Raw genomic sequence first — 57,671 nt, forward strand, 5'->3', positions numbered from 1 at the left:
CCCGCGGTCCGCGTTGTAGGAGGGATTGGCCACGAACTGATAGTCGAACGTCAGCGTGCTCCATCTGTTGAAATTGTAGGCATAGAATGCCTCGAGGATTTTCTCTTCGCGATAGTTCAATTGGCCATCCCCGATCAGCAAGCCGATGCCCCCCGCGGCAAGGAAGTCACGATGCGCGCTGGAGAGACCGTTGATCACTCCTCCAATCCCGATTGTGTCATTCATCCGTCCCCACGAGCTGCCCTTGATCGAGACGCCGCCTGAAAGGCTACGATCGATGTCGGTGAACGACAGGATTTCGCTCTGGCCGTCGTTCCAGCTGGCGCGGGCGAAAATGCCGATGTCCTGGGTGATCGCCTGCTCCATATTGGCGTAGAAGCCATATTTGGGAAGTGTATGACGGATGCTCGCCGTCGTGGCATTGATGTCGAGCGAAGGATCGGCCGCCACGATGGCCAGGGCCTCGCGATAGCTGGCGGTGTTGCCCTGGTTTTCAAAGACCCCGAGCCTGAGTTTACCGGGCTGATCTGAGATCGCGTAGCGTTCTTCCAGTTCAACGACTGCGCCACCGCCCCTGGAAGTCAGAACATCGCTGTTGGGTGCTGACGGAACCTGGAACAGGCCAGCGCGCACAGCCCAGTCCTTGCGATTGAGTTCGATCACCGCGCCGCGTGTGAATCCCGGCAGATCGGCTGGGAAGTCATAGGCGCCCGACGACCAGATCGACCAGTTCATAAAATCGGCGCGCGGGTCTCTTGCGTAAGAGTTGCCGTCGAAATAGTCGGTAATGGCAAATCGCCCGACAGTCAGCGTGACGCGGTCGATGTCGCGTTTTCCGGGAAGTTGAAGCGGGCCGTCCGCAACCTCTTCCTGCTCGCCGCCGAGGCCGAATGTCTGGCGGATGAAATAGCGTTGCGGGCGGATCTTCGGAAAATCCGTGCCGCCCTTTTGCGCTTCACCATTCGAAAAACCCGCCAGCCCGAGCGTGGTGTTCAAGCCGAATCCCTGCGCTAGTTCCGGGTTGAAATACAACTCGCCACCGCCCCACAAACGCCATCCGAGAAACGCATCCGCCGTCCATGTCTCTCGACCCTGGCCGCCTCCCGGAAGGCTGTTGGCGCCCTCATAGGGCGAGCGGATGCGCGGATAGGCTTGCGAAATGAACGTGGTTTGCCCGTGAACATTCCAATCAGGCGATTCCGGTAGTTGCATCCCGTCGACAGGGGACAAAGCCCAGAGCGTGTCCCCGAGCTTATAGTTCAGCCCGACCTTGATGACCTGAATCCTGGGATCGACGTTGAGGTCCGGAAGCATTGCATCGCCGAGACCGTAAGTCCTGCGTGCGAGGTCGATATAGTCGTATTCGACCTTTGCAGTCCAATTGCCGCCAATGGCCTTTTCAATGCCGAGGCCGGCTGTCCAGCCGAGGTGCGGAAGAAACTGTGACGACAGCGGGGTGATGCCGTCATTCGCGTTGATGTTGACCCTGCTTTGACCCCATGCCAATCCGCCGGTCACATAGGGAAGAGTCGTTCCGAAAGCGTAGCCGATCCGACCCCGCGCCGTCGCCGCGTATTCCAGAGTTGAATTGAATGGCGCCGGATCAAGCTTCGGAAGATCACGTGGGCTTGTGAATAGCGCATCCACCTCTAGGCCGAGCACCACTCGATTTGGCAATTGAAAATTATAGCCTGCCTGAAACCCGCCGATCAGGCCCGTGAGGCTGTGGGGAAAAAATATCGCCTGCTCGGGAACAGGATTGGCACCAGGACCAAGGTCGCCTTGGCCGTAGCCGACCTGCCCTCCGAAATAAAACCCGGTCCAATTGTAGATCGCGGCGCGAGCCGGCGCCTTGATCGGCACGGTCGCCGGCAAATCGGCCGCGGCCGCGAAAGGACAAGACCCAAGAACAACCGACGTCGTGCTTCCAATTATAAAAATCCGCTTCATCACGTTTCTCATTACTCTGATCGTTTTGTGGGTGACTGTTATTCAATATTGGTCCGACGCCTCAGCTCGCGGTTGAAGCGGTCGGCCCTTGGACAGGGCGGTGTCGTCGAGGCCGGGGCGGCGTGAAACCACCCGGCGGCCTCGCGTCGCCAGGCATCGTCGCGTGATCAACCGGGGCGTTTGCCGTGAAAGTCCTTCTCGACTTCCTTGCGCTTTGGCCACCGGCGGCCGAAAGCCAGCAATGCCCCGAGCCGTTCCAGAAATCGCGTCGCAGACAAGAAGGTTCGAAGACCGCGACGTGAGATCCTGCGCTGCCGGTGCAGGCTCATCGCGCAGCGCAAGACGCTGCTTGCCAAGCGGAACGCCCCGACGGCACCCCATCGTCTCGCGCTTGCGATCGAGGCCCTCATCACGCGCCCGACGTCGCAAGCTGGAAAATGCGGAGCAGGACAAGGCTGCCGGCGACGATGAGGTAGCCGCGCAACACAATCATCCAGATGCGGGATGCAAGCGAAAGGCGCGCCGGCGGCAGCTGTTCCAAAGGTGGCATGCGCCAATGGTCACTGGCGACCTTCGCTGCCTTGGATATCGACCTGACGTTTCCAGCCTCCGGTTTCCTCAAGCGGCGCTGCGCAAATGCGACACCCAGAGCCGCTATGAGGCCAATCACACTGCCCCCGATCAGGATGCTCAAGATGACCGTGTCGGAAATGCCGGGATAGAGAACCGATCCGGTCAGAATGACCGAGAGCATCACGAGCACCGCAACGACGCCGCCGGTAAAAAGGTTGAGCTTGCGCGAATTGACCCACGGACCGAGCACCGGCTTGTCGTTGCAAAGCAGCAGAAGAAACACGGTAGCACCTGGCAGCAATACGCCGGCGAGCGTTTGGACAGCGCTGGTCAGCAGCCCAAGCTGAACGCCCGGAGTGAGGACGAGCACCACAGCGAGGACGATGAGGCCGCAATAGATGGCATAGAATCCCTTCGCCTCGGTCGGCTTGCGGTGCAGGGAATGCCGCCAGGAGAATACATCGCCGAGGGCATAGGCAGTGGCCAGCGACACAGCGGACGCTCCGATGATGCAGGCATCGAGCAGCGCCAGTGCGAAGAATATCGCGGGAGCCTTCCCGAAATACTTCTCCATGCCGGCGGAGACTGCGCCCGCATCGACGAAATTCCCAAATTCCGGGCGGCCGGCAAACGTCTGGGCAGTGAACGCCATGATCGCCATTGCGCCCGCGATCACGATCGCGATGCCGATCATGAGATCGATGCGCTCATACTTGATGAAACGCGGCCTGATCCTTTTGTCGACGACGTAGCTCTGTTGAAAGAACAGTTGCCAGGGCGCGACCGTCGTGCCGACGATGGCGATGATGAGTAGCATCACTTCGTTCAGTGCCGCCCCCTGCGGCATCTTCGGCACCATCATGTCCCGGATCATCTGACCCGCCGGCGGGTGGATGAAAAGGAGGACGGGAAAGATCAGGAAACTCCCCAGGACGAGCATCAGCGCAAAACGCTCGAAACGCCGGAAGTTGCCGGTGCTTGCCGCGAGCATAACCAGCGCAGCGGCCGCCACGACACCCCACAGCTTCGGCACTCCGAGGTAGTCGAGCGCGAGCGTGATGCCGATGAACTCTGTGACAATCGTCAGGGCGTTGAGAATAAACAGATCGATGACGCTGAACGCGCCCCAAAATCTGCCGAACCGCTCAAAGATGAGCCGGGCATGGCCGACGCCGGTGACGGCGCCAAGACGCAAGACCATTTCCTGATTCACGTAAAGAACCGGAATTAGCAGCACCAGCGTCCACAGCAACGTCGTGCCGTAGTTCTGACCCGCCTGAGTGTAGGTACCGAAGGCGCCAGCGTCATTGTCGCCGACCATGACGATGAGGCCTGGTCCCAGAATGGCAAGCAGGGTCTTCAGCCGTGCGCTCAAGGTTGACCTCGGTGCGAAATCGTCTTCCGCGATGCTGCCGAGGGCGCCATGGATGTCTCCGAGATGGGCCTTGTCCAGCACGGCGGTCTGGATTTTTGGTGCGCCGGTGTGGTTGCCAATCGTTTGTGGACTCAGTTCATTTGCGACAGTCATGATTCATTCCTGTTCAGTCTTGGTCTTGGCTGCTGGCCCGACGTTTCGAGTTTTGGGAAAGGGCGAGATGCGCTCTGTCACGCGGCTGAGCGCTATTCCTCACGTGCGGTTGTTTGCCGTTACGGATTGCGACGGTCGTTGCGCGCTTTGGGCAACTTTTCGGCAATTCCGAATGTGTCGGCGCGGCAGCGCATCTCGATCCATACATCCGATGGATCGATGCCGGCGCGATGCCACAGCGCCACGAGGTGGTAGAGCAGGTCGGCGCTCTCTCGAACGATGCCTCGATCGTGGTGTTTGACGGCCTCGAGTGCCACTTCGCCGGCTTCCTCGATGACCTTTTGAGCGGTCTTGCGGACGCTCGAAGCGAGCAGCCGCGCTGTGCGCGGATGATTCTCCGGCGTCACATCGGAAAGCGATTGATAGAGACGGTCGAGTTCGCTCCGCTGCGGACCTGGCGGCGCGGCGACGCAAACTGAATCCCGCACCAGCGGGCTCTCGGTTTCGCGCGGGGGCGATCCAGTGGGTTGCGCGAGCAAGGCACGGGTCCGGCGCGGGCTGCCACTGCGACGACGTGTCTTGCGCGGGCGAGACCCATCGCTCTGCAAATCGGGATATTCCAGGTCAGAAAGCTTGTTGGCGTCGGTCATCCTCTGTCTCCGTCGTTACCTCGATGCCGGTCATCCACGGCACGAGGCGAGCGGAGGAGCTAGGCGCCCACGCCACCTCGGCCGGATGGGATCACGGCCTTGCGAAACTCTGTGTGATTGTTCCCTGAAGGGGCTCCCGTCGCGGCACCGGAACGGTGGGCGGCGGGACATCTAGGTCCTTCGTCCATGTCGCTCCCTTAATCTATTCGGCCAGTGCCAAGCGGCGGCCGCGGCGTTGCATCGACAACTGGCCGGGCGCGCGGCTGAGCGTACGGCGTTCGTCGAAGTCGCCGATCGCCGCTTCGCCGTTTGGCTCGATCTGCCAGCGGCATTCCAGCCGGCCATTGCGATTGATCCAATGACAAGCCAGCGCCGGGGATGGAATCCGCCGCCGGCCCTTCGGGCGGCGAAGACCCGGAAGGTTGTCATTGGAATGGGTATCGTCGACGAGCCCGGCCCCGCGCAACACAAGGTGCCGCAACTGCAGAGGCCGGAATCTTCCGAGCCTGAAGTCTGCAATGTGGAAATCAACAAGTCCGGATTTTGCGAGTCTTTTGAACATCGCTCACCTCCACTTCCGCGTTTAGCGCGGCAGGCCGGTGAGCGAGACAGTCAGCTAGGAGCGACCATCACCCTCACGCAGCCACAGCCGGCGCGGTTGATCTTGATATTCTGCGGCATCACGAGCCCGACTCTTGTCGGGCCGGCGCTGCCAAAGGTGGTACTGCCCATGTGTTGTTCGGGACTGCTCGTCGTTAGGGTTGAACCATGAGGTCGGACGTCTTGCAGGGAACCATTAGTTCCAAGCAATGATTGGCCAATACGCCTGCCATAAATCCGTGTCAAGCGTCTTTCTTTATCCCCCGTGGGGGATATATGCTATCCCCCACGGGGGTTATTGAGCGCCTTTATATTATCCCCATAGGAGGATTTGAGAGTACATGCCCCACCAGAACCATCCGGCGATCATCAAACGCCTCAAGCGTGCCGACGGTCACCTTCAGACCATCATCGAAATGATCGAAAGTGACAGACCATGCCTGCTGATTGCCCAGCAATTGCAGGCCGTCGAGAGCGCGATAGAGAGCGCCAAGAAAGCCTTGATCCATGATCATATCAGCAATTGTCTGGAACGGCCGCTGAAGACCGCGGGCCCTTCGGGCCGCGCTCTTAAAGAGTTCAAACTGATTGCCAAATATCTATGACGGACTTCAGCCGGGGCGGCTGCGTGGAACGTCGGAATAGCATTCTTCTCGAGCGTGTGCTGCGAATTCCTCCAGCCAGAAACCGGATGGCGGCTTCGCTTCATAGTATCGGAAGCGCTGAGGCGTCGATGGTGTCAGCTTAATGCCGCAAGTTAAGGGAGGGGCGTCGGGATGCCTTGACGGCCATCGAGATTGCGTTGATGGCTTGAAGTCACCTGGTGGCGATGCGAGCGGCCGTGTCTCGCTTGATAGACGTCCGCTCTCCAACCGCATCACAGCCTCCGGCGGAGCATCGCACCTTTGAAACGTGCCCCCAACGGCTGTCAATAGCGGCGCACTCCGACGGCTCCTCTGCGATAGCCATACCTTCCTACTCCAACTGCCCCGCATCCCCGCGGACCGCAGCCAGCCGCGGCGCAACCCCTCGGACCGCATCCCGCTACGCCATTTCGATAGTATGCTTCGCTCTGACCGCCACCAAAGATGACGAGACCGAGAGCTATGGTGATGCTTAAACCCGCGGCTCGAATAATCGCTTTCATCTTCATGTTGCTCTCCCACATGGTAGCGAATGATCAGGTAGCGAATGATCAGGTAGCGAGTGATCAGTGCTGAAAGAGATTTGAGGCCTTCGCAGCATCGACTATGCAAAATCAGGCAGCGAGCAAAACTCCGCCCTAAATTTCACTTTGCCCCTGCAATCGGCTCAAATCTTGCCGGAATTGCATAGGGAGCGCTTGACTGCCGGCCTACTATGGTTCGAAATAAATTCTACTGAAGCGCATTTGTCCAAGCGAGCAAGGGCAGCGCCATCTTCTGTGGTGCATCATGAGAATGGGACCGCGGATCATCAACCTTCTCTCCGTGTTGACGATAGCCGTGCTTTGCGCATCGTGCAGAACCGACTCATCACCTGACCTTGGTCAAGACTCATCCATCCTTAGCCAGGCCGAATTAAATGCCCGGGAAGATTGTCTGCATCAAGAGGTGGCTCGGCTTTTGGAGCCACAGGGAAGTCCACTTAGTTCCCTTCAAACCATTGCTGTGACTGCGACCCGCTTTTGCAGCCACACGATAGCAGCAAGGCTCAGAGGCGTTTCCGCGTCCGCTGCGAGAGACGATCAAATTAAGACCGAGGAGCACGCCTTCGCGATAGGTCTAGAGATGAGAGAAAGGAGAGCATCGAGATAGATAGCCCACACTCTGGGGGAGTTATACAACGTCCGACATCCACCCTAGGGCGCGAGCAGTTATCTACGTCGAGTTCCGCTCAGAGCGCAGGAACCATCGGCCCATAATATGCGCCCCAGTGGCCCCACACATCGCGGCCTCCATACGGATGGGAGCGGCCAGGAAGACCGTGGGCCCGGCTATCGTAACCGCCATGGCCGTCACCGGGACTATCAGCGACGACGCCGCCAAAGTGATTGCCGCGAAAACCATCGCTACCGCCACCGAAACCGCCGCCGCGGGCAAATGCGCTCGTGGAAAATCCGGAACTTCCGAGAACAAGGACAATTGCGAGAACATTTATGGCGTTGCGCAACATTGACGACCTCTTCGAGATGCTTCCCGCATCCACCTCTATTCCAGGACATTTGTCGATCAGTTGCTCGCGCGGAACCTTCCGGTCGACGGTTCGGATCTAAGAACGCGGACTTGTAATCGCTTGTCCGATATTGCTGCTTCTTGCGCAATATTGCGGCATTTCGGCCGAACGAAGTGCGAGGTTCCGATTTCTCGCAAGCCGCAAGTGGCCGATGCCGAACTCAGGGTGGCACTTTCGCGAGAGTGGCGTGCGGCTCTCGCGGGAGTGACGGCGGCAGCTGTCTTGAGCATTGTCTCGGCCGGACCGAGCCGGCCCAACCTGCCAGGTTGGCCTATAGCGCCCCGGCCTGCGACGATGCTACGTTGAGGCATCAGGAGGGGCACCGGATGACAAAACTTCGAGAAGCAACGGCTGCAATCGTTTGCACGGTTCTTTGCTTATACACAACCGTCGCTCAAGCCGGTCCTTGCAGCGAAGACATTGCACGATTTGAAGCCGCCATCCGCCAGTCTGCCGGAAATCCGAACGCGGGATTGACAGCGCCCCAGTCGGTTGGCGCACAACTGGGTCACGAGCCAACACCCGATTCCGTGAAACGGGCCCAAGAGCGCTTGCAAGCAAAATTCTCGGCGACGATGGCCCGCGCCAAACGGCTGGATGCCAGGGGTGATCGCACTGGCTGCAGTCGCGCACTTTCTTCAGCGAAGCGAATGTACATTATTTGAGCGGAGCCACCGCCGGCAGGAATTTTCTCTATGTTCCCGTTGACCCGACCGGTTAGTCGCTGTTTCGCCGCAGCTTAGCCGACTTTCGTCTTCGCCAATGGAAGCCTGAACGAGAACACCGCGCCGCGCTGGCGGTTCTCGACCGAGATGTCGCCGCCATAACTTTCAAGGATCGTGCGCGCGATCGGAAGTCCCAAGCCCGTCCCTTGCGGCTTCGTTGTGACGAACGCATCGAAGATGCTTGCCATTTTGTCGTTTGGTATGCCCTTTCCAGAGTCCGATATTCGCACTTCGACGCCGTCGGCCTCGGCATTCTGACGGGTCCTGACCGTCAAATTGTGTGGTCCGGGCTCGCCGTCCATGGCATCGATACCGTTCATCACCAGGTTGATCATCACCTGCTGCAAATGGATCGGATCGGATCGTACCGGCAACGCTTGTGGGGCAAGTACGGTACGCAACAGAACTCCCCGCCTTTCTATCTCAGGCGAAACAATCTTGACCACGTCCCGAACGGTGTCATTCAGGTCGACCGCTCGCAGATCGCCCTCCTTCCTGTCGTTCAGTAAATTCCGCAAGCCGGCAATGATCTCGCTCGCGCGCTGTTCGTCCCTGACAATATCCGAAAGAATTTCGCTGATTTGGCCGAGGTCAGGTGGATCGGCCTTTAGCAGGACTTGCGCGGCTTCGGTGTTGCTTAGGATCGCTCCTAAAGGCTGGTTGAGTTCATGTGCTATGGATGACGACAGTACATTTGCCGTCGTCACCCGGTTCAATCGGACGACCTCGCGGCGACGACTGGTTGCTTCAGCTTGCGCGAAATGGCGGCGGCGACGCTCGACCAGCAACCAAGAGATGATTGCGGCCTGCAACAGCAGTGCAGCAACGCCGATGGTCACTTGCGGCCGATATTGCTCCCATAAACCGGGTTGGCGAAAGTGGATCTCACTCCCCGCGGGCAAACTGCCTTCGCTGATGTTCCAGCGTTGCAGCTCTCTCCAATCGTACTTTGGCGTCGCATATCCGATCGGAGGCGTCTTGATATCTCCCGGTGCTTCTCCGCCCATGATGCGCATGGCGACACTAGCCGCTTCTCGGCTTACAGATGAAACCGAAATAAGTGGTCCACCGATGATCCCTTGACCAAAAAACGCGTCGGAATGGGTAAATATCGGCGCGTTCGCGACCGCATGAAGACGGGTCAAGATCCCTTCTTCGTGGGGAACTCCTGCCCCATCAACCGAAAACAGCCCAAAGAAGATAGCGGACCGTTGTGGCAACGCAGTGGCGCGCTGGAGCATCTCTTCAAGCGATAAATCGTTCAACCACGTAAACGAGACTCGCCCTTCGAATCGTCGGAGATCGGTGCGCAATTGTTCCATCCAATATTTCTCGAGGGGAGAGTCACCGAGAACAACTGCAACACCGGTGGTTTGGGGAAGTACCCGCAACATATTTTCTATGATGACGGGAAAATCGTTGTTGACCGCGACCACCGCGTCGTTCGCCGTGAGTCCGCTGAGCGAGACTCGGCGATTCTCAAAAGCCGTGTACAGCGCCGGCACGGAAGGAAACAGTTGCTGCCTATGTTGCTGGACAAAGTTGACCGCCGGCCCACCGATGGCCACGACCAGATCGAGCCGACGTTCGCTGAAAAGAGCGCTCAAATAGCCGACGAACGGTCCCTCTTGATCATCGGCGAAGCGAGCGGTCGCCAAAGACGCCTCGTAGAGGTCTATGGCGTTTGGCGATTGCCGAACCAATTCCTCTCGGAAGGCCCTGGCATACTCGCTCCATGGCGCGAAATCGCGGCCGAAGGAGTGCAGGAGCAGAACCCGCTTGGACTCGGAGAGTGCCTCGCCGGTCATGGCGAGAAGCAGCACAATCGCACTAAAGAGTATCCGGGATCTCATCTGTCAGCGAAGCCATCAAGAGTATGAGTGTTCGCGGGATTGGATCAGTGCGCGCCGGTTGCATCCATTGTAATCTGAACGCTCGCATTGCGGGAGGTTTAATTGCGGGAATTCGATCAAGGCGCTCGCGCAGCAGGTGTATCGTGATGAGACAATGTAAGTAGCCCTGTCGTTTTATCGTAGATCTCAACGGCTAGGTCTGGTCATGGGACCTTTTTGATTGCCTCAATGAGCAGATTTGCCAAAAACGGCTTCCGAAGATACGCAATGCAGCCAGCGTCAAATGCCTCCTGACGGGTGGCTTCGTTATCGATCGCCGTCATGAAAATCACCGGCAGATCCGTACCCGATGACGTCAGCCGCCGTTGCAGATCGATGCCTGAGATCCCGCCGAGGTGAATGTCCAGAACAAGGCAATCCGCCCCGCACTCTGCGAAGCTCTCAAGAAACAGTTCTGCGGAAGTAAATGTCTGAACGCGGAAGCCGTGCGCTGCCAGCAGACGGCCAAGACCCTTTAGCAGGCTCGGATTGTCATCAATGACAGCTATGGTGCGCATGCGATTGCTGATCCAAATAAAGAAGAGTTCGCTGGCGATGGCGAACAATCGATAGCGATCTGCGGAGATACGACCTCGCAGCTGAATGCGTAGGCGATTTACCTGCGCGTGCAGACCACACTCGTGCAGCGGCTGCTACGACGCTATGCAAAATCCACCGCAAGGCTGACATTTGCCGATGCCTGCGTGAGCTCGGCCGTCACCGACCATGACGCCAGGCGGTCAGGGATTTGGTCGGTTGAGCACGGTACGAAAACCCAGATGCGCCGCCGAAAGGTCGTTTTCCTGGGGCTGCCGAGCGGCGGGGCGATAGCGAGAACAATAGTTCATCGAGCACAAATATGAGCCGCCCTTGATGACTCGGCTCGCCGTTTGCCCTTGCGCAATACGAAGGCTGACGCGTTCAGGACCGATCGGATTGGTTGCCGCTGCTTTCGAGTGACCCGATCTGTACCAATCGCTGGTCCATTCCCAGACGTTGCCGATCATGTCGTAAAGGCCATAGCCGTTTGGGGGAAAGCATCCCACCGGAGCTGTTTCGGCAAAGCCATCATCGTTCGTGTTCAGCACCGGAAAGATACCCTGCCAGGTATTGGCAATCGGTTTGCCTTCCGGATCGAACGCGCTGCTCCAGTCGTCTTCGCCATCACGGCCGCCGCGCGCCGCGAACTCCCACTGCGCTTCCGTTGGCAAGCTGCGGCCGAGCCATTTGGCATAAGCAAGGGCGTCATCATAGGCGATATGAACCACGGGGTGGTTTTCCTTGCCCACGATCGAACTTGCCGGGCCGCCGGGCTGGCGCCAGTTAGCGCCGGCAACATATTGCCACCATCGACCGTCTTCGCCCTTCGCATCCTTCGGAGGCACAAACATGATAGAGCCGGGAACGAGCAACTCACGCGGCCAATCAGGATGGCTCTTGGGATCGACCGGACGCTCGGCCAAAGTCACATAACCGGTCGCGTCGATGAATTTCTTGAATTGCGCGTTCGTCACCTCGTGGCGGTCGATCCAGAAGCCGTCGACGCGCACAATGTGGGTAAACCGCTCCTCCGGCTGATGTTGATCGGAGCCCATCGCAAAGGTGCCCGCTGGAACAAAGCTCATTCCCGCAGTCTCACCGTCGCCCAAAGGGAGCCCGGAGTAAGCGGCGCAACTGCCGATTTCTGCTTTTCGCTCCTGCTTTTTCGTGACCTCGGTCGCGGACACACAGATCATCGCACCAGCAAACGCCGCAGCGCAAACACCCACAGCCAAAACAGAACGAACCCAGAGCGGCCAATTTAGCGAAACCATGCTCGTTACTCCTAATGCGCCGACTGATGGCTGCCGCCGCTGGCTTCATCTAGCGAGCGGCTCCCCGGATGCTTCGACTCACTGTCGGCATCTCGACACCCTCCTGCGGCCCGACTGTCCGCGCACATGCGGGCTCTTCGGCTGGCAACCTCTGCTGGCCAGCGGGCCCGATTGATGCTTCCGAGAGGCGCGCTGTCAGGTGTCGAATTTCCGGTGACGTCGAAATAGATGGTCTCACTCTCTTCCGGCGGAAGTTGCGAACCAGGCAGCAGGGTAAGCCTCGCGACCGTATGGAAGGGCGCTTCCGCTTCGCTCCACTCGACGCTGGCGTTTTCGATCCAGAAGCTGGCATCCCGACGCTTGCCCCAGTACGTCATATTGTCGGCGTCGAGTAACTGGACCCCAAAGTCGAAGCTGCTCATTTTGCCATCCTCCTTGAGGTGCCGGATCAGTTCGTCCTGCAGGCCCTTCGGATTGCTCTTTTCCAGAGGGCAAGCCGGATTGTTCGGGGATGGCGTGGCCGAAAACTTCACGACGTCGGTCGGTCCGTGACGAAAAGGGACGGTGCTCCAGTAGCGCAGCTGTTGGTAGGGCTTGATGGTCTGGCGCGCCTGTATCTCCGCCAAAGCGAGCGTTCTCACCACTCTCAGCTTGTCCTGGAACGGCAGGGACCACAGACCGAGGACTGGGTTTGATGCCGTCAACACGCCGATAGTCGCCAGAAAAGCGGGCGAGTCATTGATGGGCAGGGTCGTTGCGTTTTGCATCGAGAAGTCCTGCCGACCAGGCTTTGCGTCAGGACCTGCGGTGTCATCCCGAGCGAGGTCGACCGAGAAAGACAACGACCTTACGTCGGGCTTAAAATCGGAGTTTACGCTGGCGTCCGCGTTGGCAAATCGCACCACCGCGGGATAAGCGCCAGGCTTTGCGAAAATCCCCTTCGCAAGCCGCCTCGCCAGCGCCGGCTGGCGTCCGGCCGTTACGTCAAGTACGTCGAACTGGGCTCGGGCGCACACACCCTTTGCGTGGGTTCCACGGCAAAGCCCTCGTTGCTGTTTCGCGGCAGCATTCGTCTGCATCAAGAGAGATTTCTCGACGATCGCCTCAATATCGGCCTTTTCGCGGAAGGGGTTCCGGTCAGCATCGCTCTCGGTCACTCCAAACCATCTGGTCAGCAACACCATCGAAAGTCTCCCACGAGACGCCGGATCACGCCTCATCCCAACCGGGCGATAAACTTGATCGCGGTCACACTTGGCAGAAAGCAGTACGCGGCGGCTTTCGTCGTAACGAAGCTTGAGAATCCCGTGAGCTTGATCGGCGGTGCGCCGTTGGCGTGCGGAATGACGAAAATGCTCGCCGCCGGGTCCTGAGTGCCGATCAACGGGTCTTTGGATTTGGGATGAAGCCTGACCGCGCCGGCGAATTCGCTATCGTTGACCCAGTTTCCGAGCACAAACTCGTACTGGTTCTCGATGCTGGAGTTGATGAAATAGCCGAGAAGGCCGCGCTCGATGCCGTCGTCGGGTCGCGCAGGATCGTAGGCTGGCCCATATGGCAGACCGCGGCGGATCAGCCGGTGGGTGTTATTGCTTCCGCCGGGTTGCCCCTGGCCGGTGACAGGCTGACCCCTTGGATTAATGCGGCGCATGTGCGCGCCAACGGGACAGCGCAGACCCCTGGGATCACCCGATCCATCCGCGTTCACATATTCGAAATTGTTCAACTGCTCTGGTGGAATCCCGCCTGACGGGTTGTCCGTTTCTGGCGACAACATAAGAGGAACGCCGTTGCGCCACCGTCCGCAGATCTTGGCGGCAAGCATTTCAGGGTCGATCTTATCCTTATTCGATTGAAGGTAATTCTCGAATTTGACGACGTCGGTTTTGATCATCTTGAAGACGGCAAAGCTGCCGTTCAAGCCGAGCTCACGAGGTTCCGGCACGAAATAATTCTCGGCTTCGTCCCGCAGCACGAACAGCCAGGGTTCGCAGGGCTGCTGATGATCAGGCGGATATCGTTCCGGACCGCCGCGAATTGTCGTCATGCTGATGCCGTCGGTATAGCCGAAATGAACCTTGAAGGTGGGGACTGCTTCGCCGTCCTTCATTTCCATCAACGCCATCCCGTCAGCACGCCAGATCTCCCGAAAGGCACCGCCTTCGGCAAACAGCGCGACCAGGCGATCGCTGTAACTCGTCATCGCCTCCGGGGTAATGGCGTGCAGCGTCAAGAGGACGTGGTCGCGTCCCTTGCCGAATCCATCGATCCAGTGGTGCGGGGCGCTCTCGCCGGTATCGCCTACTAGTTTCGCGCGTTCGGCGGCACCAGAGATGAACGCGCCGAAGGATTTGAACGAGAGGCCCGGGACGCGCTCCCTGATTTCCAACGCGATCAGCCCGGGCCACGTGATGCCGAGGTTCAGGCAATAGTCGGGCTTGCGGCGCGGGGCATCAGTGGGATGGTCGCCTGGCCCCGGCTCGAAACCCACGTGCCAATCTTCCGCAGTGGTGATTTGCGGCACGTCGAATTCGTTGCCATTGACGAACCGACCGAGCAACTTGCGGGCCGCCGCGGGAATGCCGACCGAAAGCAGGAAATGCCGCACCATCGGCATCTTGTAACCGCGGAGGATGAAGCCCTGAATATCGCCGAGGTCAAGCGCGCTCCGCGAAGCAGATCGGGAATGGGAATCTCGTCCCGGAATTTCATTTTCCACTCGGCCGAAAAGACGGCGAAAAAATCCCTGGCCGCCTTCTTTCGCCTCAGCCGCCCGTGCCTCGTTGGCCTGACCCATCGCGCATCTCCTTGACTATCGGCCCGAAGCGGATAGCGGCTTGCTGTCGGCGACCAGCGCGTGGATGTCCTGAACCGAAAGACCCGGATATGCCTGGTAAAATCCGATCGGAGTGCGATTTGCCGCCGCCGCAAAGTCAACGAACTCCTGGAGATGCTTCCTGCATGGCGAGGGTGGCGGGTTCTTGGTGAACTTGAATATTAGATCGAAGACCTCTCCGATATTTTTGGTGAAGTCGGCAATGTACTTGTCGAAGGAGCCGTCATAGACGGTAAAGAAACCGATCTGGTTGTCCTCGAGCGGCACGAACTGCGCGAAATGAGGCGTGCCGACTTTATCCAGGTCCTTCGTTGTCCCGCGCCCCCTGGCCCGCAAAATCAGTTGTACCGCGATGAAATGAAGCGACGACTTGATCGGCAAGATGACCAGAAATGGATGCAACTCGCCGCTCCCACTGACGTCCGCAGCGGACGCCAGCGCCTTGATTTCCTTGGCCGTGACATTGGGGTAGGCGGTGTAAAGGTTCACCGCATGGATCAGATGCGCCGCAGTCCATTTGGCGAAAGCCTCTGCATTGGCGGCGACCGGACCAGGTGGCGGATTTTGTACGTGCTGGAAGATGGCGTCGAACACCGGTCCCGCAAGCTTGGCGAGATGGGCCATCAGCGGACCGAATTCGCCGTCGAAGTCGCCAAGAAACAGCAAGGTCTTTTCGCTGAGAACCGTGAAGCGCGAGTAGTGAACCTTGCCGATGGTATCCGCCGCCCGAAACAGCCCCGGCATCATTGGCGGAAGCTGTTCCGCCAACGCCTTCGCATCCGCAGGCGACTTCAACGGAAAGCTGAGGGTGAAGTGGTTCTGGCTCATGATGTCATCTCCCTCATCCTGGCGGCTCGTGCATCCGGGCGACTGAACGCCCGGGATAGGCGTTACATGCAGCGATACAGAGCGCTGGCCACGCGCTGGTTCGCCACGGTTGATCCAGGCATCGAACCGATTGGTTGTTACGGACGCCCACCGACGTCCATAACCGCAGTCCGCGATTGCCGCGCTAGTCCCTCGCTCTTTCGAGTGCGTGCCGCATCAGCCTTTGCTCATCATTCGTCATTTGATCAGGACCAAGTTTGAAGGTCAGCTTGTCGATCTTGCCGGTGAAGCGGAACGGCAGCTTGTAGCTGTCATCCACCGTCGTGCGGGTGTCGCTCCCGATGTCAAAGGTTTCGTCGATGGTCATAAGGATCGGAATTGTGTGCGGGATCGCTTTTCGGGCAATCTCATTGCCATCAACCGTCAATACACCCGTGCCACCCTTGCCTGGGCCGGGGCCGTCGTACTTGAAGTCGAATACAATCGTGTGCTTGCCGGGCTTGAGCGCATCGCCGAACAGGTCGCGACGTCCTATGCCAGCTTCCCAGCGGAACCGCTCCAGATCGAGCATGTTGTAAGAAAAGACCGGCTTGCCTTTGAGCAGGTAAAGGGCGTATCCGCCGAAGCGACCGCCCAGCGTCACGATCATTCCCTCGGCGCCCCCATTGGGTATCGTCACTTGGGCCGTGATTGTGTAATCCTTGTCCAGAATGCTCGGTGCATTGCCGAGCGGAATGCCGGCGTTCTCACCGGAATAGGTGAAGACCGTTTTCCCGGCGGTCGCGCTCGGACGCGGCGTCACCAGGCGAGGCAGGATCGAGTTGTCCAGCGGCAAGACTTGATATTTTGCCGCCTCGGTCAGGAACAAGGCCTGCAGCTCCCGCAACTTGTCAGGATTCTTGGCTGCGAGGTCGTTGTATTGCGAATAGTCTTCCGTGAGGTTGTAGAGCTCCCACTTGTAGTCGTTGACGTCGGGCAGCTTTGCCGTTCCCATGAGCCACGGTGCAGCAGGTGGAGTCGTCGCGGCGTACCAACCATCGTGATAGATTCCGCGATTGGCGAACATCTCGAAATACTGCGTGTCGCGTTTTGACGGCGCGTTGGCGTTCGCCTGGTCAAACGTATAGACCATGCTCACGCCCTCGATGGGCTTTTGCGCGATGCCATTGACCGTGGCTGGCGCCTGAATACCCGCGGCTTCGAGGATCGTCGGCACAATATCGATCATGTGATGGAACTGCGAACGAATGCCGCCGACATCCTTGATGTGGCCGGGCGAGGAGATGACCATCCCCTGCCGGGTGCCACCGAAGTGCGACGCTACCTGCTTGGTCCATTTAAACGGGGTATCGAACGCCCACGACCACGCCACCGACATATGCGGGTAGGTTTTGTCTGAGCCCCAATTCTCGTAGTGCAGCATCATCTCGGCTTCCGGCAGTTTCAGAATGCCGTTGTAGGCGGTCATCTGGTTCGGAGTGCCCTCAAGGGTGCCTTCGGCGCTGGTGCCGTTGTCGCCGCTGATGTAGATGATCAGCGTGTTGTCGAGCTTGCCCATGTCCTCGACCGCCTGGATGACGCGGCCGATCTCATTGTCGGTATAGGCTGCATAGCCGGCAAACACCTCCGCCTCCCGCGCGTATAGTTTCTTTTGCAGGAATGAAAGTGAGTCCCATTTCGGCAGGGTATCCGGCCAAGGGGTCAGCTCCGTATTCGCCGGGATAACCCCGAGCCGTTTTTGGTTGGCGAAGATCTGATCGCGCAACTTCTCCCAGCCCATGTCGAACTTGCCTTTGAACTTGTCGATCCATTCTTTCTTCGGCTGATGCGGCGAATGCGTGCCACCCGGCACGTAGTAGACGAAGAACGGCTTGTCAGGTGCGGCAGCGTTCAATCCGTTCATGTAGTTGATGGCGTCGTCCGCCATGTCGGTGATGAGGTTGTAGCCAGGCTTGCCGAGCCAGGGAAAAACCTGGCTCGTGTTGCGAAAGAGATAAGGCGTCCACTGGTCGGTCTCGCCGCCCATGAACCCGTAGAAGTACTCAAATCCCATTCCGACGGGCCATTGGTCGAACGGTCCGGCCGCGCTGTACAGATAGGTTGGGGTGTTATGGTTCTTGCCAAACCATGAGGTGGCATACCCGTTATCGCGGAGAATAGTTCCGATCGTCGCGCTTTCCTGGCCGATGACGGAATCATAACCCGGAAAGCCGGTTGACATTTCGCCGATGACGCCGAACCCAACCGAATGGTGGTTGCGTCCGGTGATGAGCGCCGCCCGCGTCGGCGAGCAAAGCGCCGTGGAATGAAACTGGGTATAGCGCAATCCCGCCTTGGCGATGCGATCCATGCTCGGGGTCGGGATGACACCGCCGAAAGTGCCAGACACGCCATAGCCCTGGTCGTCGGTCATGATCAGCAATACGTTCGGCGCGCCCTTGGGCGGCACCACGGATGCTGGCCAGTACGGCTTGGAATCTTTGGCGTCTTCCTTGATCACGCCGCCGAACTTCGGGGGCTCGGGCGGCAATTGTTTACCATCGATTGTTGTCGTAGCGCTGGGCGAACCCGGAGTGCCTTCGATCTGTTGGGCCTGCGCGGTCAAGGTTGCCAGCGGAAGCAACAAGAAAGTTGTCAATAACCGCCAATGCGCAATCGAACGCTTTATCTTTGGCAAATTCGTCATGTGCCGCCTCCAACTACGTGAGTTCTCATGTTCTGGAGCGAACGCCAGGCGCGACCTGTGGTGGATCCTGCAAAACAACCCACCGCACTTGGTCGCAATTCGGTCCATGATGATATTAGAGGAATGATCGCGCCCGACTATGCAGTTTCAGACACGGGGCCGAGCAGCTTCGCACGCTTTCCCCGCTCGCTTGTCTTAGTCGGCTCACCAGCAAAGGCGGATCGGAGTGATAGCCGCAGGCCGGACGGAGAAGGGCCATTCGACGCGCCGATTTTGCATAGCGTCGGCCAATCAACCGGTTGCAAATGAACGCTGGACATTATCAAACGACGGGGCCTCGCCGTGCTCATTATCCTGGGTCTCTATCTTGTCGGGCTGTGGGTGGTGTTTTCGAGGTTCAAACTGGTGCGCTGGGGCTGGCTGTCGGGGACGGTCGCCGTCGTCATCGGCGCCCTCATCCTCGCGACATTTCTCGCATTGTTTAATTACCTCACGCCCTCGGGCAGGGTGACCGTGGCGGGCCGTGTGGTGGAGGTTACGCCGAACGTGACCGGTCAGATCATCGCCATTCCGGTCAAGCCGAATGTGCCCGTGAAGACCGGCGATGTTCTGTTTCAGATCGATCCGGCGCCCTTTCAATACAAGGTCGCGCAATTGCAAGCGTCGCTTGCCGCGGCAAAGCAACAGACCGAGATCTTGAAATCGAATTACGAGCAGGCCACCGCGAATGTCGTCGGTCTGACCGCGCAGGTCGCGTTCAACACGAAACGCAACGCGGACATTCAGAAGCTTGCAGCGGAAGGTGCCAACACGGAATTCCAGGCTCAGGACCGCCAGAATCAATACGAGACGACACTAGCGCAGCTCAACGTGGCCAAAGCGGCGCAGCAGAGCGCAAAACTCGCGTTGGATTCCGAGATCGGCGGCGTCAATACGACGGTCGCGCAGACTCAGGCGCAGCTCGACAACGCGAGCTGGGAGCTGTCGCAGACGACGGTGCGCGCGCCCGCCGACGGCTATGTGACGGTCGTGGCGCTGACCGTTGGCGACCGGGCATTGCAGGCTCGTTCGGCGATATCCTTCGTCGTCGAGAATGAGATTACAATTGTCGGGATGTTCTCACAGAATGGCTTCCAGACGATAAGGGCCGGCGCCCCCGTCGACATCGTTTTCGACAATGCGCCGGGGCGCATTTATCACGCAAAGATCACGGCAATCCCCAAGGGCGTCGGCCAGGGGCAGATTGCGGTATCCGGAACGCTGGCGCGCACCAGTGCGCTGGGTGGCACTTCCGTCTTTCCGGCGGAGATTTCTGTTCCGGACGAAATGAGCCGTGACTCGCTGCGGCTGGGAATGTCCGGAAACGCCACCGCATTTGCCCAAAATGCCGGCGTTATCGGGCTGCTTGCCTCCATTCTTGTCTGGGTCAGCGCCTATACGGCTTACCTGTAGCAGCGACGAACGCACTCTGCTGGCAATCACCTGCGTTGACGAGTCGCGCGCGAGTGGATTATTTTCGCGTTCCAAGCTCAGGCGTCCACCTCGACCAGGGTGAGCACGATGATGGCCGGCGGTCCCGTGATTCATATCGTGGACGACGACGCCTCGTTCCGGACGGCGATTTCGCGCGTATTGAACGCCTCCGGCTATGAGGTTGCAGCCTACGAGTCTGCGACCTGTTTCTTGCGCGACATTGAGAATGCCAGTCCCGGTTGCATACTCCTCGACGTTCAGATGCCGGCCTTGGGCGGTTTGCAGCTCCAGGAAGAACTTGCGAGGCTGTCACACGGCTGGCCGATCATCTTCATGACAGGTCATGGAGATATTCCCACCAGCGTGCGCGCGATCAAGGCCGGCGCCGAAGATTTCCTTACTAAACCCATACCCCGGCAAACGCTGCTGGAAGCGATCCAGCGCGCGCTGGTTCGCCATGCGGCGCAGCGGCGCGGCCAGGACCAGCTCAATTCCTTCAAAACCCTTATCTCGACGCTGACCCCGCGCGAGAACGAGGTTTTCGCGCTCATGGTCCGTGGCAAATTGAACAAGCAAATTGCCCATTCGCTCGGTACTTCCGAACGCACCGTCAAGGCCCATCGGCACATGGTGATGGAGAAGCTGCAGGTTCAGTCGTTTGCGGAGGCGGTTTCTATCGCGGAGCGCGTAGGGCTGTTGGCGTCGCCATCTTCAAGCGCCGCCGAGAACCCGGGATAGAGATCTCCGGACATCCAGCTTCCGAGCAACCGCGAAGCCCAAAACCTTCGGTTGCCCCAAGGGACAATATCGCCCCAGCGCCGGATTGTGGTGTGGTTGCGCCCGCCGGATCCTTTGTGTGTTCTCACGCGCGCAGGTGCTTCGATGGCCAGTCATCGACCGATCGCGACCGGGACGAGAGCGCCCTCCCCGCGCCAGAGCAACGTATGCCGTGACCTCGTCGAGGAGACGGAGAACCTGGCACTCGCGGAAGTCGACGGGCCCCTCCACATTTCAGCTCTCTGCGTTGCGCTTGCGGTCAGCGAGCGAACGCTTCGCAAAGCATTCCACAAGGCTTATGGCCTCCCTCCGTGCAGGCATCTTCGAATGTTGCGGCTGTCTCGGGCGAGACGGGCTCTTCTGTCCGCGGATTCCAAGCTCGTAACTGTGACGGAGATCGCGACGTGCTTTGGTTTCGTCGAACTGGGGCGCTTTTCCGTCGAATATCGAAAGGTGTTCGGTGAAAGTCCGTCGCAAACGCTACATCACGCCTTCCCGGAAAGAACGGTCAATGTTGCTGTCCAATAAAGTCTTCCTTTCGGAGGTTGACGATGTGAGTTTCTAAAAGTCGTCTCAATAGCGACGAGCTTGACGTGACCTTAGAGCAACAACGCCGGACAGATTTTGTATGGAACCGATTTGCGGAGAGACATCCAATCTATGGTTGATAGACTGATCTCCAGCATTGGGAGCAAGCCGATGACGCGCGAGTTGTCCGAACCAAGTTTTCGCGGTTGGCTCATCCACTCTAGCGTCGGCGTAGCCGTGTTGATGTTAGGATCCTTGTCCCAGGTGGCCTATGCCGACGAGGGCGGCGTTTCGTTCTGGCTTCCCGGGCAGTTCAGCAGCCTTGCGGCAACTCCCCAGGTGCCGGGCTGGTCCATGGCCGAGGTTTACTATCATACCACTGTATCGGCATTTGGTGGTGTGGCCGCGGCAAGAGAGATTACGATCGGCAGGTTCGCGCCGACAGTTAACGTCAGCTTGAATGCAAGCCTGCATGCGCAAGCCGATCTCCTGCTGCTCAATCCGACTTACACATTCGCGACGCCGGTGCTTGGCGGACAACTGGCCATCGGCATGACCGGCCTGTTCGGCCGATCGGCGGCTTCGATCGATGGAACGCTCACCGCAGGGTTCGGACAGTTTGCGGCAATGCGCATGGGAAGCATCGGCGACTCCATCACCTCCTTCGGCGACCTCTATCCGGTGGCGACGCTGAAGTGGAATGCGGGCGTCAACAATTTCATGACCTATCTGACGGGCGACATTCCCGTTGGCGCCTACAGTCCCACGCGCCTTGCCAATCTCGGTATCGGCCACGCCGCGATCGATGGCGGCGGCGGCTACACCTACTTCAATCCGCAGACCGGGCACGAATTCTCAGCCGTCGCGGGATTTACCTACAACTTCAAGAATCAGGACACGCAATACCAAAACGGCATCGACTTCCACGTCGACTGGGGCGCCTCCCAGTTTCTCTCGAAACAAGTTTTCGTCGGCCTCGTGGGATATGTGTATCAGCAGGTTACGGACGATTTCGGTCAACATCCGATTCTGGGTGGTTTCCAGTCGCGCGTCATTGGTGTGGGGCCGCAGATCGGATTTCTGTTTCCGGTTGGAGACATGCAGGGATACGTCAATCTGAAAGGATACGGCGAATTCGATCAAGCCAACCGGCCGGCGGGATGGAATACGTGGCTGACGTTCTCGATCTCACCGATGGCGCCTACCAGCACTGTGACGCCGACGCGCCACATGGTGACGAAGTAAGGCATCGATCCGTTTTGGGTCAGCGCAGCCGTCGGCTCGCACAGACTTGCGTGCATTCGCCACGAACAAACCTCGTGCGGAGGCGATCCAATGAATTCCATTCCCGGGGCCCGGATACGCCGCTATTTCCTGATTTTTGCAGCGGTGATGGCTTGCTACGTCGCTGTTAGCTACTTGATCTTGCCGGCCACTTGGTCGCGCGTCGAGCATGAACCCGGTCTTTCAAAGCGGGTGATGCGGACCTCGACGGCGCAGGGTATCCCCGGAGATCCCATTAATGTGGGCCTCATTGGAACCCGCGAAGACGTGGTCTATGCCTTTCACGCAGCTGGATGGTATCCAGCAGATCCAATTACGCTGCGGACAAGCCTCGAAATTGTGGACAGCGTCATGCTCGATCGTCCTTACAAGGACGCTCCAGTCAGCCCGCTCTTCTTCGAGGGCCGGCGTGAAGATCTCGCATTTGAAAAGCCGCACGGAGTGAGCGCGGACCGCCGGCAGCACGTTCGGCTATGGTTGGTACTCGAAAGCGGGACCGATGCAGCTCCCGTTTGGCTTGGATCGGCAACTTTCGACAGCGGGGTTACGCTGAGTCGGGACACCGGCCAGGTTACGCACAAAATCGCACCAAATATAGATGAAGAGCGCGACGAGCTGATCGGCGACCTGAACCAGGCGCAGACGGTCTTGCGCATTTATCAAATGAACGGGATCGGCCCTACCCTGAATGGACGGAACGGTGAAGGGGATCCTTATTACACCGACGGAGAGATATGGTTGGCGCGGCTTGTTCCTCGAGGGGAGAAGGCCGACAAGGTCGCCAGCATGCAGCCCTCGCCTGCATTGATCCAAATAAAGGATGCGGTGTTTTCCTGGTCTTCTCCCGGCCATTCACGTTGACTGCTCTGTCGACATGAATTGGGCAAACGAGCCGCGGCGCAGTGCTTTTTTTGCATAGTCGTCCGCGCGGGTTTTGCCGTAACTTGCCAAGCCAAATCTCGCTGCTAACCGGAGATCGGCTCGGCCATGGAAAAAGGCGATCGAGGAACGCATGCTAATCTTGCTAGGGCGACCAACGGTTGGCGGATCGCCGCGCGGCGCGCGCGCAACAATCGAACATGTTGAGACGCCTAGCCAAGGCTGTCTGCTTGCTCCTGCTGGCATCGCATCCCGCCGCCGCTCTCGATGCGGTTTCCCTACAGCTCAAATGGAAGCACCAGTTTCAGTTCGCCGGCTACTACGCGGCGCTTGAGCAGGGTTTCTATCGTAACGCCGGTCTCGACGTGACGATCCGCGAAGGTGGTCCCGATATCGACGTTGCCGAGGCGGTCGCCAGCGGCAAAGCGGATTTCGGCGTCTGCGGCGCCAGTGTTCTGCGTGAATGGGCGGCGGGTCGGCGGCTGGTCGTGTTGGCCGCCATCTTCCAGCACTCCCCGGCAATCATTCTGGTCCCGCGCCGGGCGGACATCAGCAGCGTGTCGGATTTACGCGGCCGCACGCTGATGGACGCGCCGGGGAGCGACGATATCGCCGTGATGCTGAAGCGCGAAGGGGTCGATTACGAGACGTTACCGCGGGTCGCTCACGACGGAAATCCGCGCGATCTCTTGACTGGTCGTGCCGACGCGATGGTTGCTTACAGCACCAACGAGCCGTTCGCTCTTGAGCAGCTCGGAGCCGCATTTCGGACCTTCTCGCCCAGCGCGTACGGAATCGATTTCTATGGCGACAATCTGTGCAGTTCCGAGACAGAGGTGAGAGCCCACCCCGAACGAGTGGCCGCGTTCCGCGCGGCAAGCCTAAAAGGCTGGGCCTATGCGCTGGCGCACAAGGAGGCGACTGTCGATTTGATCCTCAAGACCTATTCGCAAAAAAAGAGCCGCGAGGCTTTGCTGTTCGAAGCAGCCCGCACGGATCTGCTGGTCGGACGGGGCCCAGGCCAAATCGGTGAACAGGATGCCGCGCGCTGGCGACACATCGCCGCGACGTATCGGAAGCTCGGGATGTTGAGTGACGATACGCTGCCCAAAGGGCTGATGTGGGACAGAGAAGACGAAGTCGAAGGACGCTGGTTGATCCCACTGCTCCTTGTCCCGGTCGGATTGGCGATTGCGGGTGTGGTCCTGTACCGAAGTCGCCGTACCCTGCGGGGCGCACTGGCCCGGCTGGGGGCCCTCCCGTTAATCGCCACAATGGGGCGACCAAGGCTGAGCCTGATCATGTCTTTGCTGTTCATCGGCCTCAGCATTCCCGCTCTCATCTTCATCCTGATCTACAATTACAATAAGAACTCGGCCGGCATGGTGTCGATCCTGAACGACGCGGTCGCGCAGACCAGCCGGGCCAGCGTCGAGCGCACCCAGGATTTGATCGAAAGCACGGAAAGCCCGCTTCGCTTTCTCGCCGAGGTGGCCGCCGCCGATCCCGGCTATTTTCGTACCGAGGAAAGCCGCGATCTGCTCCATCGCGCCCTGACCTCGGCTGCGCATATCGACGCCGTCTATGTCAGCTTCGAGGATGGTTATCATCGGGTTGTCACCCGCATCGACGAGGACCGCAGACGCAGCGATCCTCGCATTCCGGCGGCCGCGAACTGGCACTCCAGCTACATCGACGCGATCACGTTTGCGCTCTCACGATTCCGCCATCGCAAATTCTTCGACATATGGCCCCATGAGGTCGGCGGATACGATGTCGGCACTGACACCGACATTCGGACGCTGCCCGGCTATCAGGCGGCCAAGATCACCAGGACGCTTGCCGTGACCGAGCCCTCGATCAACCCCGACACCGGTTTCCCCATTCTCTCGCTGCGTGTTCCAATCTTCCATGGTGTCGACTTCCTGGGCTGCGCATCGGCCAACATCACCATGGACGTCATGTCGCACTTTCTCGACAAGCATCGAGCCAGCCCACACAGCACGACCCTGATCGCGGACCGCAACAACGGCAAGATCATTGCCTTCCCAACCAAGCAGAAGAGCGTCAGCATAGAGAATGGAGCGCTTAGGGTCGCAACTCTGGCGGATATCGACGATCCGGATGTGCGCGAGGCTCATCGTCAGCACGCTCATGCTGGTGCCGACAGCTTCGTCTTCCGATCGCCGGCGAACGGAGAGGATTTCATCGCGGCCTTCGCCAATTTCCCGGATGGTTTCGGTCAGGCCTGGCAGGTGATTACGCTGACGCCGGTCGACGATTTCGTAGGGACGTTGAAGGCAACCAATCGGTTGATGATGGTGATCATCATCATCCTCACCATGATCGAGCTGTTCTTCATCTATTTCGCAGCCAGCCGACTGTCGCGGCCGGTCGAAAACGTGTCGCGACAATTGCAGGAGATCGAAAGTCTGCAATTCGACACACCCGGGACTCAGCCATCCAATATCCGGGAGATCGCGAGGCTGGAGTCCGCGGCTTCGCTGTTGCGAACATCGCTGAAATCGTTCTCCTCCTTTGTTCCGCTCGATGTGGTCCGCCAGCTCATCAAATCCGGCATTCCGCTGACCCTGGGCGTTGAGCCGCGAATGCTCACCGTGTTCTTTTCCGATCTTGAGAATTTTTCCAGCCACTCCGAGACTCTCGCACCGGACGACCTTCTGGTTCAGATCTCGACCTATCTCGAGGAAGTGTCAGGCGCGATATCGCAAGAGGGAGGAACCGTCGACAAGTTCATTGGCGACGGCGTCATGGCGTTCTGGAACGCCCCGGTACAGCGTACCGACCATGTGCTGCGTGGCTGCGCGGGCGCCTTGCGGGCAGCGCGGCGCATGGAGCGTGTCAACGATGCCTGGGAGGCGGAAGGCCGGCCGCGAATCCGAATCCGGATCGGACTTAATTGCGCCAATGTTCTTGTCGGCAATGTCGGCTCTTCGGCTCGACTGAGCTACACGGCCTTGGGAGACGGCGTGAATGTCGCCGCCCGCCTTGAAGGCATCAACAAGCTGTTTGGCACCACCATCTGCATCAGCGACAGCATCTACGACCATGCGCAGTCCGACATACTCGCTCGACCACTGAAGCGCGTTCAGGTGAAGGGCCGCAAGACCGGGTTCATGATCTATGAGTTGCTCGCTATCCGCGCCAGCGACGATCCCGAGCTGAGCGTCCGTGACCGTGACGAGCGGCTGTGCGCGATGACCTGGAAAGCGTCGCAGTGGATGGAGGCCGGCGATTTTGCAGCGGCGGAGCGCGGCTATCGCGATATTCTTGACAATTTTCCCGCCGATCCCGTGGCGAAGGTCATGCTCGAGGAATGCGGGCAGAGGCGAACCTCCCTTGTAGTCGGTTTTTGATCCTGAACGGCTATCTAGCTCGATGATTTCGGCGTGGCGAATTGTTTCCTCAAAGTCGGCCCAGCACCCCCATCGGGCTGATTTTGCATAGTCGCCCGTAACGGGAGTGCGTAATTTTGCGCGGCCAGTTTTATATTGCGCACGAGCGCCCGAGCACACGCCGCAAAGAGGAAGGAATGTTCAGATGTTGACGAAACGTGATCTTCTTCGCTCCGCCGCCCTAGCTGCAATCACCGCGTCGACGGCGAAGTCCGTCCCTGTGCAAGCGCAGACGAACGCCGACCGCCCTGGCTTCCTCAAGGCAAAGGACATTGCCGAGGCAGGGTTCATCTACGGCCTGCCCATTGTGATGGGCTACGGCGTCATGTACGAGTTTGCGGTAGATCGCAATTCCGGGCAGTACAAGGCGCCGTTCAATCAGATTGCGAACGCGGCCAACGTATTCACCTATAAAGACACCGCCGTTGTCACACCGAACAGCGACACGCCTTATTCAGTCGTATGGATGGACTTGCGGGCGGAGCCGCTCGTGCTTTCGGTCCCGCCGGTGGACCCGAAGCGCTACTACTCGGTCATGCTGTGCGACGGTAATACCTACAACTACGGCTATATCGGGACCCGTGCCACGGGGAGCGAAGCCGGCGACTACATGGTTGTCGCTCCGGACTGGAAGGGCGCAACTCCGCCAGGAATTAAAAAGGTGTTCCGGTCGAGCACCCAGTTCTCGATGGCGATATATCGCACCCAGCTCTTCAGCCCCGACGATCTCGACAACGTCAAGAAGGTGCAGGCCGGCTACAAGGTGCAGACGCTTTCGGCCTATCTGAAACAGCCGGCTACGACTGCCGCAGCAACGATCGATTTTCCTGAAATCGACAAGGAACTCGCGAAGACGAACTTTTTCGACTACCTCGACTTCGCGCTGCAATTTGCTCCGGCCCAGGAGAACGAGAAGGAGATACGCGCGCAGCTCGCCAGTATCGGCGTCGGACCCGGCAAAACCTTCAACTTCAAGGACCTGCCGCTGGAGCAAAAGCTCGAAGTCGGCTTGGGCATGAAGGAAGGTGAGAAGAAGGTCGATGAGGCCGTCGCCAATGCCGGCAAGGCGATCAATGGCTGGCGAGTCAGCTCGCTTTTCGGCGATAGTGCTTTTTTCAACGGCGACTGGTTGAAACGCGCTGCCGGCGCGAAGGGAGGAATATACGGCAACGACGCAGCGGAGGCGATGTATCCCGCCAGGCGCACCGACAGCGATGGTCAGACCCTGGACGGCAGCCAACACAATTACACGCTGACATTCCCAGCAGGGCAGTTGCCGCCGGTGAATGCCTTCTGGTCGCTGACCATGTACGACGGCAAGTCGCAGTTGCTGATCGAAAACCCGATCAATCGCTATCTGATCAACTCGCCGATGCTAGCGACCATGAAGACAAATGCCGACGGGTCGCTCACGCTCTACATCCAGAACAAATCGCCAGGCGCTGACAAGGAATCGAACTGGCTGCCTGCTCCAAACGGCCCGATCTATCTGGTGTTGCGGCTCTACTGGCCGAAGGTCGAACCACCTTCGATCCTGCCGGTGGGTGAAGGCACCTGGCAGCCGCCCGACATCAAGCGGGTGTCGTAGATGCAGCGGATCCGGTAATGGCAGTAGCGAACCAAACGAACCAGAAGGACACCGCCATGCGAGCACATCTGACCTATCCAGCGATACTCACCGCGTTCTTGCTAGGTTCGACGTCAATGGCCCCTGCACAGACCGGCGAGTTCGCCGTTCAAGTCCCGGGTTCGGTCGTTCACGACGGTTGGGAGCTTCAAGACCGACTGCAAAATGCCCGGTCTGGAGCGCCCGCCAAATCGGTCAGCCCCACAACTCAAAGCTACGACGGACCGAATCCTGCGCGGCCAGTAGCCGGCAGCGTCACAACTGTGAACCCAACCAAAGGCGGACGGTAAGTCGAAGCTAACGAGCCCCCGTACTCATCTGGAGGCATGTCAGTAGACTAACATAACTCGGTGTGCCGCCAACCCTTTCATTCTCGGTGCAGCTCGCTCTGCTTGGTGCAGCAAATTTCGACCATTGGTTCCCCAGTTGCTGTCTTGCCCGTTGTTCATCTCTTATGCAGCTCTTATCAGGTTCACGGACACTGAGACCAGCGGTAGCGGCGACGTCGAGTTTGCAATTGCGGGTGATGTCGAACTTCGGCACCTGGTCAGCCACCGCAACAACCAACTGCGTGCTAACAATTATCATAGAGATCGAGATAGGCATGCTAGCCTCCTGCTCGTATTTCGCTTAAGTGCATTTTGAAAAGCGGACCATCCGCATTCAACTCCTAGTCAGGCTGGGCACCATTCGTCTATGCGAAAACCGACAGCCGTCGCGCTTCCGCCGATGCTCGTTCGGTTACTCAAACGACTGCGCTTTGGGAGCGCGGTTGTCTCCTATTGGAAGCCCTGCGGTCACCAATTGGGCCGTCTGATTTTGCATAGACGGGTGCTTCCGCCTTGATATTCTTTCCGTCTCGTGACCGGCGTTTCGGGGGGTAGCAAGGACGTTCTAATGCGGGGGAGGCGTTCGTTGTCAAAGGGCCAGGAGCATAACGCGGCTGCGGTGAAATCATCGCCGATCTTCGGCGTCCCGCTTCCTCACCCACCTGCCCTGCAACTGATTTACGATACGGCGCCGATCGGTCTTGCGTTCCTTTCCCCGGATTGCCGCTATTTGCAGATCAATCAGCGGCTCACTGAGATATGCGGCATTTCGGTCGAGGATCATCTCGGACGTTCCGTTCGGGATTGCGTGCCGGCGCTGGCTGAAGCCGTCGAAGGAATCGTGCGCTCGATCATGAGAACCGGCGAACCGGTAATTGGCGTCGAAGTGGCCGGTCAGCGCGCAGACCAAACCGACGAACGATCATGGGTTACCTATTGGCACCCGTTGCGAAATTCGGCTGGCGAGATTGTCGGCGTTAACGTCGCTGCCGAAGAGATCACCGAGCGCAAGCGCGCGGAAGCAGCGCTGCAGGCGAACGAAAAAGAGCTGCGCTGCGCCAGGGATGCGGCCGAAGCAGCGCTGCGAAATCTACGCGAGACTCAAAACTCCCTGATTGAAGCTGAAAAGCTCGCAGCCCTTGGGCGGCTGGTGGCGGGGGTCGCGCATGAGATCAATAATCCGGTAGGTACCAGCCTGACTGTAGCTTCGTCGCTTGAACAAAAGACCGCAGCACTCGCTGCGGAAGTCGCGCAAGGCAATCTAAGGCGTTCAAGCCTGAATGAGTTTCTCGAAATCAGCCGCGAGGCATCATCGCAACTGGTTGCCAATCTCAATCACGCGGCCCAAATGATTCAATCGTTCAAGCAGGTGGCTACCGACCGAAATTACTCCGATCGACGCACCTTCGATCTCGGCGATCTGACCGAACAGGTTGTCATCGGCTTGCGGCAAGGTTCGGGACGGGAAAAGCTGATTGTCAACGTCGAGTGCCAACCCGATCTGACGATGGAGAGCTATCCGGGACCCTACGGACAGGTCCTGACTTCTCAACTCGGTCGCGCATGCGTTTCCCGACGGTAAGAGCGGTGCTATCGACATCAAGATGCAGGCGTCCGGGAATGACAATGTCGAAATTCTGTTTTCGGACGACGGCTGCGGCATGAGCCACAGCGTCAGGCGCAAAGCGTTCGATCCGTTCTTCACGACCCGTCGCGATCAGGGCAGCACCGGCCTCGGGCTGCATATCGTCTACAGCATCGTTACGAATTGCCTGGGTGGCCGGCTCAATCTCGATAGCGAGCCAGGCAAGGGAACGAAGATGCAGCTCTTGCTGCCCCGGGTGGCGCCGGCAGGCTGACTAACTGCCGCGAGAAGCCATTGGCGCGGTGTGGGCGTTCACCTGCGCCTCCTGTCATTTTGCGACGCCGGGTTTGGCGAATCGCGTCGCGCTGGCCGCCGACGTTCCATATTCGTCCATTTGGGAAGTCCGCTTTGCGCCAGCAATGCGCGGGCGAACAGACCGACAAAATTGAGAAACGCCCAATTCTTTTGAGCTTCTCGACGTCCGGAAGCTGGCGATCCCGGCATGACTCGAACATGCGACCTACGGTTTAGGAAACCGTCGCTCTATCCGGCTGAGCTACGGGACCGAAGACCCGCGCAAGGCGGCGGGTGCTTGGGAGTTAGATACCAGAGCGGCGGCGTGATCGCCAGCCTCCGGGCAGCCCTTTTGCCACGCGAAAAGCGTGGCGCGGACATCGATTTTTGGCCAGAATGGGTACCGAAGCGATTTTGTGAAGGAGACTGGTCTCCTCACATTCCACCGGGGTCACAGGCGTCATGAAAAGCATCGCAGGTCTAACGCTATTTTTTGCCATCCTCGCCGGTTGCGCCGAAGCGGGCGAGCCGGTTCGCGTCGAGCAGGCCTCCGCGGGCAAGCCCTACGACTTCATCGTTCACGTCCAGAACACCTATGCGATCGGCTACAATCCGGAGGTGAGGGAAGACCGCAACCGCATGGCGCTGCGAATTCTCAGGGGCCAATGCAGGTCGGCATGGGTGGTTGGCGATGACAAGATCGACACCGAAATCTTTGGCATCACCACGTCCCGCCCCGACTACGTCGTTTTGGTGAAATGCGCCTGAAGGCGCGCTTGGCGCCTTCCAAGCCAGACCGCGATCTTTATTGTTGCTGAAGTTTTGTAATGGTCCTGGTGCCACCCGTTTCCGAGACGGAATAGGTGACCTTGTCGCCGGCATGCACCGTATCTAACGACAAGCCGGCTGGTACTTTGAACTCTTCGGCCGCGCCGGCAGTATTCGCTCCGACGGTACCGCCTTGCGTCGGTTGAATCGCGACCATGCGATTGATCCGGTCAACCTCGGTAACCACTCCGGTAAGCGGTTGTTGGGCCAAAGCTGCCGAACTGATCAAGGCTGCCGAGCTGCTGATGGTGAGGGCCGCAGCGCCAGCCAGAACGATCTTTGCCAATCTCATGGCAGTCCTCCCGGTTTTAGAGGTATGCGCGATAAACCGTAATCGCCGCGTTGGTTCCTTCACCAGATCGCCGCGGCAGGGCCCGCGACAGCCACGGCATTCATGACCGCGAGCATGTTGGGAAGAATCGATGTTGAATCGGGCGTGGTTCCCCGCGCGGGAACCTCAGGCTGGATTCTCAACGTCCGGCGCGCGCGGGCTTCGATCGCGCGGCTCCCTCTCGTCCACCTGGTTCTTGAGATCGGCCGCCTTCTCAAGGAAGCCGGCTGCAACGTTGGTGTCCGTGGTGGTTTTGGCGAACTTCAAAAGCGTCGCCGCCTGACGCGTGAGATACTCTCGGCTAGCCACTACGTATTTCCCCTAACTTTGCCAACCCCCACACACACCACGCGGGAACCCCGTTTTTCGTTCCAGGAGAAATGTACAAAAGTGTACTGAAACCGGGTTCCACATCCACAAAGCACAACGCCGCCCAAGCGGAATATGATCGCTCGGCGGCGTTGGTCAGTCACCGAGGCCCCTGAAATCCCCCGGCTCGAATATGTATACAAGGCCAGGACAAAGGTTCAAAAATAGAGCACCCGCAGAAATACGGGGAGCGCGCGGCGGAACTTTCCGCCGTTTCGGGGTGACAAGCCGGCCTAAAATGTGGACAATTCGTTAAATTCAGGGTTTTGCCAATTTCAAAGATTTTGGCGGGCAATTGATGCGCGTTATTTCCGCCCTGTTGCTTGCCGGAATTCTGACCTTGCCGGCCAATGCCGAGACGCGCGCCGCCGATGGTCCAGGCCGGTTCGCGCTGGTGATCGGCAATGCCAAATATCCCGACAACGAATTCGTCCTGAAAGACGCCGCCAACGACGCCCAGGACATCGCTGATGAACTCAGGCACGACAAGTTTGACGTGGAACTAGGCGTCAACCTGACCGGTGACGCGATGCGGCAAGCGCTCGATCGTTTATACGCCAAAATTGCGCAGGGATCCGCCGCGCTGATTTTCTTCGACGGTTTCGGCATTCAATCCGGTCGCCAGACCTACCTGATCCCGGTCGATGCCCAGATCTGGGTCGAGCCGGACGTGCTGCGCGACGGCTTCAATCTGGAGACCATCCTCAGCGAGATGAGCAACCGCGGCGCGTCGGTCAAGATCGCGCTGCTCGACGCCGCGCGGCGTAACCCGTTTGAGCGCCGCTTTCGCCGCTACTCCGCGGGCTTGGCCCCGGCGGTGACGCCCAACAATACGCTGGTGCTGTATTCCACCGCGCTCGGCTCGGTCGCCAGCGACAGCAAGAACGACCACAGCCTGTTCGTGACGGAACTGCTCAGGGAGATTCGCACGCCCGGCGTCAGCGCCGAGCAATCGCTCAGGAACACCCAGACCGGGGTGGTGGGCGCATCAAAGAGCGAACAGGTGCCCTGGCTATCGTCTTCGATGGCGGTCGACTTTTCATTCTCCACCAGCCTCGTACCGGACAGCGGCGACCACAAGATACCCAGGATCGAGCCCAAGATCGAACCGAAGATCGAACCGAAGATCGAACCGAAGCTCGAATCGAAGCTCGACCATGGCGGTCCGCCGCCCTGCGTGACTGTCAAAGCGGACAACCCGCCGAGCCCGGAAGAGCTCGCCCAGGACCCAGTGATCAAGGATTTGAGCCGCCGCGTGTCCGCCAATCGGAACGACGCGCTGGCGCATTACAAGCGCGGACAGATTTACGCGATCAAGCATGCCTATTCGCTGGCCGTGCAGGATTTCAACGAGGTCATCCGATTGAGCCCGAAGGACGCGCCGACTTATAATAATTTATGCTGGACGCTTGCCGCGCTCGGCGATCTGCAGTCAGCGCTGAAGGATTGCAACGAGGCGCTCCGGCTCAAGCCGGAATCCGCGGATGCGCTGGACAGCCGCGGCCTGGTCAATCTGAAGCTCGGCAACAACAGCGACGCGATCAGGGATTATTCCAACGCGCTTGACAATAATCCTCGCTCGGTATCATCGCTGTTCGGCCGCGGCGTCGCGAAACAGCGCAGCGGCGCCGACGGAACGTCGGACCTTAGCGCCGCGAAATCGCTGGATGCCGGGATCGTCAAGGAATTTGCCGCCTACGGCGTCAGCGAGTGCAGCCCGCGATGAGGCATTCACTTTTCGTCATGCCCGGGCTTGTCCCGGCCATCCACGTCTCTCCTACCGCAATTGCCCAAAAAGACGTGGATGCCCGGGACAAGCCCGGGCATGACAACTTCATTTGGCTGCGTCCCTCACCCACCACGACCTGCTGATTTCAACGCCTCCGCCAGCCCCTGCGGATCGTCGGTGCCGATGCGGCGGATTTCGCCGGATTTCAGCCGCAGTTCGACGGCGTCGAAACCTGACACGTTATAGAGCCGGAAACCCGGGCCCATCCGGATGCCAAACCCGTTCCACCAATGGTTCCGTACCGGGGCGACGTTCTGGATGTCGTTGAACGGTAGGCGATAGTCCCAAAATCCCGGGCCGAAATACCACCGAAGTTCCGTCGCGCCGACCTCGACGGTCAGTGACGAGAACACGACCGCCGCGGCGATCAGCGCGACCAAGGCGACGAGCGGCGACCACTGCCCGCTCCGCCAAGCGACAAATGCATCGAGCATGGCCGCGGCCAGCAACACAGCCATGATCCAAACGCCACGCTGGGTGTGATGATACGCTATGACCATGACCTCCTGCCCGCAAACGCGCCAGGCGAAAGTTCCCGCGCCATTTTTCAGGCCTGTTTATATCGCCATTTGGTCGCAAAAGCCGCGAGCCGGGTTCACTGTGTCCCCGTCGTCACAGGCGAGCGGAAAGCGCGCGATCGGGTATGTAAGACACAGGTTTTTCTGGGGTGACAAGTCGACCGATAATGGCGACAATTGGCGCAAATCACGTCGCAGGAACTTTAGAAAAATTGCAAAGGAAAATCGTGATCGCATCGCGCCCATCCGCCTTGCTGATTGCCGCGCTTGCTGCAGCTGCGATGCTGGCACCATTGCGCACGCAGGCGCAGTGGTGGTCGCGCGCGCCGGCCGATTTCGAGGAATGCGCCGACGCCGCGGAGAAGGCGGCGACCAAGGACGTCAAGGCCTCGGCGCTCACCGCATGCAACGCGAAATTCGCCGGCCGCCGCAAGCCGGGCGGCGGCTACACCTATTACGATTTCATGCAGAACCGGAGCTTTGATATCGCCGGTCCCAACCCGACACCGGAAGAGCAGAAGCAGATCGACGAGCAATATACCGCCTTCCTCGACCGCGAGCGGCGCAACAGCATCGCGGCGGCGTTGGCGGCGAAACAGCAGCAGCAATTGTTGCAGCAGGCCTCGCTGCAGAGTGAAAAGGTGCCGGAAAACGAAAAGGCACCGGCGCCGGTGGAGACGCACAATAAGCCGCAGGCCGTCGTGAACGACATCAAGCCGCATCCGAAAAATTCAACTTGCGCGCCGCATACCTTCTCCTGCGACTGGCCGCGGCTTTCCGAAAGCATCAAGGATCTGAAGAAGGCGTTGTTCGGCTCGCCCACGAGCAAGGCGAAGCGAAGCTGATTTCTCGCCCAGCAAATCTGCCCACACTTCGAGGTCATTCCCCGCGCAGGCGGGGAATCCAGTAACCACCGAACGCCCTTGGGGCGACGGGCTGCCCAATCCGCTCGGCGGCGATTACTGGATGCCCGCCTTCGCGGGCATGACGGCAGTGCGGGCGCACGACAGCGGCACGACAATCTCAATCCGTGATCACCATCGCCCAGAACTTGCGGTACGGCGAATTCGGGTTGCTCACCGACGCCACGCCGACGCGGCGCGCGCCGGCCATCAGGAGATTCTCGCGGTGGCCGGTGGAGTTTTCCCACTGCTTCAGCATCTCGGAAAAGCTGAGAAACCCGGCGCCGATGTTTTCCGCCGCCCTCGATTTGCGCAAGCCCGCCACTCGCGCCGGAAAATTGCCGCCGACGCTGTGGCTGACGCTGCCACTCGCGGCCATCGCCTGCGCCTGTTTCAGCGCAACCGCGCCGAGACGGCTGTCGGAGCGCACCGCGGGCAGGCCATGCGCCCGCCGATAGGCGCTGATCGCGCCGGCGCAATCGTCCGCGCGCGCGGTTGCAACGAAGCTCAGGCTTAGAGAGAGCGCGAGAAGGAACAACCTCATCGTATATCGTGTCGGCATGCGTGGTTTTTAATGAGCGTCGTGATGGGCGCGTTTGAGGCGGGGAGCACGCGACTTGGCAGCAGGCACGACCGGCGCATCGATGACCGGCGCGGCACTGCCGCGCGCGGCGTGCTGCTCCTGCAGTCTCGAATCGTAGCCGGGCGACGGCGTCACCGTCGGCGGGGCGGCGCTTGCCGGCGCCATCAAGACCTGGCCGACGAGAGCCATACCGGCGGCAATGAAAAGACCTTTGCAAATTCGCTTCATATTCATTGCTCCCGAAAGCGCCGCACGTACCGCTCGATCGTCGCCTTTTCAAGGCAATGCGGCTCATTTCATTCGAGAGCCCGGACACTCCAGGTGGCGTGGCGAACCCCGGGCTGGCCGGCGAGGCTCGCAACGACGGCGTCGAGTTCCTCCGGTTCGATCGACTGGCTCACCAGCGTTGCGACGATCTCGGCGGTGTCGCCGGAGCGGTAGACCACGTCGATATCGCGCACCGGGTAGTTTGCCGCCTCGAGCTTTTCCAGCAGCAATTCACGAATCGCGGCAACGGAAGCGGCGTCGGCCGTAACCAGCACATCGTAGCTTGCTTCCGAGGCCTGTTCGTCGATCGGAATGCGATCGATGGCCTTGACCAGCGGACGAAGCAGCGTATTGCCGCCGAGCACGAAGACCGTCAGCAGCGCGGCTTGGGCGACCATATCCGCGCCGGCGCAGCATCCGACCGCGGCCGAAGCCCATAACGTCGCCGCCGTGTTGAGGCCACGGACGTTCATGCCTTCCTTCATGATCGCGCCGGCGCCGAGAAAGCCGATCCCCGAGACCACATAGGCAATCACCCGAACGGCGCCTTCGGCTTCCGCCAGGTGATAGGCGAGATCGACAAACGCCGAGGCGCCGACGGCGACCAGCACATTGGTTCGTAACCCCGCGCTGCGCTGGCGATATTGCCGCTCGGCGCCGATGATGGTTCCGAACACGAAGGCGGTCAGCAGGCTGACGAGCGTGTCGAGAAAATCGTAGAGCTGAAACGTCTGAATGAAGCGCATTATTTGTCTCGATCGGGGGTCAGACGTCTATCATGGAATTCGACGGCCTTATCTGCTCGACCGTCAGCCCGGGCGAGCCTTTGCCTGACGCCTCGGCCGCTTTCACCAGCGCGACGACGCGACGCGACAATGGCACCTTGAGCCCGCGCCGGTCGGCGATCTCCGTGATGACGCCCTGCAGATAGTCGATCTCGGTGCGGCGGCCACGCTGCAGGTCTTCCCACATCGAGGAGCGCGCCTGCGGATCGATCTTCAAGGTGCGCCCGAGCACGGCTGCGAATATCGCGTCGGGCAGCCGCAACAGATGCGGCGTCAGGCCGGCCGGAACCGGCGTCGCGGATACCGGCTTGATGCCCTCGGCGCGGATCGCGGCGAGGCCCTCGGCCATCTGGTCCGCCATCAGCCGGCGCCAGGCGCGCTGCGCGAGCTGCTGGCGAAGCGGCAGGTCGGCCAGCGCATTGATCGCGTTGTTGAGATTGACCAAGAGCTTGCCCCATTGCAGGCCGGCGATGTTGTCGCTCGCATGCATCTTCAACCCCGGCACCGAAAGCTGCGCGGCGGTATCGGCGTCGTCCCGCTCGATCACGATATCGCCCGAAGTGGCGCGGTGGTATCGGCCCTCGCCGGGAGCGACCACATTGAACGGCACCACGCCCGCCAATACGCGCCGGCCCGGTAATTTTTGGCGCAGCACGGCAACATTGCCGATGCCGTTCTGCAGGCTGACAATGACGGCATCGCTGGGCGCATGGCGCGCGATCGCGTCGGCGATTTCAGCCGTGTCCGCGCTCTTGACCGTCACCAGCACCACGCCGGCATCGCCGAAAATCGCGCCATCTTGGGACAGCACCAGTTGATGGGCCGGGATGGTGCGATCAGAACCATCGAAGCTGGTCAGCCGCAGCCCGCTTAATTCGATCTCACCGATCACGCGTGGGCGCGCCAATAGCGCGACCTTGCGGCCGGCGGCGGCATACATGCCGCCAACAAAGCAGCCGATGCTGCCCGCGCCCGCCACGCCGATCGGTTTTTCCAAAATCATCCCGCCACCGATAGCAGACTTTTATGTCCTCTTCTCCCTCTCCCCGCTCTTCGCGGGGAGAGGGTCGGGGTGAGGGGCTGCTTCCGCAAATTCGGAAGGCGAAGAGTGCGCGGTAAGTCCCCCTCACCCGAAATTCGCTTCCGCGAATTTCGACCTCTCCCCGCAAGCGGGGAGAGGTGAAGTAGTGCTCTGCCACGCATCCGCCTCCGCCGCTCGCCTTGTAACCGTCATAGCCCGCCGTTATGTTTCCCGCGGGGCGGGTACTGCGCAGGAGAGAACAATGGGTTTACTCGACGTACTCAACGGGATGCAGAATGGCCCGCGTGGCCCGAGCAATCCCAGCGCACAGTCAAGCGGGGGAATGTCGCCGATGACCATGGCGATCCTCGGACTGCTTGCCTGGAAGGCAGTCAAACACCTCACCGCCAGCCAGCCCGGCGCGGCGCCGGCGCCGGCGCCCTCACCGGGGACCACCGCGAATGCCGGCATGCCCGGCGGAGGGCTTGGTGGTGGCCTTGGTGGTGGCCTTGGCGACGTCCTCAAGGGCGGATTGGGCGGGCTACTCGGCGGCGCCGCCGCCGGCAGCGTGATCTCGGGCGGGCTCGGCGATTTGCTCAATCAGTTGCAGAAGAACGGCCATGGCGAGACCGCCAGTACGTGGGTCGCAAACGGCCCGAACAAGCAGATTGCGCCAGGCGATCTCGCCAGCGCGCTCGGCGCCGACCAGATCAACGGCCTGATGTCACAAACTGGCTTGTCGCGCGAGGAACTGCTCGCCGGCCTCAGCCAGCAATTGCCCGACGTAATCAATCATCTGACGCCGGACGGACGGCTGCCGACCGAGAATGAGTTGTCAGGCCGGCTCTGAAACCGGCCCGGGATTTGCGCCTGCATGTCGAAATGGTGCTTTTTAGAAAAGGACGACAAAAATGACCGGCATTATCTGGATTATCGTCGTCGGCTTTGTTGCGGGGATCATCGCGCGCTTGCTTTCGCCGGGCCCCAACAATCCGTCGGGCTTCATCCTGACCACGGTGCTCGGCATCGCCGGCGCGTTTCTCGCGACCTTTATCGGCCAGTTGATCGGCCATTACGGTCCCGACCAGGGCGCCGGCTTCATCACCGCGACCATCGGCGCGCTGGTGGTGCTGTTCATCTGGAACCGGCTGGTCGCAAGCCGCGTGATTTCGGATCCGGGTGCCAGGTAGAAAGAACGTCGTCATGCCCGGGCATAGCCGTCCGAAGGACGGCGTCGCTTCCGTTCGCCTATGCCCGGGCATCCACGTCTTAGCGGCGTTGCGGCAAGAGAGACGTGGATGGCCGGGACGACGCCCGGCCATGACGGAGAAAGAATGCCCGCCCTCTCACGAAATCAAATGCAGCCCCGCGTCCATCCGCACCAGTTCGCCGGTCATGTTGCTTGACTGCGGCGTGGCGAGGAAACACACCAGCGCCGCGATATCGTCCGCGCTTGAAGCGACCTTGAGCGGCACCTTCGCGATCACGCTGTCGCGCACCTGCTTGGCGCCGTCCTCGCCGCGGCCCTTGGTGAACCAGGGTGTGTCGATATAACCGGGGCAGACTGTGTTGACGCGGATAAGCGGCGCGAGCGCGCGCGCCAGCGAATAGGTCATGGTGTTGAGCGCGCCCTTGCTCGCGGCATAGGCGATCGAGGAGCCGACGCCGCTGATGCCCGCGACCGAGGATACGTTGACCACCGCCGAAGCGCGCCCCGAGGCCTGCGCGCCCGCTTCCAAAAGGCTGCGCGCCGCGCGCACCATCTGGAACGGGCCGATGGTGTTGACGCCATAGAGGCGCTGGAAATCCTCCGCCGACAAGCCGTCGAGATTGCCGTGCGGCATGTGTTTTGTGGTGCCGGCATTGTTGATCAGCGCGTCGAGACGCCCCCACGGCGCGGCCGCCGCGACGATCTTCCTGCAGTCCTCGTCGCGCGACACATCGCCCTGCACCACGACGACGTCGCCGCCGGCGCTGCGGCAGAGATCGGCGGTCTGCTCGGCTTCCTTTTGGCTCGAGGAATAATTGATCACGATGCGCGCGCCGTCCTTGGCCAGGTGTGCTGCGGTCGCAGCCCCAAGGCCCGACGCCGAGCCCGTTACAATCGCGCACAACCCATCCTTCGACATCCGCATTTCCTCATGTGATCTTGAGCTCGCTAGACGAGACCACCCACCATATCGTGCCGCGAAATGGCTGCAAATCGGCAAAACTCCGTTGAGCGGAATTAATAATTCCGGCAGCGGGCGCTGCATGTCGCCCCCGCAGGCGGCCTTGCGGACTTAGGTGCTTGTCATGGCGGTGGCTTTTCCCCATCATCGGGTGCAAGAAAAGACCGCAACCGCGCTTGAGCAAGCGGGATGCGGGCCAATTGAACGACGGGGAACGCTGTGGCGGAGAGTGAGAACATTGTCGTCGAGACCGCGGAGAAGATATTTTCCGATCTCGCCGACGCCCAGACCATCAACCACGACAAACAAGGCTCCTGGAAAGCGCCGCTGTGGCAGGCGCTGACCGAAGCCGGCCTGCCGCTGGCGTGGGTTAGCGAAGATTGCGGCGGCTCGGGCGCCAGCCTCGCCGAAGGTTTTGGGGTATTGAGCGCCGCCGGACGTTTTGCGATCGCCGTGCCGCTTGCGGAAACCATGCTGGCCGGATGGCTGCTGGCGCAGGCCAAGATCGCCTCGCCCGAAGGGCCGATGACAGTGGCACCCGCCGCACCCAAGGACCGCATCGCGCTCAATGCCGACGGCACGCTGTCCGGCCGCGCCCGCGGCGTCCCTTTCGCCAAGGACGCAAAGCATATCGCGGTGCTGGCGCATGGCGCCGGCCTCCTTTCGATCGCGCTGGTCGATCCGGCAAAATGCCGGATCGAGGCCGGCCTTAACCTTGCGAGCGACGGCAGCGATACCGTGACCTTCGACAAGGTTGCGCCGATCACGATCAAGCCGGCGCCCAAAGGTTTCGATCAGACCTCGCTGATGCTCATCGGCGCGGTGGCGCGCAGCCTGCAGATCGCAGGCGCGCTGGAATCGATGCTCGACATCAGCGTGCGCTATTCGAACGAGCGCGTGGCGTTCGAGAAGAAAATCTCAAAATTCCAGGCAGTGCAGCACAATCTCGCCCGCCTCGCCGGCGAGACCGCGGCCGCGATGACCGCGGCAAGCTCGGCGGCGGACACGATTGCCAACGCGTCAAGCTTCGACGATTCGGTGTTCCTCGAAGCCACCGCCGCAAAGATCCGCTGCGCGGAGGCCGCGGAAAAAGGTGCCGCGATCGCCCATCAGGTTCATGGCGCGATCGGCTATACGCTGGAGCACATCCTGCATCGCTACACCATGCGCGCACTCGCCTGGCGCGACGACTTTGGTCATGAAAGCCACTGGGCGGTGGAGCTGGGCAAACGCGTCGCCGCGCGTGGCGCCGACGAATTGTGGCCGCTGGTCGCCTCGCGCTAGAATTTTACGGAAGAGATCAACAATGACCGCAGCCCTCCGTTTCGATCCCATCCGGCTTCCTCCCGAATGCGAAACACTGCGCAAGGAAGTCCGCGCCTTTCTCGCCGAAGAGGTAGCGCGAGGCACCTTCGATCCGCACAGCCCGCAAGGCCAGGACAGCGATGTTCCCGGCTTTTCCAAGCGGGTCGGCGAGCGGGGCTGGATCGGCATGACCTGGCCCAAAAAATATGGCGGCCATGAACGCTCGTTCCTCGAGCGCTATGTGGTGACCGAGGAAATGCGCGTCGCCAATGCGCCGACGCGGCGCTTCTTCGTCGCCGACCGCCAGAGCGGCCCGGTGCTTCTGAAATACGCGCCCGAGCACATCAAGATGGACATCCTGCCGCGCATCTGCCGCGGCGAAGTCTGTTTTTCCATTGGCATGAGCGAGCCGAATTCCGGCTCCGATCTTTTCGCCGCCAAGACCAAAGCCACCAAGACCGACGGCGGCTTTTTGATCAACGGCACCAAGATCTGGACCTCGTCGGCGCAAGTGGCAAATTACATGCTGGCGATCTTCCGCACCTCGCCATCGACCAAGGAAAACCGCCGCCACGGCCTGACGCAATTCCTGGTCGACATGAAGATTCCGGGGATCAAGGTCAACCCGATCGGGCAACTGACCGGCAAAGCCGAGTTCAACGAGGTGGTATTCACCGACGCCTTCGTGCCCGACGATCATGCGCTCGGCGAAATCGACGGCGCCTGGAAGCAGGCGACGAGCGAGCTCGCTTATGAGCGCAGCGGGCCGGAGCGCTTTCTGGAAACCTATTATGTACTGACAGAGCTCGTTCGCGCACTAGGCAATGAGCCCGACACCCGCGGCGCCGAGGGCGTCGGCCGCCTGGTGGCGCAATTGCACACCATGCGGCGGATGTCGGTGTCGGTCGCGGGCATGCTGCATGCCGGCAAGGAGCCGGTGGTGGAGGCTTCCATCGTCAAGGACATCGGCACCATCTGGGAACAGCAATTGCCGCAGCGGGTGCGCGATCTCGCAGCCTTCGTCGAGCCGGATGCCTCTAACCACGAAATCCTCGACACGGTATTGCCGTACGCGATGAAGGTCGCGCCGAAACTCACCATTCAGGGCGGCACCACCGAAGTGCTGCGCGGCATCATCGCGCGCGGGTTGGGCTTGCGCTAAATCGAAATCAATCGAGGATCAATCCATGAGCAAATATACTGATATCGGCGTCGACAAGGTCGGGCATGTCGGGACCATCGAAATCCGCCGGCCGCCACTGAACTTCTTCGATGTATCGCTGATCAACCAGATCGCGGACGCGCTGGAAGAGTTCGACAACGATATCGAGATCCGCGCCTCGGTGCTCGCGGCCCAAGGCAAGGCCTTCTGCGCCGGCGCCAATTTCGGCGACCCGGCGCGGCAGGAGGCCGAGGAGCGCGCCAAGACCGATCCGGCGTCGAACCTTCCGATCAACCATCTTTATGTCCAGGCGGTGCGGATTTTCCGCAACAAGAAGCCGATCGTCGCGGCTGTCCATGGCGCGGCCATCGGTGGCGGGTTAGGACTGGCGGTCGCCGCAGATTTCCGCGTCACCTGCCCCGAGGCGCGTTTCGCCGCCAACTTTACAAAGCTCGGATTCCATCCCGGCTTTGGCCTGACGGCGACGCTTCCCGAACTGGTCGGCAAGAACAATGCGGAATTGATTTTCTACACCAGCCGCCGCGTCACCGGCGAGGAAGCCACGCGGATGGGGCTCGCCAATATCTGCGTGCCGCAGGATCAGGTCCGAGCCGAGGCCATGAAGCTCGCGCAGGAAATCGCCGAATGCTCCCCGCTCGGCCTGATTTCGACCCGCGCCACCATGCGCGCCGGTCTCGCCGACCGCGTGCTGGCCGCGACCAATCATGAACTCGTCGAACAAAACAAGCTGCGCGCCACCGAGGATTTCAAGGAAGGCGTCAAAGCCACCGCCGAACGCCGCGTCGCGAATTTCAGGGGACGCTAGACGTCGTCCCTGCGAAAAGCAGGGACCCATACGCCGCGGCCCACGGAAAGGGCACAAGGGGAGACGGCTTTCTTCACCACAAACATCGGTGGTTATGGGTCCCTGCTTTCGCAGGGACGACAGCTAGTTCTTCAGTACCACCAGCGCATCCACGATCGTCACTCCCTGCCCTTCCGGGTGCACCAGAACCGGATTGATCTCGATCTCCGAAATCTGCGCGCTATATCGCGCCGCCAGCACGGACACCTGCGCGATCAGTTGCGAGAGCGCCGCGACATCCGCCTTTGCCGCTCCGCGAAATCCGTTGAGCAACGGCGCTGCCTTCAGCTCGGCCAGCATGCGAGAGGCTTCCACCGCGCTCACCGGCGCCGGCCGGTAGATCACGTCGCGGAACAGTTCGGTGGTGATGCCCCCAAAGCCGACCATGATCATCGGACCGAAAGTTGAATCCAGCATCGTGCCGATGATGATCTCGACGCCCTTTTTCGCCATCGGTCCGACCAGCACGCCCTGGATCGCCGCATCGGGCCGATGCCGGCGCGCGCTTTCCAACAGCGCCTCAAACGCCAAAAACACCTCGCCCTTGGTGGCGATATTGACGCGGACGCCGCCGACTTCGCTCTTGTGCGGGATGTCAGGCGATTGAACCTTCATCACCAGCGGAAATCCGACGTGCGCGATCGCGGCGTCCAGCGCGCTCTTCTCCCTTACCAGCACCTCGTCCGGCAACGCAATGCCGGCGGCGCGCAACAGCGCCTTGCTATCGGCTTCGGAAAGGGTCGCGGATGCCAGATGCGCGGAGAGGTCGCGCAAGCCCGCCGCCGCGGCATCCACCGGTGGCGCCAGCTTGAACCTGGCGTGCTCGACCAGCTTGCGCATGGCAACGGCGGCATGCGTCAACCCTGACAGCACGATGACGCCGGAGGCGGCGAGTTCGCGGCGCGCGAAATCGGACGGCAGCGTGTAGGAATAAAACACGATCGGCTTGCGCTGCGCATCGATGACCGGTTTCAGCTCCGCCTGCTTGAACGGCATCCGCGTGTCGCTGGACAGCGACAGCACCACAAGGATGGCGTCGACCTCATTGGAGGCGTCGAGCAGGTCGATGCTCCTCTGCAAGCCGCCGGAATGCACGCCCTGCGCGGTGACGTCGATCGGGTTGCGCGTCGCGCCATAGGACGGCAACAGTTTTGCGATTTCGTTCTGGATCGGCGCCGACAATTCCGGCACCTGCAGGCCCTGCATCGAAACCGTGTCCGCACCCCAGATGCCCGCCCCGCCCGACACCGTGAGCACGGCGACCCGGTCGCCTTTCGGCAAAGGGTTGGTGGTCAAGACGGCTGCGATGGCGACGGCCTCGTCGAGGTCGTTGGAGATGATAAATCCATATTTTTCGAACACCGCATCATAGGCCGCCGACCACCCGGCCATGCTCGCGGTATGCGAGGCCGCAGCGCGCTCGCCGGCGCCGGAGCGGCCGACTTTTGTGACGATGACCGGTTTTCCGATTTCTCCGGCGCGGCGGGCGGCGGCTAGAAACCTATCGACGTCGCGAATGCCCTCGATGAACAGCAGGATCACGTCGGTGGATGAATCCTGCACCAGATATTCGAAAAATTCGCCGGCGCCCAGATCAGCCTCATTGCCGGCGCTGACGACATAAGAGAGCGCGACGCCGATCGCCTTGGCACGATGATAGATCGCAAAGCCGATGCCGCCGCTTTGCGCGACAATGCCGATCCGCCGCTTGCTCGCAACGAACGGCCGGTCGTTCGGCTTGACGTCGACGGTCGGGCTGAAGGTGGCGGCGACGCGCTGGGCCTGGCTGTAAAACCCTTCCGCGTTCGGGCCGGAGATCCGCATGCCGGTCTTTTTTGCAAGTGCCGCGATGGCATCCTGCATCGCGGCGCTGTCGCCACCCTCCTCGGCAAATCCGGAGGAGATGATGACGGCGTTTTTGACGCCGGCATCGGCGCATTGCGCGAGCGCGCCAAGCACCGCGCGGGCGGGAATGCTGACAATGGCGAGATCGATCGGCTGGCCGACGTCAGCGATCGCTGGAAAACATTTCAGCCCGTCGATATCGCCGTAGTTCGGATTGATCGGATAGAGTTTTCCCGGAAATCCGTTCTTGCGCAGCATCGACAACAGCCGCCCCGGGATCTTTTCCAGGTCGCGCGAGGCGCCGATCAGCGCGATGCTGGCCGGCGCGAAGAACGAGTCGAGCGGATGCGGCATGCGGGGACGGTCCTTTTTTATTATTGCTTAGCGCACATCTCTCTTTTCGTCATGGCCGGGCATAGCCGTCCGAAGGACGGCGTCGCTTCCGCTCGCCTATGCCCGGCCATCCACGTCCTTCGTCTCGTCATGAAGTAAGCAAGACGTGGATGCCCGGGACAAGCCCCGGGCATGACGAGTTTCACAATTACGCAACGCTCACGCCGCGAGACGAAACGTCACGCCGCCGAGCTCAAACGAATTGCCTGACACGGCGCGGCCCTTTGCCTTGGCGGCATCGAGCACTTTGGCGACACTGCCGACCTTGAAAGTCAGGCCGCTCATGATCTCGCTTTCGCCTTTGACAAAAGTAAAGTCGCAATTGGGCAGTCTCAGCTCCGCCTCGCCGCTCGCATTCGCAGACACCGGCATCTCGATGATCCGTCCCCAGTGCTCGGCCAGCGCCCGCGGCTCCGGGCTTTGCATCTCCACGGCGGTCAAGGCCAGCGTCACATCCTTGGCGATCGATTTCTGCCAGTCCGGGCCGGCCGGCGGATAGGGCCCCAAAATATCGTCGCTGCCGTCGGTGTGGTTGAATTCGATGAAGGCGGCGCGGCAATCGCGCGGGTGCAGTTGCACGCCGTGATAGGGCGAATGCCCGATGACGTTGGCGATGCGCACGCCGATTTTTTCGGCGTGTTTTCCGCGCGCGTCGGGATTGTCGCAGCAGAAGATCGCCATATAACCGCCGCGGCCGGAGGTCTTTTCCAGAAAGCGCCCCGCCGCGGTGCCGTCCTGGAACGGCGCGACCACTTCGAGTAAAATCGTATCGACCGGCAGCAGCGCGTTTTCCAGGCCGTATTTGGCGACGTTGCCGTCGCGGTAGCAGACGTTCAGGCCCATGATGCCGGCGATATCGGAAATCGCGGGCTCGAGACGCGGCGCCACCAGGCAGATTTGCCGCAGCCGTAGATAGCCGGCCATCTTAGTGACCCTGAAATACGGGCTTGCGCTTTTCGACAAAAGCTTTCGCGGCTTCCTTGTGGTCGGCGGTCTCGCCCGAGCGCGAATGGTGGATCGCTTCGGCATCAAAACAGGCCTCCAGCGACAAATGCTCGGCGTTGTTGATGTTGCGCTTGATGTAGCCGAGCGTCACCGACGGCCCCTGCGCCAATGACATCGCGAGCGCATGCGCTTCCGCCTCGACCTCGGTGTCGGGAACGACCTTTGTCACCATGCCGAGCGCGAATGCTTCCTGCGCGGTCAGCACCGGCGAGGTCAGATAAAGCTCGCGTGCCTTCGCGCTGCCGAGCAGATGGGTGAGAAAATAGGTGCCGCCGTAATCGCCCGACAGTCCGACCTTGGCAAAGGCGGTCGTGATCTTGACCGAGGCCGAGGCAACGCGGAGATCGCAGGCGAGCGCGATCGAAAGGCCGGCGCCGGCGGCCGCGCCATCGACCTGCGCCACGACCGGCTTCGGCATCTCGTGCAAAATGCGGGAAACTTCCATGCCGCGGCGCAGGTTTGCCATTTTGGCCTCGAACGGCAGCGGCGCCCGCCCCTCCGCCATCGACTTGACGTCGCCGCCGACGCAGAACGTGCCGCCCGCGCCCTTCAAGAGCACCGCGCGGACCTCGTGATCCTCCGCCGCGCGTCGCGCCGCTTCGACCAATCCCCGCGTCATGTCCGGATTGAGCGCGTTGCGCCGGTCGGGGCGGTTCATGGTGATGGTGAGCAGGCCCTGGTCGAGGTTTTGCAGGACGATTTCGTTGTTCATGGGTTTTGCCTTTGTTGTTGTTCGTTGTTGTTCCGCGCTCCCTCCCCGTCATTGCGAGCGAAGCGAAGCAATCCATTTCGCCCCGGGGAAGATGGATTGCTTCGTCGCTGCGCTCCTCGCAATGACGAAGGATAGGCCTTCGCTCTATTTCTTCACCAGCGGGCAGCGCGACAATTCGAGCGACTGGAACGCGTCGTTGCCGGAGATGGTCGCGAGCAGCTTGTAATCATCCCAGCGTCCTTTCGATTCCAACGGCTTTTTCACTTCGAACAGATACATGTCATGCACCATGCGGCCGTCCTCGCGAATTTTGCCGTTCTTGGCGAACATATCGTTGATCGGGGTGTCCTTCATGATCTTCATGACCGCGGCCGAATCGGTGGTGCCTGCCGCCTTCACCGCTTTCAAATAATGCAGGACGGAAGAATAGACGCCGGCCTGCGCCGAGGTCGGCACGCGTTTGACCCTCTCCATGAAGCGTTTTGAAAACGCGCGGGTATCGTCATTGAGGTCCCAGTAAAAGGCTTCGGCGAGCAACAACCCCTGCGCGGTCTCGAGTCCGACACTGTCGATGTCGGTGACAAAGGCCAGCAGCGGCGACAGCTTTTGCCCGCCTTTTGTCAGCCCGAATTCGGCCGCCTGCTTGATCGCGTTGATGGTGTCGCCGCCGGCATTGGCAAGTCCGATCACTTTCGCCTTCGAGCTTTGCGCCTGCAGCAGGTACGAAGAGAAATCCGACGTGTTGAGCGGATGCCGGACGCTGCCCAGCACCTTGCCGCCGTTCTTCAGCACGACGTTGGTCGTGTCCTTTTCCAGATCCTGGCCGAAGGCATAGTCGGCGGTGAGAAAGAACCAGCTATCGAGGCCCTGCTTGACGGCGGCAAGCCCGGTGACGTTGGCCTGCGCAAAGGTGTCGAACACATAATGCACGGTATAGGGCCCGCAGGCCTCATTGCTGAGGCGGATCGAGCCCGGACCGTTGAAGATCACGATCTTGTTGTGCGCTTTCGCAATCTCGCCGGCCGCCAGCGCGGTCGCCGACGCCGCCACGTCAAAAATCATCTCGACGCCCTGATTGTCCAGCATGTCGCGGGCGATGTTGGCGGCGAGATCAGCCTTGTTGAGATGATCGGCGGCGATGATTTCGATCTTGCGGCCAAGCACCTCGCCGCCAAAATCCTCCGCCGCCATCTTCGCGGCGACTTCGCTGCCCGCGCCGGTGATGTCGGCGTAGAGCCCGGACATATCGAGGATGCCGCCGAGTTTTAAGGGAGGCTTGCTTTGGGCGAAAGCCGCTTGCGCGGCCAACACCAGCGCCGCGGCGAAAACGCCGGACAGGACCCGTTGCATCAAAACCTCCCGACCCGCCGCATTTTGCGGCTCTTATATGCGTTGCGGCAATCATGCCGCAAGCGCTTGAGTGCGGCAAGCCGCGCGCGAAAGGCGGCCGTCATGCGCACACTCCGCCATCCACGTGTTTTTCCGCAATGCGGAATGATTACGGGCGCGATCTACATTTCGCTCACGCCAGCAGTCCCTTGCCCGGAACATGATTGAGCTCGAGCCTCATTCCATCAGGGTCTTCGAACAGCACTGAATAATATCCCGGCGCCCATTGATCCTCGCGCGGCGCGCGGATGATGGTGACGCCGAGCGAGCACAGGAAGCCGTGCAGTTCATCGACGTCGGCGCGCTCGCGGGCACGAAAGCACAGATGGTGCAGGCCGACACGGCTTTGGTCAAAACTTGCGCCGGCATGCTCCGCCGACGGCTTGCGGATCCCGAGCGCCGTGCGTCCGCCGACGCAGTAATAGATTTCGTCGGAATCGATCATCGGCTGCAGACCGAGAAACGGCAGCAATTGGCGGTAGAAGTCGCGGGAGCGTTCGAAATTCGACGCGGTGAGAATGACATGCGCCATGCCGTTGACTTCCATCGGCTTCCCCTTCGGTCATCAAAATGAGTTCAAAGATTACTACCGATCGAGTGCATCGTGATGAACCCGATTCGCGACGAGAAATCCTGTCCTGGTCGAGGGGTGTTGCGACCAAGACACGTATTGGTGAGAAAAATCAAACCCCTGGCCGCCCGCTGTTGCAGTTGCGAGCATGCCCGGACTACGGTTCGGCTGGAGCAACCATCGGAATGCCTTCGAGGAGGACCCATGAAGCCAGGTGGCGGCGATACGGGATTTTTGAACGTGGTTCCGTTGTCTTGCCGGCAGTGGTTGCGTTCGTTGCAGAGGACGGCGGTGGCGATGCTGCTGCTGTTATTGCCGGTTGGTGCCAGCATCGGGAACGCAGCGGCGCCGGCGCCTTCGGCTGCGGGTACCCATGTGTATCTGCTGCGCGGCGTCCTCAATATCTTTTCGCTCGGCCTCGACGACATCGCGGCCAAGCTGCAGGCGCAGGGCATCAACGCCACTGTAGCCAACTACCTCTCGTGGTCGTCGCTGGCCGACGAAGCCGCCGCGGAATACAGGAGCGGGCGGACCAGGACGATCGTTCTGGTCGGACACTCCTCCGGCGCGACCGCGCTGCCCGATATGGTGGCACGGCTGGATCGGCTTGGCGCTCCGGTCAAGCTCGCGATTGGCCTTGATTCGGTGTTCCGCACCAGCCTGAGCGGACGGGTCGGGCGCTACATCAATTTCTACGTCGCCAACGGCAACGGCGAGCCCGTCGCGAGGACCAAGCAACTCCATGGCGAGCTGGAGAACGTCGACGTCGGCAAACTGGGTATGGCGCATCTCACCATCGACAAGAGCGAGATCATGCAGCGGAAGGTGATCAGCGCCATCGACGCGGTGGCCTTCAGCCGCCCAGGTCCCGCGGGCTCTGCCGCACAGGCCGAGGCGGGCGCGACCAGGCCGGGTTCGCCCGCGGCTAGCGCTCGGGTATCGACAACCAGATAAATCCCCTCCGGGCGGGGAAGCCCGGAGCGCGCCTCAAATCCTGCCCATTCGTCGGCCACAAGCGCCTCCGTGCCGCGGACAGCGACCGTCCGCGGCGGCTGTCGACATCTGTGGCTGCCTCTCGCGGCGAAACACACACCTGAGCCCGTAGCGGATTCGCACTGTGTGACTAGCCCACGAGCATCTAGGGTAATTCACATGCCTGCGCTTCGAAGGCATCAGCAGGGAGCGCATGATCAAACCGACGCAAGCCGCAACCCTCGTGATCGGAGCGATGCTTTTCGTCTGCGTCTGCTATGGCAGACCGGATCCGGCTGAAGCGGGCTCGATCACGGCGGCGAGTGAACAATCCTCGCCGCCGCCGGCCGCCGACCAGCCGGCGGCAACCCAGCCACCGCGCGTGCGCGCCTATCTGTTCCGTGGCGCGCTGGGCCCGTTCTTCTCGCGCGGGATGGACCGTCTGACCGAAAAGCTCGATCATGCCGGCTTTACGGCGAGCGTCGATGAGTTCACGATTTGCCGCCTGATCGCCAGCAAAGCCATTCGCGAATATCGCGAAGATCCCGAGCCGATCATCCTGATCGGTCACTCGATGGGCGGCTATTGCACGATAAAGTTCGCGGAAATCCTTCAGGCTGAAAACATTCCGGTCAGCCTGGTTGTCGCCATCGATCCAGCTCACGTCACGCCGAGCGTGCCACTCAACGTCGAACGTTTCTTCAACATTTTCCTGTCGGACAGCGTCTTGGGCGGCGGCGATGTCAAGCCGTCACCAGGCTATCGGGGCCACTACGCGAGCTACGATCTCTCGAAGCATGATGAGGTTAGCCACATCAACATCGAAAAGATGGAGCAGGTCCACGCGCAACTGCTGACCAAGATCGCGCAGCTTGCGGCGACCCCGGCGAAGGGCGGAGGCGAGGCGGTGCCGCTTCGCTATGTCGTTCCCGCCGATGCCGAAATCGAGCTGTGGGACAGCGGCATGCCGGTCATCGCCCGTCGGGGCGATACGCTGCAGACGATCGCGGCGTTTTATCGCGTGCCACTGTGGTCGATCACCCAGATGAACAAGGGACCGGATAGTACGCCGCTGGTGCCGGGCGAGCGTATCATCGTTCCGCGCCATCTAGCCCCGCTCGCCGAGGTCTCCGCGCACGCGCCACCCGGGCGCTGACTTGCGAATCCGCAAGCACACCACCTCCGAGCGGGAGTTCACTAGAGCCTGATTCAACTGGAGTTGAATCAGCCTCTAGCGTTATTCTTTTGTTTGAGCATGATCTTTTCGGAAAACCGGTTTCCACTTTTCCGGATCATGCACTAACGCGGCGGCAGGAACGGAACGAGCATCGGAACGCGCCGGCAGTAAGGGCCATATGCGTCCGCGCCCAGCTCTATGGTCAGGAAGCCCTCTTCCATGCGGGCCTTCTGCGACATGCCGAGCGAGATCAGCACCGCGCCGAGCATCGCAGTCACCGTTCCGACCCCAACTCCTGTTGCCAGGATTGCCGCGATCAGTCCGGTATAGATCGGGTGGCGCACAAACCCGTATGGACCGGTATCGATGACCCGATGACCTTCTTTGCGCGTGATCGAGTTCGACCAAAAACGCCCGAGATGGATTCGCGCCCACCATGTGAACGAGATACCCGCCAGGGTCAGGCCGGCAAGCACGAAGGTGCCAGCGTTGCCAAAATGCAAAATCGGCTTCACTCCCAATGCCTGCGCGGTCCAGGGCGAAAACAGAATGGCTCCCAGGAAGATCGGAATGATATGGACACGGGAGCTCCAGGACACAGCGTGTTTTTCGGTCCGACCGGACCAGAACGACGCCACGACCCAGCTGACGAGCCAGGCAATCCAGATGAGCGCAAACAATTGGGTGGGCCAGATGGCGGTCCATCCACTCCAGACGAAGGCGAATAACTGAGCGAGATCATGAGGCATGTTACAGATATTATTGCGCAATCACGTCAAACGCCATACCGGCGATTTAGGGTGGGACGGTCTAGTAGACCGACGTCGTCGCCGGACTGAACCCATAATTTTGGCCGGCGGCGCCAAGCAGGTGGGCAATGGTCTCCCGCAAGGCGGGTTCAACGGGTCTGGGCGCGTAGCCCAGTTCCCGCTGCGCTTTTTCTATCGACAATGCCGTCGCCCGCGACGCAATTCGGACACCTTCGGCGGTGGCCGAGGGAGGCCGGCGCGTGATGTGATCGGCGATGAACTCCAGCACGGCGGCCGTCATTTCGGCTAGACGGCGGGGAACGGGAACCAGCGGACTGAAGCGGCAGCTGAGCCTGGCCATGAGCCGGAGAACCTCGTTCAGCGAAATGCATTCGCTGCCGAGAACGTAGCGATGTCCAACCTGCCCGCGCTCCATGGCAAGAATCAGCCCTGTCGCGGCATCGCGCACGTCGACCAAGTTCACGATGAAATCGAGGTAAAATTGCAGACGCTTGTCGAGAAAGTGCCGGAGCATCGCCGCCGGCGGCGTAAGATTATGGTCATGAGGGCCGATCGGCATCGTGGGACAACCGATGACGACCGGAAAACCGGATGCGGCAGCTTGCGTTGCGAGCCGTTCCGCGAGCATTTTCGATCGGGTATATGGACCCGGCATATCGTCGGCCGGCGGCAGGGCGTTATGCGTGACGAAATCTTCTGACGGCCGGCGGCGGAACAGAATAGATTCGGTCGAGCAGTGCAGGAACCGTGCGATGCCGCGCTTGCGCGCAGCCGAAATCACCACCTCGGTGCCCCCGTAATTCACCGCATGAAAATCGTTCTTCTGCGGCAACCACATGCCGGGGAGGCCGGCCAGGTGATAAACTTGATCGACGCCGTCCAGAGCTTCATTCACCATGGCCGAATCAAGCACTGAACCCCTGACATACTGCACTTCGAGCAGCGCACGGGTCGGAGGCTTAAGATCCAGAACTCGAACCGTGCAATTGCGCTCGACGAGCGCCGAGACCAGATGCTGCCCAATGAAGCCGCTGCCGCCAGTGACAAGTACCCGTGTCATGTGTGGGGGTGCGGCTCGCCGTGAAGTTGCTCGGAATATTGCAAAGATCCGTGCGGCGTTATTTTTGGAACCTGCTGGATGATAGCGGCAAGGTCGCGCCGAAAGCCAAGTGCAATGAAAAGTTTCGCCATCACGAACATCGGTCCGAGCAGCAAGTGAGACGGATTGTCCACGAGCGCCGGCTGTCGACGTTCGAACACCCGGTGCCCGACTATTTGCGACGCGATCCCGATCATAATCAACACGGCGGTGATCGACCACATACCGGCAGCGGTCGTATGATTGACGATCATCGCGGCGGCCAAAAGCAACAAGACAGCGGCGCCAACGATCGCCGTTCCGAGGGCGGCGTCGAGCAGGAGCCAATAGATCAGTACGGGCAACACGGCAATGGTCGCCGCGTTAGCCTGGGCACCAAACGCAGGGACGGGCAAGGAACTGAGGGGAAGAACCGCACCCAGGAACAACAATACGATGCCCAATACGTGCATCGCGCAATTCCAGGGATCGCGGTGATACTCGACGTAGTCGGCAAGCTGCCGCCGAAAAAATGAATTCATTCGGCGCTCGCTACCGCTCTTGCCGGCGGGAACGTCTCAGAACCGACTACAGCAGCGATCAGACGTCTCCGCTTCATGAACGTAGCCCCCGTCAGAGATACGGTGCTAATTAAACTTGGGATGAGGCCCAAGTCAAAGGGCAACTGAGCTCTTGTTCTTTGCAGATTGGATGCAGCAGGACGTCGCCAGCCTATGGGATTCATACAGGAATTTAGCGGGCTGCCCAGCTATCGAGCAATGTCATGAAACCACTGACCGGAATAATGGCGCGTTGCGACAGATTTTTCGCGCGGGTGTTGCCATTCAGCCTCATGTTTGCTGCCACGCCGAATCCGGCGATATCGGCAGGATGCGCCTTCGAACCGCAGGGCGAGGGGCGTGTCGCTGCCATCATCGATGCGCGCAGCTTTCGGCTCGAGGACGGGCGCGAGGTCCGCCTCGCCGGGATCGAGCCGATCTTCCCCGAAAAGGGGCCGGCCGAACAAGCAAGCCGCGCCTCCGCGCTGTCGGCGATTGTCACGGGACACGATGTGACCCTGCGCGGCGAAGACGACACGCCCGACCGCTACGGGCGTCAGCCGGCCTTTGTCTTTCTCGATGGTTCGGAAAGCTCAGTGCAGGAAATGCTGCTGGAAGAAGGCGAGGCGCTGGTCGCTGGAACCGTTTCGGACAAGGACTGCGCCAAAAGCCTCAATGCCGCGGAGACCGCGGCGCGGCAGGCGAAAAGGGGAACCTGGGCCGATCCCTCCGTCATAAAAAACGCGGAAAGTCCGGGCGATATTTTGGCCGGGATGGGGCGCTTTACCGTGGTCGAAGGCAAGGTTTTGTCGGTCCGGCAGTCCGGGGCGACGACTTACCTGAATTTCGGGCGGAACTGGACACAGGGCTTTGCTGTGACTATTTCAAAGCGCATGATCGGGGTATTCGAGGCAGCTGGAATCGGACTTAAGTCCCTCGAAAATCACAGGATTCGTGTCCGTGGCTGGGTTGAGGCGCGCCAGGGGCCGCGAATCGAAATGCTCCGGGTGGGGCAATTGGAATTGCTCGGCGGGAATTAGCTCGCAGGACACATACGCGTGGCAGAGTTTGTGGGACGGCGCGAGAGAAGGATGAGCCGCCGCCTTTGGGCTGCGCCGGTCGTTTTGTGCGCCATTTTCACGCTCGGCGGCTGCGGCGACATGGGCCGGTTCCAGACCGCCGCTTCGCCCGCGGCGCCAAGTGCCGTCAAGCCCAGCCGCGCGGCGGTCGCGCAAACCCCTGCCGCCGAGCGCGAGCATGAGCGTATTCTCGCCTCCTATGGCGGCGCCTATGACGATCCGAAGCTCGAGGCGCTCATCACCAAGACGGTGGACCGGCTGGTTGCGGCATCCGACCGTCCCGACCAGGCCTACAAGGTCACGATCCTCAATTCGGGCGCGGTCAACGCGTTCGCGCTGCCGACCGGCCAGCTCTATGTGACGCGCGGCCTGATTGCGCTTGCGAGCGACACCTCGGAATTGTCCTCGGTGCTGAGCCACGAGATGGCGCATGTGCTGGCAAAGCACGCGTCGATCCGCGAGGACCAGGCCCGTCAGGCCGCGGTCGTCACCCGCGTCGTCACCGACATGAGCACCGACCCTGATTTGACCGCGCTTGCGCTCGCCAAGACCAAACTGACGATGGCGAGCTTTTCGCGGGCCCAGGAGTTCGAGGCCGACGGCATCGGCGTCGGCATTTCGGCGCGCGCCCATTTCGACCCCTATGGCGCGGCGCGCTTCCTGACCTCGATGGAGCGCAATGCCGAGATGAAGGCCGGCAAAACCTCGCTCGATCCCCGCGCCCAAGACTTTCTTTCGTCGCATCCGGCAACGCCGGAGCGGATCCAGAACGCGCAGGCCAATGCCCGGCAATACACGTCGCCGGAAGGCGGCGAGCGCGACCGCGAGACTTATTTGCAGGCGATCGACAACATCGTCTATGGCGAGGATCCGAGCGAGGGATTCGTGCGCGGCCGGCGCTTCCTGCATCCAAAGCTCGGATTCACTTTCACCGCGCCGGAGAACTTCACGCTCGACAATACCGCGCAAGCCGTGATCGGCGTGCGCGAGGGCGGCGCGCAGGCGATGCGCTTCGACGTGGTGCGGGTGCCGGCGGAGCAGACGCTCGGCGACTATCTCAACTCCGGCTGGATGGAGAATGTCGACAAGGCATCCACCGAGGATCTGACCATCAACGGTTTTCCGGCGGCCTCGGCGAGCGCACACGGCGACCAGTGGCAATTCAAGATTTATGCGCTGCGCTTCGGCAGCGACGTCTACCGCTTCATTTTCGCAACGAGGCAGAAGACCACCGAGAGCGACCGCAACGCGCGCGAAACCGTCAATTCCTTCCGCCGCCTGACGCTCGACGAGATCCAGGCCGCGCGTCCCCTGCGCATCAAGGTGATCACCGTGCAGCCCGGCGACACCGTCGAATCGCTGTCGCACCGCATGGCGGGCGTCGACCGCCCGGCCGATCGCTTCCGCGTGCTGAATGGCCTCGACCCCCACGCCCAGGTCAAGGTGCGCGACCTTGTGAAGATCGTGGTGGATTGACGCAAAGCGTCATTCCGGGATGGTCCGAAGGACCAGGCCCGGAATCTCGAGATTCCGGGTTCGATGCTTCGCGTCGCCCCGGAATGACAGACAACTAATGTTTCTCGGGTCCGAGGCAGGCGGTGAGCGCGCTGCGATCCTCTATACAGTGCTGGAGACGGCAAAGCTCAATGGTCTTGATCCCGAAGCCTATCTCGCCGACGTCATCGACCGCATGGCCAAGGGCCAGCCGATCAATCGGCTCGCCGAACTGCTGCCCTGGAACTGGAACCGTCGGGCTGCCAAACTGGCCGCATGAACAACGCGATGGAGCCGAGCTTCGGTGCCTCTGAGCAGGCTGTTCTCGACGAGATCGGCCACCGCCTTCGCGCCCGAGGCTGGGCCGCGCATGTGACGGTCGCGCGCCTGCTACGGGACTGGCAAAAGCTTTCCGGGTCGGTCGACCGGTACAAGATGACCATCGACGACTACACCAACGACCTCACCGCCCGCGATGCGCTTGAGATCGTTCTCGCGGAATGTCAGGAGCCTCTTCGAGCCAAACTCAGGCTTCCTATAGAGGGAGCCGATAAAGAGTTCCTTGCGCGGACGCAAGAGGATGTCGGGCACACCTTGGAACGCTATTTCCAGATCAGTCAGTCATCAGGCTGGTGGTGGAAGCGTAGGCCAGTAACCGGTCCGCTAGCTGAGTTCCTGACCAGACAAGGATGAGTTTGCGGAACCCTCGTGAGGCGGGCATTCGGCCACGTAGTTTGAATAGCTCTCATCGCCCGTAACTCCGCTGACGCTTACGGCTTTCTAGCAACTCACATCGGTGGTCCCCGCTTTCGCGGACGACCCGTGGAAAAATCACGCCCAACAAAAAGCCCGGTCTCTCGACCGGGCTTTTGATTTGCGTTGAATATCGCGAACGCTGCTTACGCCGCCTCGTCCGCAACCGCGGCATCGTCGCCATCGGCGTCGGCATCGAGATCGGCTTCACCGTCGGCCTCGACTTCGGTCTCGGCCTTGGCGCCGCGGCGCGGGCTCTTGGCGAGCTGGCCTTCGACTTCCTTGACCGCTTCGGTCTCCGTCACATGCTGCACGACGGCGATTTCCCGCGACAGCCGGTCGAGCGCCGCTTCATAGAGCTGGCGTTCGCTGTAGGACTGTTCGGGCTGCGATTCGGAGCGATAGAGATCGCGAACCACTTCGGCGATCGCGACGATATCTCCCGAATTGATCTTGGCTTCGTATTCCTGGGCCCGGCGCGACCACATC

General features: G+C 60.5%; 51 protein-coding genes, 1 tRNA gene and 2 pseudogenes (2 of these 54 running past the window's edge). 25 read left to right on the top strand and 29 right to left on the bottom strand.

Annotated elements, in window-relative coordinates:
• The 4 genes from B5526_RS16805 to B5526_RS16825 form a co-directional block, all read right to left on the bottom strand.
• Positions 1-1,950, bottom strand: partial view of a carbohydrate porin gene (locus tag B5526_RS16805; RefSeq protein WP_079545060.1) — the 5' portion only. Its footprint begins 42 nt before the window's first position; the window shows 1,950 of its 1,992 coding nt (coding positions 1-1,950); its start codon is at positions 1,948-1,950; its stop codon lies beyond the left edge, outside the window.
• Positions 1,951-2,359: 409 nt separating this feature from the next.
• On the bottom strand, positions 2,360-4,051 hold the full coding sequence (locus tag B5526_RS16815) for an NRAMP family divalent metal transporter (protein WP_079539685.1): 1,692 nt from the start codon (positions 4,049-4,051) through the stop codon (positions 2,360-2,362).
• A gap of 119 nt (positions 4,052-4,170) precedes the next feature.
• Positions 4,171-4,701, bottom strand: coding sequence for a phosphoribosyl-ATP diphosphatase (gene hisE / locus B5526_RS16820; protein ID WP_079539687.1), 531 nt, complete (start codon positions 4,699-4,701; stop codon positions 4,171-4,173).
• Between the two features lie 202 nt (positions 4,702-4,903).
• Complete coding sequence (locus tag B5526_RS16825; RefSeq protein ID WP_079539689.1) at positions 4,904-5,263, bottom strand: hypothetical protein; 360 nt, start codon at positions 5,261-5,263, stop codon at positions 4,904-4,906.
• Positions 5,264-5,642: 379 nt separating this feature from the next.
• On the opposite strand from B5526_RS16825, the gene B5526_RS16830 reads away from it, so the two are divergent.
• Together B5526_RS16830 and B5526_RS16835 are read left to right on the top strand one after the other, a co-directional pair.
• A complete protein-coding gene (locus tag B5526_RS16830; protein WP_079539691.1) occupies positions 5,643-5,906 on the top strand; it encodes a metal-sensing transcriptional repressor in 264 nt (87 codons plus the stop codon).
• 1,360 nt (positions 5,907-7,266) lie between these two features.
• A complete protein-coding gene (locus B5526_RS16835; RefSeq protein ID WP_172842060.1) occupies positions 7,267-7,458 on the top strand; it encodes a hypothetical protein in 192 nt (63 codons plus the stop codon).
• A 796-nt stretch (positions 7,459-8,254) separates the two neighbouring features.
• Here B5526_RS16835 and B5526_RS16840 read toward each other — a convergent pair.
• From B5526_RS16840 to B5526_RS37750, 5 genes are all read right to left on the bottom strand, one after another.
• The gene (locus tag B5526_RS16840; RefSeq protein WP_172842061.1) at positions 8,255-10,048 is read right to left on the bottom strand and encodes a sensor histidine kinase; all 1,794 of its coding nucleotides are present in this window, start codon (positions 10,046-10,048) and stop codon (positions 8,255-8,257) included.
• 248 nt (positions 10,049-10,296) lie between these two features.
• A complete protein-coding gene (locus B5526_RS16845) occupies positions 10,297-10,650 on the bottom strand; it encodes a response regulator transcription factor (protein ID WP_079545061.1) in 354 nt (117 codons plus the stop codon).
• Positions 10,651-10,872: 222 nt separating this feature from the next.
• A complete protein-coding gene (locus B5526_RS16850; protein ID WP_244562319.1) occupies positions 10,873-11,946 on the bottom strand; it encodes a formylglycine-generating enzyme family protein in 1,074 nt (357 codons plus the stop codon).
• Between the two features lie 11 nt (positions 11,947-11,957).
• Positions 11,958-13,130 (bottom strand): hypothetical protein, encoded by a 1,173-nt coding sequence (locus B5526_RS16855; protein ID WP_079539698.1) that lies wholly within the window; start codon positions 13,128-13,130, stop codon positions 11,958-11,960.
• Positions 13,131-13,162: 32 nt separating this feature from the next.
• Positions 13,163-14,179, bottom strand: a complete 1,017-nt coding sequence (locus B5526_RS37750) for a hypothetical protein (protein WP_154071340.1) — start codon at positions 14,177-14,179, stop codon at positions 13,163-13,165.
• A 228-nt stretch (positions 14,180-14,407) separates the two neighbouring features.
• On the opposite strand from B5526_RS37750, the gene B5526_RS37755 reads away from it, so the two are divergent.
• Positions 14,408-14,758, top strand: a complete 351-nt coding sequence (locus B5526_RS37755) for a hypothetical protein (RefSeq protein ID WP_154071341.1) — start codon at positions 14,408-14,410, stop codon at positions 14,756-14,758.
• Here B5526_RS37755 and B5526_RS16865 read toward each other — a convergent pair whose 3' ends face one another.
• Both B5526_RS16865 and B5526_RS16870 read right to left on the bottom strand, forming a co-directional pair.
• Positions 14,759-15,610, bottom strand: coding sequence for a hypothetical protein (locus B5526_RS16865; RefSeq protein WP_079539702.1), 852 nt, complete (start codon positions 15,608-15,610; stop codon positions 14,759-14,761).
• Between the two features lie 184 nt (positions 15,611-15,794).
• On the bottom strand, positions 15,795-18,296 hold the full coding sequence (locus B5526_RS16870; RefSeq protein WP_079539705.1) for an arylsulfatase: 2,502 nt from the start codon (positions 18,294-18,296) through the stop codon (positions 15,795-15,797).
• A 342-nt stretch (positions 18,297-18,638) separates the two neighbouring features.
• Here B5526_RS16870 and B5526_RS16875 point away from each other — a divergent pair, with 342 nt between their 5' ends.
• From B5526_RS16875 to B5526_RS16910, 8 genes and pseudogenes are all read left to right on the top strand, one after another.
• The gene (locus tag B5526_RS16875; protein WP_079539707.1) at positions 18,639-19,748 is read left to right on the top strand and encodes an HlyD family secretion protein; all 1,110 of its coding nucleotides are present in this window, start codon (positions 18,639-18,641) and stop codon (positions 19,746-19,748) included.
• Positions 19,749-19,859: 111 nt separating this feature from the next.
• Positions 19,860-20,507 (top strand): response regulator transcription factor, encoded by a 648-nt coding sequence (locus tag B5526_RS16880; RefSeq protein WP_079545063.1) that lies wholly within the window; start codon positions 19,860-19,862, stop codon positions 20,505-20,507.
• 144 nt (positions 20,508-20,651) lie between these two features.
• Complete coding sequence (locus B5526_RS39750) at positions 20,652-21,074, top strand: helix-turn-helix domain-containing protein (RefSeq protein ID WP_079539709.1); 423 nt, start codon at positions 20,652-20,654, stop codon at positions 21,072-21,074.
• 243 nt (positions 21,075-21,317) lie between these two features.
• Positions 21,318-22,319 (top strand): SphA family protein, encoded by a 1,002-nt coding sequence (locus tag B5526_RS16890; protein WP_433994650.1) that lies wholly within the window; start codon positions 21,318-21,320, stop codon positions 22,317-22,319.
• A gap of 90 nt (positions 22,320-22,409) precedes the next feature.
• A complete protein-coding gene (locus tag B5526_RS16895) occupies positions 22,410-23,219 on the top strand; it encodes an LssY C-terminal domain-containing protein (RefSeq protein WP_079539711.1) in 810 nt (269 codons plus the stop codon).
• Positions 23,220-23,437: 218 nt separating this feature from the next.
• Complete coding sequence (locus B5526_RS16900) at positions 23,438-26,614, top strand: ABC transporter substrate-binding protein (protein ID WP_154071342.1); 3,177 nt, start codon at positions 23,438-23,440, stop codon at positions 26,612-26,614.
• A gap of 184 nt (positions 26,615-26,798) precedes the next feature.
• On the top strand, positions 26,799-28,241 hold the full coding sequence (locus B5526_RS16905) for a DUF1254 domain-containing protein (RefSeq protein WP_079539716.1): 1,443 nt from the start codon (positions 26,799-26,801) through the stop codon (positions 28,239-28,241).
• Positions 28,242-29,276: 1,035 nt separating this feature from the next.
• Positions 29,277-30,468, top strand: a pseudogene (locus tag B5526_RS16910) (sensor histidine kinase); the annotation flags it as partial.
• A gap of 215 nt (positions 30,469-30,683) precedes the next feature.
• Here B5526_RS16910 and B5526_RS16915 read toward each other — a convergent pair.
• Positions 30,684-30,760, bottom strand: a tRNA-Arg gene (locus B5526_RS16915).
• 190 nt (positions 30,761-30,950) lie between these two features.
• Between B5526_RS16915 and B5526_RS16920 the strand changes: the two genes are divergently transcribed.
• Positions 30,951-31,256 carry a hypothetical protein gene (locus tag B5526_RS16920; RefSeq protein WP_079539718.1) on the top strand — a complete coding sequence of 102 codons (306 nt, stop codon included), beginning with the start codon at positions 30,951-30,953 and terminating at the stop codon, positions 31,254-31,256.
• A gap of 37 nt (positions 31,257-31,293) precedes the next feature.
• Here B5526_RS16920 and B5526_RS16925 read toward each other — a convergent pair whose 3' ends face one another.
• Together B5526_RS16925 and B5526_RS16930 are read right to left on the bottom strand one after the other, a co-directional pair.
• Positions 31,294-31,608, bottom strand: a complete 315-nt coding sequence (locus B5526_RS16925) for a copper-binding protein (protein ID WP_079539720.1) — start codon at positions 31,606-31,608, stop codon at positions 31,294-31,296.
• A gap of 165 nt (positions 31,609-31,773) precedes the next feature.
• A complete protein-coding gene (locus B5526_RS16930) occupies positions 31,774-31,956 on the bottom strand; it encodes a hypothetical protein (protein ID WP_079539723.1) in 183 nt (60 codons plus the stop codon).
• Between the two features lie 358 nt (positions 31,957-32,314).
• Here B5526_RS16930 and B5526_RS16935 point away from each other — a divergent pair, with 358 nt between their 5' ends.
• On the top strand, positions 32,315-33,742 hold the full coding sequence (locus tag B5526_RS16935) for a caspase family protein (RefSeq protein ID WP_079539725.1): 1,428 nt from the start codon (positions 32,315-32,317) through the stop codon (positions 33,740-33,742).
• A gap of 125 nt (positions 33,743-33,867) precedes the next feature.
• Here B5526_RS16935 and B5526_RS16940 read toward each other — a convergent pair whose 3' ends face one another.
• Positions 33,868-34,257 carry a hypothetical protein gene (locus B5526_RS16940; RefSeq protein WP_433994632.1) on the bottom strand — a complete coding sequence of 130 codons (390 nt, stop codon included), beginning with the start codon at positions 34,255-34,257 and terminating at the stop codon, positions 33,868-33,870.
• A gap of 293 nt (positions 34,258-34,550) precedes the next feature.
• On the opposite strand from B5526_RS16940, the gene B5526_RS16945 reads away from it, so the two are divergent.
• Complete coding sequence (locus tag B5526_RS16945) at positions 34,551-35,168, top strand: hypothetical protein (RefSeq protein ID WP_244562321.1); 618 nt, start codon at positions 34,551-34,553, stop codon at positions 35,166-35,168.
• A 178-nt stretch (positions 35,169-35,346) separates the two neighbouring features.
• On the opposite strand, the gene B5526_RS16950 is transcribed toward B5526_RS16945, so the two are convergent.
• The 4 genes from B5526_RS16950 to B5526_RS16965 all read right to left on the bottom strand — a co-directional run bounded on the left by B5526_RS16950 (position 35,347) and on the right by B5526_RS16965 (position 37,863).
• The gene (locus B5526_RS16950) at positions 35,347-35,769 is read right to left on the bottom strand and encodes a CAP domain-containing protein (RefSeq protein WP_079539729.1); all 423 of its coding nucleotides are present in this window, start codon (positions 35,767-35,769) and stop codon (positions 35,347-35,349) included.
• 27 nt (positions 35,770-35,796) lie between these two features.
• Positions 35,797-36,036 (bottom strand): hypothetical protein, encoded by a 240-nt coding sequence (locus B5526_RS16955; protein WP_079545066.1) that lies wholly within the window; start codon positions 36,034-36,036, stop codon positions 35,797-35,799.
• Between the two features lie 68 nt (positions 36,037-36,104).
• Positions 36,105-36,821, bottom strand: a complete 717-nt coding sequence (locus B5526_RS16960) for an MgtC/SapB family protein (protein WP_079539731.1) — start codon at positions 36,819-36,821, stop codon at positions 36,105-36,107.
• 19 nt (positions 36,822-36,840) lie between these two features.
• Entirely contained in the window at positions 36,841-37,863 is a 1,023-nt protein-coding gene (locus B5526_RS16965; protein WP_079539734.1) for a 2-dehydropantoate 2-reductase, read from the bottom strand.
• A gap of 280 nt (positions 37,864-38,143) precedes the next feature.
• On the opposite strand from B5526_RS16965, the gene B5526_RS16970 reads away from it, so the two are divergent.
• Complete coding sequence (locus tag B5526_RS16970) at positions 38,144-38,731, top strand: YidB family protein (protein ID WP_079539736.1); 588 nt, start codon at positions 38,144-38,146, stop codon at positions 38,729-38,731.
• A 61-nt stretch (positions 38,732-38,792) separates the two neighbouring features.
• Positions 38,793-39,071 carry a GlsB/YeaQ/YmgE family stress response membrane protein gene (locus B5526_RS16975; protein ID WP_079539738.1) on the top strand — a complete coding sequence of 93 codons (279 nt, stop codon included), beginning with the start codon at positions 38,793-38,795 and terminating at the stop codon, positions 39,069-39,071.
• A gap of 156 nt (positions 39,072-39,227) precedes the next feature.
• Here B5526_RS16975 and B5526_RS16980 read toward each other — a convergent pair whose 3' ends face one another.
• Positions 39,228-40,010 (bottom strand): SDR family NAD(P)-dependent oxidoreductase, encoded by a 783-nt coding sequence (locus B5526_RS16980; RefSeq protein WP_079539740.1) that lies wholly within the window; start codon positions 40,008-40,010, stop codon positions 39,228-39,230.
• Positions 40,011-40,271: 261 nt separating this feature from the next.
• On the opposite strand from B5526_RS16980, the gene B5526_RS16985 reads away from it, so the two are divergent.
• Genes B5526_RS16985 through B5526_RS16995 form a run of 3 tightly spaced genes read left to right on the top strand, consistent with a single transcriptional unit; the run spans position 40,272 to position 43,345 of the window.
• Complete coding sequence (locus B5526_RS16985) at positions 40,272-41,336, top strand: acyl-CoA dehydrogenase family protein (RefSeq protein WP_079539743.1); 1,065 nt, start codon at positions 40,272-40,274, stop codon at positions 41,334-41,336.
• 22 nt (positions 41,337-41,358) lie between these two features.
• Entirely contained in the window at positions 41,359-42,519 is a 1,161-nt protein-coding gene (locus tag B5526_RS16990) for an acyl-CoA dehydrogenase family protein (protein ID WP_079539745.1), read from the top strand.
• A gap of 25 nt (positions 42,520-42,544) precedes the next feature.
• Complete coding sequence (locus B5526_RS16995; RefSeq protein ID WP_079539747.1) at positions 42,545-43,345, top strand: enoyl-CoA hydratase/isomerase family protein; 801 nt, start codon at positions 42,545-42,547, stop codon at positions 43,343-43,345.
• Positions 43,346-43,468: 123 nt separating this feature from the next.
• Here the strand turns inward: B5526_RS16995 and B5526_RS17000 are convergent, their stop codons facing one another.
• The 5 genes from B5526_RS17000 to B5526_RS17020 all read right to left on the bottom strand — a co-directional run bounded on the left by B5526_RS17000 (position 43,469) and on the right by B5526_RS17020 (position 49,275).
• The gene (locus tag B5526_RS17000; RefSeq protein WP_079539749.1) at positions 43,469-45,583 is read right to left on the bottom strand and encodes an acetate--CoA ligase family protein; all 2,115 of its coding nucleotides are present in this window, start codon (positions 45,581-45,583) and stop codon (positions 43,469-43,471) included.
• Positions 45,584-45,781: 198 nt separating this feature from the next.
• A complete protein-coding gene (locus B5526_RS17005) occupies positions 45,782-46,546 on the bottom strand; it encodes a hypothetical protein (protein WP_079539751.1) in 765 nt (254 codons plus the stop codon).
• A gap of 1 nt (position 46,547) precedes the next feature.
• Entirely contained in the window at positions 46,548-47,339 is a 792-nt protein-coding gene (locus B5526_RS17010) for an enoyl-CoA hydratase (RefSeq protein ID WP_079539753.1), read from the bottom strand.
• Between the two features lie 144 nt (positions 47,340-47,483).
• The gene (locus tag B5526_RS17015; protein ID WP_079539755.1) at positions 47,484-48,689 is read right to left on the bottom strand and encodes an ABC transporter substrate-binding protein; all 1,206 of its coding nucleotides are present in this window, start codon (positions 48,687-48,689) and stop codon (positions 47,484-47,486) included.
• Between the two features lie 172 nt (positions 48,690-48,861).
• On the bottom strand, positions 48,862-49,275 hold the full coding sequence (locus B5526_RS17020; protein WP_079539757.1) for a VOC family protein: 414 nt from the start codon (positions 49,273-49,275) through the stop codon (positions 48,862-48,864).
• Positions 49,276-49,503: 228 nt separating this feature from the next.
• On the opposite strand from B5526_RS17020, the gene B5526_RS17025 reads away from it, so the two are divergent.
• Together B5526_RS17025 and B5526_RS17030 are read left to right on the top strand one after the other, a co-directional pair.
• Positions 49,504-50,253 carry a hypothetical protein gene (locus tag B5526_RS17025; protein ID WP_079539760.1) on the top strand — a complete coding sequence of 250 codons (750 nt, stop codon included), beginning with the start codon at positions 49,504-49,506 and terminating at the stop codon, positions 50,251-50,253.
• Positions 50,254-50,485: 232 nt separating this feature from the next.
• Positions 50,486-51,427 (top strand): LysM domain-containing protein, encoded by a 942-nt coding sequence (locus tag B5526_RS17030; protein ID WP_079539762.1) that lies wholly within the window; start codon positions 50,486-50,488, stop codon positions 51,425-51,427.
• A gap of 143 nt (positions 51,428-51,570) precedes the next feature.
• Here the strand turns inward: B5526_RS17030 and B5526_RS17035 are convergent, their stop codons facing one another.
• The 3 genes from B5526_RS17035 to B5526_RS17045 form a co-directional block, all read right to left on the bottom strand.
• Positions 51,571-52,197, bottom strand: coding sequence for a methyltransferase family protein (locus B5526_RS17035; RefSeq protein ID WP_079539764.1), 627 nt, complete (start codon positions 52,195-52,197; stop codon positions 51,571-51,573).
• A gap of 61 nt (positions 52,198-52,258) precedes the next feature.
• Positions 52,259-53,278 (bottom strand): NAD-dependent epimerase/dehydratase family protein, encoded by a 1,020-nt coding sequence (locus B5526_RS17040; RefSeq protein ID WP_079539766.1) that lies wholly within the window; start codon positions 53,276-53,278, stop codon positions 52,259-52,261.
• Positions 53,275-53,838 (bottom strand): DUF962 domain-containing protein, encoded by a 564-nt coding sequence (locus B5526_RS17045; protein ID WP_079539768.1) that lies wholly within the window; start codon positions 53,836-53,838, stop codon positions 53,275-53,277. Before B5526_RS17045 ends, B5526_RS17040 begins: the two co-directional genes overlap by 4 nt.
• 242 nt (positions 53,839-54,080) lie before the next feature.
• On the opposite strand from B5526_RS17045, the gene B5526_RS17050 reads away from it, so the two are divergent.
• The 4 genes and pseudogenes from B5526_RS17050 to B5526_RS17065 all read left to right on the top strand — a co-directional run bounded on the left by B5526_RS17050 (position 54,081) and on the right by B5526_RS17065 (position 57,122).
• Positions 54,081-54,896 carry a thermonuclease family protein gene (locus B5526_RS17050; protein WP_433994633.1) on the top strand — a complete coding sequence of 272 codons (816 nt, stop codon included), beginning with the start codon at positions 54,081-54,083 and terminating at the stop codon, positions 54,894-54,896.
• A 51-nt stretch (positions 54,897-54,947) separates the two neighbouring features.
• Complete coding sequence (locus B5526_RS17055) at positions 54,948-56,411, top strand: M48 family metalloprotease (RefSeq protein ID WP_079539770.1); 1,464 nt, start codon at positions 54,948-54,950, stop codon at positions 56,409-56,411.
• 88 nt (positions 56,412-56,499) lie between these two features.
• Positions 56,500-56,709, top strand: a pseudogene (locus B5526_RS17060) (transposase domain-containing protein); the annotation flags it as partial.
• Positions 56,706-57,122: a hypothetical protein gene (locus B5526_RS17065; RefSeq protein WP_079539772.1), complete on the top strand. Its 417-nt coding sequence runs from the start codon at positions 56,706-56,708 to the stop codon at positions 57,120-57,122. The pseudogene B5526_RS17060 and the gene B5526_RS17065, both read left to right, overlap by 4 nt.
• 206 nt (positions 57,123-57,328) lie before the next feature.
• Here B5526_RS17065 and B5526_RS17070 read toward each other — a convergent pair whose 3' ends face one another.
• Positions 57,329-57,671: the end of a CarD family transcriptional regulator gene (locus B5526_RS17070; RefSeq protein ID WP_244562323.1), read on the bottom strand. It continues 449 nt past the right edge of the window; the window shows 343 of its 792 coding nt (coding positions 450-792); its start codon lies off the right edge, out of view — the gene reads right to left on this strand; the stop codon is at positions 57,329-57,331.

This window comes from Bradyrhizobium lablabi, from assembly GCF_900141755.1.
Taxonomy (GTDB): domain Bacteria; phylum Pseudomonadota; class Alphaproteobacteria; order Rhizobiales; family Xanthobacteraceae; genus Bradyrhizobium; species Bradyrhizobium lablabi_A.

Coding starts and splice junctions, on each gene's coding strand:
- B5526_RS16955 (WP_079545066.1), bottom strand. CDS start 36,036: ATGAAGCGAATTTGCAAAGGTCTTTTCATTGCCGCCGGTATGGCTCTC.
- B5526_RS17045 (WP_079539768.1), bottom strand. CDS start 53,838: ATGAATTCATTTTTTCGGCGGCAGCTTGCCGACTACGTCGAGTATCAC.
- B5526_RS17030 (WP_079539762.1), top strand. CDS start 50,486: ATGATCAAACCGACGCAAGCCGCAACCCTCGTGATCGGAGCGATGCTT.
- B5526_RS17020 (WP_079539757.1), bottom strand. CDS start 49,275: ATGGAAGTCAACGGCATGGCGCATGTCATTCTCACCGCGTCGAATTTC.
- B5526_RS16935 (WP_079539725.1), top strand. CDS start 32,315: ATGCGCGTTATTTCCGCCCTGTTGCTTGCCGGAATTCTGACCTTGCCG.
- B5526_RS17005 (WP_079539751.1), bottom strand. CDS start 46,546: ATGGCCGGCTATCTACGGCTGCGGCAAATCTGCCTGGTGGCGCCGCGT.
- B5526_RS16990 (WP_079539745.1), top strand. CDS start 41,359: ATGACCGCAGCCCTCCGTTTCGATCCCATCCGGCTTCCTCCCGAATGC.
- B5526_RS16960 (WP_079539731.1), bottom strand. CDS start 36,821: ATGCGCTTCATTCAGACGTTTCAGCTCTACGATTTTCTCGACACGCTC.
- B5526_RS16845 (WP_079545061.1), bottom strand. CDS start 10,650: ATGCGCACCATAGCTGTCATTGATGACAATCCGAGCCTGCTAAAGGGT.
- B5526_RS17025 (WP_079539760.1), top strand. CDS start 49,504: ATGAAGCCAGGTGGCGGCGATACGGGATTTTTGAACGTGGTTCCGTTG.
- B5526_RS17050 (WP_433994633.1), top strand. CDS start 54,081: ATGAAACCACTGACCGGAATAATGGCGCGTTGCGACAGATTTTTCGCG.
- B5526_RS16865 (WP_079539702.1), bottom strand. CDS start 15,610: ATGAGCCAGAACCACTTCACCCTCAGCTTTCCGTTGAAGTCGCCTGCG.
- B5526_RS17015 (WP_079539755.1), bottom strand. CDS start 48,689: ATGCAACGGGTCCTGTCCGGCGTTTTCGCCGCGGCGCTGGTGTTGGCC.
- B5526_RS16905 (WP_079539716.1), top strand. CDS start 26,799: ATGTTGACGAAACGTGATCTTCTTCGCTCCGCCGCCCTAGCTGCAATC.
- B5526_RS16825 (WP_079539689.1), bottom strand. CDS start 5,263: ATGTTCAAAAGACTCGCAAAATCCGGACTTGTTGATTTCCACATTGCA.
- B5526_RS16980 (WP_079539740.1), bottom strand. CDS start 40,010: ATGTCGAAGGATGGGTTGTGCGCGATTGTAACGGGCTCGGCGTCGGGC.
- hisE (WP_079539687.1), bottom strand. CDS start 4,701: ATGACCGACGCCAACAAGCTTTCTGACCTGGAATATCCCGATTTGCAG.
- B5526_RS16900 (WP_154071342.1), top strand. CDS start 23,438: ATGTTGAGACGCCTAGCCAAGGCTGTCTGCTTGCTCCTGCTGGCATCG.
- B5526_RS17035 (WP_079539764.1), bottom strand. CDS start 52,197: ATGCCTCATGATCTCGCTCAGTTATTCGCCTTCGTCTGGAGTGGATGG.
- B5526_RS16965 (WP_079539734.1), bottom strand. CDS start 37,863: ATGATTTTGGAAAAACCGATCGGCGTGGCGGGCGCGGGCAGCATCGGC.
- B5526_RS16815 (WP_079539685.1), bottom strand. CDS start 4,051: ATGACTGTCGCAAATGAACTGAGTCCACAAACGATTGGCAACCACACC.
- B5526_RS16950 (WP_079539729.1), bottom strand. CDS start 35,769: ATGAGGTTGTTCCTTCTCGCGCTCTCTCTAAGCCTGAGCTTCGTTGCA.
- B5526_RS39750 (WP_079539709.1), top strand. CDS start 20,652: ATGGCCAGTCATCGACCGATCGCGACCGGGACGAGAGCGCCCTCCCCG.
- B5526_RS16995 (WP_079539747.1), top strand. CDS start 42,545: ATGAGCAAATATACTGATATCGGCGTCGACAAGGTCGGGCATGTCGGG.
- B5526_RS16855 (WP_079539698.1), bottom strand. CDS start 13,130: ATGGTGTTGCTGACCAGATGGTTTGGAGTGACCGAGAGCGATGCTGAC.
- B5526_RS16880 (WP_079545063.1), top strand. CDS start 19,860: ATGGCCGGCGGTCCCGTGATTCATATCGTGGACGACGACGCCTCGTTC.
- B5526_RS16970 (WP_079539736.1), top strand. CDS start 38,144: ATGGGTTTACTCGACGTACTCAACGGGATGCAGAATGGCCCGCGTGGC.
- B5526_RS16920 (WP_079539718.1), top strand. CDS start 30,951: ATGAAAAGCATCGCAGGTCTAACGCTATTTTTTGCCATCCTCGCCGGT.
- B5526_RS16830 (WP_079539691.1), top strand. CDS start 5,643: ATGCCCCACCAGAACCATCCGGCGATCATCAAACGCCTCAAGCGTGCC.
- B5526_RS17000 (WP_079539749.1), bottom strand. CDS start 45,583: ATGCCGCATCCGCTCGACTCGTTCTTCGCGCCGGCCAGCATCGCGCTG.
- B5526_RS16890 (WP_433994650.1), top strand. CDS start 21,318: ATGTTAGGATCCTTGTCCCAGGTGGCCTATGCCGACGAGGGCGGCGTT.
- B5526_RS17040 (WP_079539766.1), bottom strand. CDS start 53,278: ATGACACGGGTACTTGTCACTGGCGGCAGCGGCTTCATTGGGCAGCAT.
- B5526_RS17055 (WP_079539770.1), top strand. CDS start 54,948: ATGAGCCGCCGCCTTTGGGCTGCGCCGGTCGTTTTGTGCGCCATTTTC.
- B5526_RS16850 (WP_244562319.1), bottom strand. CDS start 11,946: ATGGTTTCGCTAAATTGGCCGCTCTGGGTTCGTTCTGTTTTGGCTGTG.
- B5526_RS17010 (WP_079539753.1), bottom strand. CDS start 47,339: ATGAACAACGAAATCGTCCTGCAAAACCTCGACCAGGGCCTGCTCACC.
- B5526_RS16975 (WP_079539738.1), top strand. CDS start 38,793: ATGACCGGCATTATCTGGATTATCGTCGTCGGCTTTGTTGCGGGGATC.
- B5526_RS16925 (WP_079539720.1), bottom strand. CDS start 31,608: ATGAGATTGGCAAAGATCGTTCTGGCTGGCGCTGCGGCCCTCACCATC.
- B5526_RS16840 (WP_172842061.1), bottom strand. CDS start 10,048: ATGACCGGCGAGGCACTCTCCGAGTCCAAGCGGGTTCTGCTCCTGCAC.
- B5526_RS16870 (WP_079539705.1), bottom strand. CDS start 18,296: ATGACGAATTTGCCAAAGATAAAGCGTTCGATTGCGCATTGGCGGTTA.
- B5526_RS16895 (WP_079539711.1), top strand. CDS start 22,410: ATGAATTCCATTCCCGGGGCCCGGATACGCCGCTATTTCCTGATTTTT.
- B5526_RS17065 (WP_079539772.1), top strand. CDS start 56,706: ATGAACAACGCGATGGAGCCGAGCTTCGGTGCCTCTGAGCAGGCTGTT.
- B5526_RS37755 (WP_154071341.1), top strand. CDS start 14,408: ATGGTCGCCTGGCCCCGGCTCGAAACCCACGTGCCAATCTTCCGCAGT.